The organism is Faucicola sp. SE7633, from assembly GCF_059264685.1.
Map to the genome: position 1 here is coordinate 1 of NZ_JCADBW010000018.1, position 45,593 is coordinate 45,593.

General features: G+C 51.2%; 38 protein-coding genes and 2 rRNA genes. 8 read left to right on the plus strand and 32 right to left on the minus strand.

The window, feature by feature from the left end; all coding sequences use genetic code 11:
- Positions 1–21: 21 nt before the first annotated feature.
- Complete coding sequence (locus tag AC5L4R_RS07570; RefSeq protein ID WP_494473358.1) at positions 22–990, minus strand: IS4 family transposase; 969 nt, start codon at positions 988–990, stop codon at positions 22–24.
- 332 nt (positions 991–1,322) lie between these two features.
- Between AC5L4R_RS07570 and AC5L4R_RS07575 the strand changes: the two genes are divergently transcribed.
- Positions 1,323–4,412, plus strand: coding sequence for an LPS-assembly protein LptD (locus AC5L4R_RS07575; RefSeq protein WP_494473324.1), 3,090 nt, complete (start codon positions 1,323–1,325; stop codon positions 4,410–4,412).
- Between the two features lie 177 nt (positions 4,413–4,589).
- Positions 4,590–6,026 (plus strand): peptidylprolyl isomerase, encoded by a 1,437-nt coding sequence (locus AC5L4R_RS07580; protein ID WP_494473325.1) that lies wholly within the window; start codon positions 4,590–4,592, stop codon positions 6,024–6,026.
- Between the two features lie 32 nt (positions 6,027–6,058).
- Here AC5L4R_RS07580 and pgeF read toward each other — a convergent pair whose 3' ends face one another.
- Positions 6,059–6,889 (minus strand): peptidoglycan editing factor PgeF, encoded by an 831-nt coding sequence (gene pgeF / locus AC5L4R_RS07585; RefSeq protein ID WP_494473326.1) that lies wholly within the window; start codon positions 6,887–6,889, stop codon positions 6,059–6,061.
- Between the two features lie 138 nt (positions 6,890–7,027).
- Here pgeF and AC5L4R_RS07590 point away from each other — a divergent pair, with 138 nt between their 5' ends.
- Entirely contained in the window at positions 7,028–8,020 is a 993-nt protein-coding gene (locus AC5L4R_RS07590) for an IS5 family transposase (RefSeq protein WP_494473327.1), read from the plus strand.
- A 402-nt stretch (positions 8,021–8,422) separates the two neighbouring features.
- On the opposite strand, the gene AC5L4R_RS07595 is transcribed toward AC5L4R_RS07590, so the two are convergent.
- Positions 8,423–9,295, minus strand: a complete 873-nt coding sequence (locus AC5L4R_RS07595; RefSeq protein WP_494473359.1) for a PHP domain-containing protein — start codon at positions 9,293–9,295, stop codon at positions 8,423–8,425.
- Between the two features lie 217 nt (positions 9,296–9,512).
- Here AC5L4R_RS07595 and ispZ point away from each other — a divergent pair, with 217 nt between their 5' ends.
- The 4 genes from ispZ to mnmC2 all read left to right on the plus strand — a co-directional run bounded on the left by ispZ (position 9,513) and on the right by mnmC2 (position 13,038).
- Positions 9,513–10,061, plus strand: coding sequence for a septation protein IspZ (gene ispZ, locus AC5L4R_RS07600; RefSeq protein ID WP_494473328.1), 549 nt, complete (start codon positions 9,513–9,515; stop codon positions 10,059–10,061).
- A gap of 30 nt (positions 10,062–10,091) precedes the next feature.
- The gene (locus AC5L4R_RS07605) at positions 10,092–10,388 is read left to right on the plus strand and encodes a YciI family protein (RefSeq protein ID WP_494473329.1); all 297 of its coding nucleotides are present in this window, start codon (positions 10,092–10,094) and stop codon (positions 10,386–10,388) included.
- A gap of 62 nt (positions 10,389–10,450) precedes the next feature.
- Positions 10,451–10,894 (plus strand): SH3 domain-containing protein, encoded by a 444-nt coding sequence (locus AC5L4R_RS07610; RefSeq protein ID WP_494473330.1) that lies wholly within the window; start codon positions 10,451–10,453, stop codon positions 10,892–10,894.
- A complete protein-coding gene (gene mnmC2 / locus AC5L4R_RS07615) occupies positions 10,894–13,038 on the plus strand; it encodes a tRNA (5-methylaminomethyl-2-thiouridine)(34)-methyltransferase MnmC2 (protein WP_494473331.1) in 2,145 nt (714 codons plus the stop codon). The genes AC5L4R_RS07610 and mnmC2 overlap by 1 nt, the downstream gene beginning before the upstream one ends.
- Before the next feature lie 16 nt (positions 13,039–13,054).
- Here the strand turns inward: mnmC2 and AC5L4R_RS07620 are convergent, their stop codons facing one another.
- From AC5L4R_RS07620 to pseI, 5 genes are read right to left on the minus strand one after another with little or no spacing between them, the layout of a single operon-like run.
- Positions 13,055–13,954 carry a glycosyltransferase gene (locus AC5L4R_RS07620; protein WP_494473332.1) on the minus strand — a complete coding sequence of 300 codons (900 nt, stop codon included), beginning with the start codon at positions 13,952–13,954 and terminating at the stop codon, positions 13,055–13,057.
- Positions 13,920–14,747 carry a beta-1,6-N-acetylglucosaminyltransferase gene (locus AC5L4R_RS07625; protein ID WP_494473333.1) on the minus strand — a complete coding sequence of 276 codons (828 nt, stop codon included), beginning with the start codon at positions 14,745–14,747 and terminating at the stop codon, positions 13,920–13,922. Before AC5L4R_RS07625 ends, AC5L4R_RS07620 begins: the two co-directional genes overlap by 35 nt.
- Entirely contained in the window at positions 14,744–15,778 is a 1,035-nt protein-coding gene (locus AC5L4R_RS07630; RefSeq protein WP_494473334.1) for a glycosyltransferase family 52, read from the minus strand. Before AC5L4R_RS07630 ends, AC5L4R_RS07625 begins: the two co-directional genes overlap by 4 nt.
- 3 nt (positions 15,779–15,781) lie before the next feature.
- A complete protein-coding gene (locus AC5L4R_RS07635) occupies positions 15,782–17,125 on the minus strand; it encodes an oligosaccharide flippase family protein (RefSeq protein ID WP_494473335.1) in 1,344 nt (447 codons plus the stop codon).
- The gene (gene pseI, locus AC5L4R_RS07640) at positions 17,091–18,167 is read right to left on the minus strand and encodes a pseudaminic acid synthase (protein WP_494473336.1); all 1,077 of its coding nucleotides are present in this window, start codon (positions 18,165–18,167) and stop codon (positions 17,091–17,093) included. Before pseI ends, AC5L4R_RS07635 begins: the two co-directional genes overlap by 35 nt.
- A gap of 88 nt (positions 18,168–18,255) precedes the next feature.
- Between pseI and AC5L4R_RS07645 the strand changes: the two genes are divergently transcribed.
- Complete coding sequence (locus AC5L4R_RS07645) at positions 18,256–18,525, plus strand: hypothetical protein (RefSeq protein WP_494473337.1); 270 nt, start codon at positions 18,256–18,258, stop codon at positions 18,523–18,525.
- A 2-nt stretch (positions 18,526–18,527) separates the two neighbouring features.
- Here the strand turns inward: AC5L4R_RS07645 and pseG are convergent, their stop codons facing one another.
- The 24 genes from pseG to AC5L4R_RS07765 all read right to left on the minus strand — a co-directional run.
- Positions 18,528–20,273: a UDP-2,4-diacetamido-2,4,6-trideoxy-beta-L-altropyranose hydrolase gene (gene pseG / locus AC5L4R_RS07650; RefSeq protein ID WP_494473338.1), complete on the minus strand. Its 1,746-nt coding sequence runs from the start codon at positions 20,271–20,273 to the stop codon at positions 18,528–18,530.
- Positions 20,257–20,952, minus strand: coding sequence for a pseudaminic acid cytidylyltransferase (gene pseF, locus AC5L4R_RS07655; protein WP_494473339.1), 696 nt, complete (start codon positions 20,950–20,952; stop codon positions 20,257–20,259). The genes pseG and pseF overlap by 17 nt, the downstream gene beginning before the upstream one ends.
- Entirely contained in the window at positions 20,949–22,157 is a 1,209-nt protein-coding gene (pseC, locus tag AC5L4R_RS07660; protein WP_494473340.1) for a UDP-4-amino-4,6-dideoxy-N-acetyl-beta-L-altrosamine transaminase, read from the minus strand. Before pseC ends, pseF begins: the two co-directional genes overlap by 4 nt.
- Positions 22,158–22,198: 41 nt before the next feature.
- On the minus strand, positions 22,199–23,203 hold the full coding sequence (pseB, locus tag AC5L4R_RS07665; protein WP_494473341.1) for a UDP-N-acetylglucosamine 4,6-dehydratase (inverting): 1,005 nt from the start codon (positions 23,201–23,203) through the stop codon (positions 22,199–22,201).
- Positions 23,204–23,240: 37 nt separating this feature from the next.
- Positions 23,241–24,608: an exopolysaccharide biosynthesis polyprenyl glycosylphosphotransferase gene (locus tag AC5L4R_RS07670; protein ID WP_494473342.1), complete on the minus strand. Its 1,368-nt coding sequence runs from the start codon at positions 24,606–24,608 to the stop codon at positions 23,241–23,243.
- A gap of 58 nt (positions 24,609–24,666) precedes the next feature.
- The gene (locus tag AC5L4R_RS07675; protein WP_494473343.1) at positions 24,667–26,529 is read right to left on the minus strand and encodes an O-antigen ligase family protein; all 1,863 of its coding nucleotides are present in this window, start codon (positions 26,527–26,529) and stop codon (positions 24,667–24,669) included.
- A 134-nt stretch (positions 26,530–26,663) separates the two neighbouring features.
- A complete protein-coding gene (locus AC5L4R_RS07680; RefSeq protein WP_494473344.1) occupies positions 26,664–27,383 on the minus strand; it encodes a hypothetical protein in 720 nt (239 codons plus the stop codon).
- Positions 27,384–27,456: 73 nt separating this feature from the next.
- Complete coding sequence (locus tag AC5L4R_RS07685; protein ID WP_494473345.1) at positions 27,457–28,005, minus strand: pilin; 549 nt, start codon at positions 28,003–28,005, stop codon at positions 27,457–27,459.
- Positions 28,006–28,022: 17 nt separating this feature from the next.
- Complete coding sequence (locus AC5L4R_RS07690; protein WP_494473346.1) at positions 28,023–29,216, minus strand: serine hydrolase domain-containing protein; 1,194 nt, start codon at positions 29,214–29,216, stop codon at positions 28,023–28,025.
- A gap of 121 nt (positions 29,217–29,337) precedes the next feature.
- Complete coding sequence (locus AC5L4R_RS07695; RefSeq protein WP_494473347.1) at positions 29,338–29,856, minus strand: pilin; 519 nt, start codon at positions 29,854–29,856, stop codon at positions 29,338–29,340.
- Between the two features lie 390 nt (positions 29,857–30,246).
- Positions 30,247–30,708 carry a type IV pilin protein gene (locus AC5L4R_RS07700; protein WP_494473348.1) on the minus strand — a complete coding sequence of 154 codons (462 nt, stop codon included), beginning with the start codon at positions 30,706–30,708 and terminating at the stop codon, positions 30,247–30,249.
- Entirely contained in the window at positions 30,702–31,289 is a 588-nt protein-coding gene (locus AC5L4R_RS07705; RefSeq protein ID WP_494473349.1) for a type IV pilin protein, read from the minus strand. The genes AC5L4R_RS07700 and AC5L4R_RS07705 overlap by 7 nt, the downstream gene beginning before the upstream one ends.
- An 18-nt stretch (positions 31,290–31,307) precedes the next feature.
- Complete coding sequence (locus AC5L4R_RS07710; protein WP_494473350.1) at positions 31,308–35,312, minus strand: pilus assembly protein; 4,005 nt, start codon at positions 35,310–35,312, stop codon at positions 31,308–31,310.
- 139 nt (positions 35,313–35,451) lie between these two features.
- Positions 35,452–36,267, minus strand: a complete 816-nt coding sequence (locus AC5L4R_RS07715) for a PilX N-terminal domain-containing pilus assembly protein (protein WP_494473360.1) — start codon at positions 36,265–36,267, stop codon at positions 35,452–35,454.
- 72 nt (positions 36,268–36,339) lie between these two features.
- Positions 36,340–37,536 carry a PilW family protein gene (locus tag AC5L4R_RS07720; RefSeq protein ID WP_494473351.1) on the minus strand — a complete coding sequence of 399 codons (1,197 nt, stop codon included), beginning with the start codon at positions 37,534–37,536 and terminating at the stop codon, positions 36,340–36,342.
- Positions 37,536–38,114 (minus strand): type IV pilus modification protein PilV, encoded by a 579-nt coding sequence (gene pilV / locus AC5L4R_RS07725; RefSeq protein ID WP_494473352.1) that lies wholly within the window; start codon positions 38,112–38,114, stop codon positions 37,536–37,538. Before pilV ends, AC5L4R_RS07720 begins: the two co-directional genes overlap by 1 nt.
- The gene (locus tag AC5L4R_RS07730) at positions 38,114–38,674 is read right to left on the minus strand and encodes a pilus assembly FimT family protein (protein WP_494473353.1); all 561 of its coding nucleotides are present in this window, start codon (positions 38,672–38,674) and stop codon (positions 38,114–38,116) included. The genes pilV and AC5L4R_RS07730 overlap by 1 nt, the downstream gene beginning before the upstream one ends.
- 298 nt (positions 38,675–38,972) lie before the next feature.
- A complete protein-coding gene (infA, locus tag AC5L4R_RS07735) occupies positions 38,973–39,194 on the minus strand; it encodes a translation initiation factor IF-1 (RefSeq protein ID WP_067056595.1) in 222 nt (73 codons plus the stop codon).
- Positions 39,195–39,280: 86 nt separating this feature from the next.
- On the minus strand, positions 39,281–40,108 hold the full coding sequence (gene truA / locus AC5L4R_RS07740; protein ID WP_494473354.1) for a tRNA pseudouridine(38-40) synthase TruA: 828 nt from the start codon (positions 40,106–40,108) through the stop codon (positions 39,281–39,283).
- 39 nt (positions 40,109–40,147) lie between these two features.
- A complete protein-coding gene (locus AC5L4R_RS07745; protein ID WP_494473355.1) occupies positions 40,148–41,242 on the minus strand; it encodes an asparaginase in 1,095 nt (364 codons plus the stop codon).
- Positions 41,242–41,793, minus strand: a complete 552-nt coding sequence (ybeY, locus tag AC5L4R_RS07750) for an rRNA maturation RNase YbeY (RefSeq protein WP_494473356.1) — start codon at positions 41,791–41,793, stop codon at positions 41,242–41,244. Before ybeY ends, AC5L4R_RS07745 begins: the two co-directional genes overlap by 1 nt.
- Entirely contained in the window at positions 41,790–42,902 is a 1,113-nt protein-coding gene (locus tag AC5L4R_RS07755; protein WP_494473357.1) for a PhoH family protein, read from the minus strand. Before AC5L4R_RS07755 ends, ybeY begins: the two co-directional genes overlap by 4 nt.
- Positions 42,903–43,066: 164 nt before the next feature.
- A 5S ribosomal RNA gene (gene rrf, locus AC5L4R_RS07760) occupies positions 43,067–43,180 on the minus strand.
- An 85-nt stretch (positions 43,181–43,265) separates the two neighbouring features.
- Positions 43,266–45,593 (minus strand): 23S ribosomal RNA (locus AC5L4R_RS07765); the annotation flags it as partial.

Here is a 45,593-nt window from a genome sequence, read left to right on the forward strand (position 1 = left end):
TTCTCTGCACACGACAAAAAATCAGCCCCAACCAATTTTCACGGGTTTAGGGGTTAAAAAACTGACCAACTGTCGAAATACGGCTTTATCATTGTTCAACAACACCAAACGCAAGCCCTCAATCAACAAATCCAAGCCTAAAGCAAATAAACTGGCTTGAGGGCGACCGTTTGACTTGGGCTTACGTTTTAATGGTCTTTGCTTATCTTGATGAATACCGACATGATAAGCCCAACAAAATGCTAAAGCATTGACTGCCACTAACTTACTTACCCTATCCATCTTAGTCAAATGCGTCTCTTCAAGATTAAAACCACGACCTTTAAGACAAGCAAATAAACCCTCAATCTCCCAACGCTTAGCATAAATTGTCATCGCATCAAGGGTTTGTAGCTGATTGGTTGCTACAATCACTAAACCATGGTCTTTATCACGTTTGGCAAATACTCGGACAGCACAGCCATCAACGACCAGTATCCGTCCATGTCTATAGGTCTCAAAGGCAGTAACATGACGAAATAGTTCTTTAATCTGTACCAATTTGCCGTGATGGTTCACAACTTTGCTGTTTTTCTTGATACGAATAGCAAAAGGTATGTGATGCTCTGTTAGCCAGTTAAACCATCGTTCACCAACAAATTCTCTGTCTGCCAGTATCATATCAATGTTGTGTTTACCAAACTGCTTGATAAAGCGTTCAATGAGTTCGGCTCGCTCAAGGTGGTTTGTGTTACCCCGTTTGTCTAGCATGTCCCAGTAAAGTGGTATGGCAATGCCCTTATAGACTACCCCTAGCATAAATAGGTTGATGTTGCTTTTCCCCCATTTCCAGTTGGTGCGGTCAATGGTGAGGGTGACTTTGCCCAGTCCAAATAGCCGATATATCAATATGGCTAGTTGGTCATAGTCGATGACAGCACTGGCTATAAATCGCTGTAGCCTGCGGTAGTGACTGTCCGTCTTGCCACTATTAGGTAGGTGCCTTGCTATTTTTTTTTAGATTACTGCTTTGGGCGGTAATTAGGGCGATTATCATGAGGCTTAAACAGATAATTCTTGCCTTGTTCATTGTAAGGTTTTGGGTTAATATTTCACTGAGTCTGTTAAGGTTTGGCATAATGGTGGTTCGTGAGAAAAATTGTTATTTTGCCATTGCTTTAACAGACTTTTTTGTTTTTTTGTCGTGTGCTGAGTTTACATTTAATGATTTAAAATATAGCACAACACCCACGGTAATGTTATGATACAGCCATTTTGCCAGTGATTACTTTTAGACTTGCTTTTAGCCTTATAAAAGTTTTTTTTGGCTGGCAAACGTTTGGTTGAGTGACCGCCGCGGTTTTTGTGAGTATCGGCGGATTTGTGAGGCGTTGCCAGTTATGCCTGTTGTGCATTCTTTGTCCCCATTGACCCAAGCCACTCGGCGCGTGTATCGTCGTGCCCATCGTGAGCGCGTGTATCAGCTGCTGGCAGCTTGGCTTGCGGTAGGCACACCGTCGTGGGGACAGGCGCAAGTGGCAAACAACGCTGTTGTACAAGCGCCAGCATCGGCTGATGACCACAGCCAGATGACCGCCGAAAATTTGCCCCCAAATTTAGCAATCGACCCCACACCGACCATCAGCACGCCGCCAAGCCCTGCCGCGTTGCCCCACGGGCAGGCAGCTGGCGCAAATCCAGCGACAGCGGATACCGACACAGCAAACGCAGATGCAGATATAGCCAATACAGATACAGCGCTTACCCATACGGCAAACACAGGTACGGCAAACACAGGTACGGCAAGTACAGTCACGACAAATACAACAGCAACCACCGCGTCATCGCCAACACCACAGCCCATCACGACCAACGGCACAAGCGACACAGACAATACAGGCGATACGAACCACGCCCAGCCATCAACCAGCCTTGCGCGTTTGGCGACATTTTACCAACGCGATACGGGTGCGCCCAAGGACAAAGCCGCCGACGCTGACCGCGAGGCAACAAACGCTTTGGACACAGCCAACACCGATGCCGATACGCCAGCCCCTGCTGCGCCAACCTCTGCTGCGCCAATGTGTTATGGGCGTTGGGTGTATCCCAACACCCATGCGACCAACCGCACCAATACCAATGGTGACAGCAACTTAACCGACCTTGCGCCCAATCAACTTGCCGCGCAAGCCGATTATGGGTATTACGACAACGCCAACTACGCTGAGTTGTCGGGCAATGTGCATATTCAGCAAGGGCAGCAGCAAATCAACGCCGATAAAATCGCCGTGTATTTATCCGAAGGTATTGCCGCCGCGCAAGGCAATGTCATGCTAATTGATGGCAATGATGCAGCCAGCACGACAAGCACCGAGGTAAGCCCGACCACGCGCCATCAGGCTCGACCCAAGACAGGCGGTTTAATCACTGTGGCCGACCAGCTGGCGTATGATATTAACAGCACACAAGCCACCGCGCACGATGTTGCTTTTGCCAGTGTGCCGCTACAAGCGCATGGCTATGCCAAACTGTTAAACCGTATTGATAACAACCATTACCAAATCGACGATGCGATGTTCACAACGTGTGACCCTGCCAACCCAGCGTGGCGGATTCACGCCCAGCAAATCGCGGTCGATACCACAAGCGGACGCGGACAGGCCTATAACGCCACGCTACGCATCAAAAACACGCCCGTGTTTTATCTGCCGTATTTTAATTTTCCGATTGATAGCCGCCGTGCCAGCGGATTTTTGACCCCACGTTTGGGCTTTAGCAGTGATGGCGGCTTACAGGTGCAAACGCCGTACTACTTAAACCTTGCGCCCAACTATGACGCGACCTTGACCCCACGCATTTATAGCAACCGCAATCCCATGCTATCGGGCGAATTTCGCTATTTGACAGCCAACTTTGGCGCAGGCAATGTCACAGGTTCGTATTTGCCCAATGACCGCGAATTTGACCACCAAGACCGCAAAAGCTTGCTGTTTAAGCACCAGTGGCAGTCGCAAGACTACCCGACCCTATCAGCAGAAGCGATTTATCAGTATGTGTCGGATTCGGCCTATATGGACGACTTTGACACATTGGGCAGCCAAGCCACCCAGCTTAATTTGCCGCGCCGCGTTCAAGCCAATTATTACAATGATTATTTGACCGCGTTGGCAAAATTTGAAACCTTTCAAACGCTGGATAACAATTTGACCCGTGACCAAGCGATTTTGGATAAAGATAAGCCGTATTATCGCTTGCCGCAGTTGTCGCTGCATTATCGAGTCCCAAGCCGCTATGTGCCGTGGGGCGACTGGCTGCAAGTCAGTGGCACCAGCGATTTTGCTTATTTTAAACGCCCGATTAAAGACGGCTCTGCGCCCGAGCGCAGTGGCGGCAGGCTATACAACAAAATCACCGCGTCGCATCCGTTTGTGCGCTATTGGGGCTATGTCACGCCAAGCGTCAGCCTACAGCATCTATACACCCAATACGATGAAGAAAGCACGCTGGCCAACGGCCTGGACCGCGATAACCGCAGCCAATCGGTGTTTGTGCCCGAGGTTAGCATTGACAGCGGCTTGACGTTTTATAAAGCAGGCAGCCCGACGGCAAGACTTGGCACAGGCGGCTATCAGCTACTTAGCCCGCGCCTCAAATACGTTTATGCACCGTATCGTGACCAAAGCAATGTGCCAAATTTTAACACGCGCTTGGCCTCGCTAAACTTTCCACAACTGTATGAAAACACGTGGTTTTTGGGCTATGATCGCCTGGCGGATAGCAACCAGCTGACCCCATCACTTAATTATCGCTACGTCGATGGGCAGGGCTTGACGCGGCTTGATGCCAGCATTGGGCAGCAGTTTTATTTTGGTGATATCCGCGTGCACCTCAATGACAGCAATGAGCCGATTCACCTTAACACCAGTGGCACGGTGGTGCAGCTAAGCACCCAGCCGCGTAACAAGCTATGGCTTGACCTAGATGGTGCGGTGACTGATGATGGCGATTTGGGCTATATCAACACACAGGTGCGCTACCAACCATCCGCCGCCCACCTGTATAATGTCGGCTATACCAAACGCAACGCCAACCCACTGGGACAGCGCGATTTGTCGGCGGTGACAGCGTCAGTGGTGATGCCATTGACGTTTAAAGGTTTTGCTGAAAACTGGCGGTTTTTGGGCGCGGTGCAGTACGATGAAGGGCGCAGCCAATGGAGTGACGTGTTGGCAGGCGTGACGTATGACAGCTGCTGCTATGGTTTTTCGGTGTATGGGCGGCGCTATTATGACGAACTTGACGACAGCGGCAAGCCCAAACGCGCGATTATGGCAGAGCTGAGCCTCACGGGGATTTCCAACCGTCGGCAGGGACGGCTTGCTAGCCTCATGCGTGAGCGTGTGGTCGGGTTTGACCCCAAGCAAGACTTTTAATGCCCCGTGTTACCTGCCCAAATTGGCGGATTTTGCAAGACGCTGGGCTCAATCGGCACCGCGCTAAAAAATCTACCCATGCGTTATATTTAGGCAAACTTTAGCGTTTATCATCAAAACATTTTGACGTGCAGACCGTGAAACCCTGCGCGGCTTTAAACACAAGGATAGCCATCCATGCGTAACCCTGTTTTTTCTTTGGCCACCACCACACCCATGACACGTCGTTTGTCGGTGCTTGCCGCTGCGATATTTGCCCATATGCTAAGCCTAAATGCCCATGCCGCAACGGCCGATATCAGCAACCCAGCAGTCGGTAATGTGCCAAACACCGCCAGCAGCACCGATGTCAGCGTACAAAAACGCACCCTTGATCGCGTGGTGGCGGTGGTCAATGACACACCGATTTTGCAAAGCCAGCTCAATGACGCGATGGCAGAAGCCCAACAAATGCTTGCCGCCCAAAACCGCCGCCTAACGCCTGAGCAGCTGCGCCGCCAAGTGCTTGACCAACTAATTTTGCAGCAGATTCAAGCCGATATCATCCAACGTCAAGGTATCCGCGTTGATGAGGCGCGCGTCAATGCCGCCCTGCTAAACCTTGCCCAACAACAAGGCATTGATTCACTGGCACAATTACAACAACAACTTGACCGTGAGCAAGCAGGCAGCTACCAAGCGCTGCGCCAACAGGTCAGCCAGCAACTTGCCATGCAAGCCTTGCAGCAGCAGCAAATCGCACGGCGCATCAAAATCAGCGATCAAGACGTGGATATGTTCTTGGCATCGCCTGAAAGCCGCGCGCTGGATCAGGTGCAATACCGCACCTTGCACGTGCTTGTGCCTTATCCCGACACAGGCAAAGCCCCGACCAACGCCGAGCAGCGGCAAGCCTTGCAAGTCGCGGACAAAATCGCCGATGACCTAAAGCCCAATAATGTCGACGTGGCCGCCGTGGTCGCCAACGCGCAAACAGGCTACCCTGTCGAAATCCAAGGCGGTGACATGGGCTTTCACCGTGCAGGCGAACTACCGCGTGAGCTGTCAAAAGAAATCACCGCCTTGCGCGTGGGGCAAGTCACCCCACCCCTACCCACCGCACGTGGGCTAAACGTCATCAAATTGCTAGAAAAACAAGGCAATGACCAGCAAATCATCGACCAATGGCAAGTGCGGCACATTCTCATTAGCCCATCGGTGACGCTGACCAACGAGCTTGCCAAGCAGCAAATTGACGCGTTGTACGAGCAGCTGCGTCAAGGCGCAGACTTTGCCACCCTTGCCGCAACGTATTCTAAAGACCCCGGTAGCGCGAACAACGGCGGCTCATTGGGCTGGGTGGGTGAAGGTGAGATGGTGACACAATTTGAACAAGTGATGAAAAACACCGAGGTCAATGATTTTTCTACCCCCTTTGAAACGCAATACGGCTGGCATATTCTTAAAGTTGAAGGCAAACGCAAACAGGACATGACCGACACCTATCGGCGTAACAGGGCGCGTGAAGCGTTGTACCAGCGCCTTGCCCCACAAGCCCTAGAGGATTGGCTACAAGAACTGCGCGCGCAAGCGTATGTCAAAATCATGCCCGAGGCAAAAACCACCAGTGGTTAATTTGACGCTGTGCCACTACCTATCATAGCCGTTTAGGCAATCGCAATCAGCGTTGCCATACGCCCTGTTGCTGTAAGCCCTTGCTGAGTTTGGCGGCGATACGAATAAAACCGCGTATCGCCAAAGCTATCTAGCCCGCGGCTGGCTACCTGCGCGATACCACAAGCTACCAGCTGCGCGCGTGCAATCTGCGCCAAATCGGCAAAGTAGTGCCCTGCCTTTTGTGGATTTGGGCGCAAGTACGCATCAATCTGGTCAGACGGTTGCCCAGACTGCTTTAATGTCACTGCCAATGCGTCACGCACACGGCTATCAACCTCATACTGCTTGGCAGCGATACACGCACCCAACCACGCTTGCCACTGGCTGGTATCGCTGTCAGCTTGCGTCTGTGTCATGGCTTGCACAGTATTACCAATCACGCCTTTGGCTAAGCCTTGCCAACCTGCATGAATCGCGCCAATCTGTGATCCGTTGGCGTTTACCAAGACAATCGGCACACAATCGGCCGTCATGATGGCAAGTGCGGTATGGGGCATCGCGGTGAACTGCGCGTCTGCGTTGGGTAGGTGTGGCAGCGTGGCTGTCACTTGTACCACGTCCGCGCCGTGGATTTGGTTTAACCAACTGATTCGCGTCACGCCTGCCTGTGCGTTGAGCTGCGCGAGCAACCGTGCGCGGTTGTGATGAACAGTGGTTGGGCTGTCACCAACGTGTAAGCCCAGATTATTGCCGCCATAAGGGTGGGCTGCGTCGGCTGGCGTATCGCCTGTGCTGGTTTGGATGACCCACACACGCCGCCCGTTGGGCAAGGTTTGGTCAGCCAGGGTGAAGTAATCGGGTTGATGGATATTCATGGGCATGGTGTGTTTAAATGCTAAATTAAGGTTATCGTGTTTTGGTGAGCTTAATTATTAGAAACCTTTGCACGAAAAAATGCACAAAAGTTTGTAAAAGTGATATAATACAGTAAAATCAAACAGATAGCAAAAGACACGAATATGGCATGGAAACAAACAGGGCAACTCTCCCTAGCAGACAGTCTCATTAACGCTCACAAAGCCATCGAAGAACTCGATGAACTACATAACCTAATCAACTGGCAAAGTATCGAACACACCCTACGCCATGTCCATAGCAGTGACCGTGGCGAAAGTGCCTTTCACCCTGTCATCATGTTTAAAATCTTACTACTACAAAAACTCTATAACCTATCCGACCCAGCCATGGAAAAACAACTGGCAAGAGATTTACTATTTCGTCGCTTTGTTGGGCTATCACTTACCGATAACGTGCCCGACCACAGCACCATCTGGCGATACCACAAACACTTAGGTGAACTTGGACTCATTGAACCCTTATTCAACCAAATCAATGAACAACTAGCCGAGCAAAATATCATCATCAAAGCAGGCAGTGTCAGCATCATTGATGCCAGTATCGTCGAAGCCAAAAACAAACGAGCTAAAAAAGGCAAACATACCGACAACACCCAAGATAACGAAGCTGCCTACGTCAGTAAAAAAGACAGCACAGGCAAAGTAAAAACCACCTACGGCTATAAAATCCATCTTAACTGTGATGAAGACAGCTTTGTCAAAAAAGTTCAAACCACCCCTGCTAATGTCCATGATTCACAATGTTTTACCACGCTTTTAACAGGTGATGAATCTGCCGTTTACGCCGACAGTGCGTATAAAAGCCAAGCCCATGACGACTATCTTGCCGAGCATGAGCCACCTATCAACAATCATATCCATGATAGGGCGTGGCGTAATACACCACTTACCGAACAACAAAAACGTACCAATACCCAAAAGAGCCAAACCAGAAATACGGTAGAACGGGTATTCGGTCATTTTAAATTGCATTATGGGATGAGCAAGGCTCGTCACCTTGGGTTAATGCAATTTCATACCAGTACTCTGCTTGCAAGCATAGTGCATAATTTAAAAACTGCCCTAGGCTTGAAGCGAAAATACGGACTGTCTTAGGGTTATTGTGTCTGTTGGTTGGCAAAACTAGCCAATAGACGTTAATTGACTGCAATTTAGGAGACTTTTATGCCAATTCGGTGACTTTCTTCACTTGTTTAACACCAATTCCAGTTTTTAGTTGAGTTTGAAATTGGTGTCGAGAGATGGTCGCTGGTTTGTGCAAAGGTCTCTATTAAAAATTTTTAAAAAATTTAACGCCGCTGCGTCACAGGCGGTTTTGTCAGTCTATGGTGACAACGGCTGGCTGCCGCGCTGGGTGGATTGTTTGGGGCAAGCCAGTAACTTTTGCGTTGGCACTTTTTTTACGCGCTTGGCAACTTTAGGCGCTTAGCAATTTTAGGCGCTTGGCAACACCACAAGCCATGGACTGCATTTGTAGCAACATGGTGACCAAAGTGCTTAGCCAAGCTGCCATACCCCGATTTGCCCGTGATGCAGCTTGGGCACTTGCCCCAGCACGCGCCATGGCATGGTTGTGCCGTGAAAATCGCTGCCGATGGATACGCGCAAACCATGCGCGGCAATCGCACGGTCAATCATGTGCCGTGTTGAGGGTGGCTCGTTGCTGGCAGGCAGCTCAACCGCGTCACCGCCCGCTTTGGCAAAATCCGCCAGCAGATGGCGCACCTTGGTTGCGCTCAAGCCATAGCGTGTTGGGTGCGCCAATGACGCTTTGCCGCCGCAAGTGTGAATCAAGCGCACGGTATCAGCAAGGCTCAAGCCATCAAGCGGCACATAGCACGGTTTGTGGTCAGCAAGGTAATGGCTAAACGCACTTTGCACGTCTTTGACCATGCCAAAATCCACCATCATACTGGCAAGGTGCGTCCGCCCAACGGCTTTGGGGTTGTGCTGCGCCTTGGCAAGTACCGCCTGCCACAGTGGCGCGACAGGCTGTTTAAAAACCGTGGCGATTTTTTGGCAAATGGCATAGCCACGGCGTTCACGCTGGTCTTGAATCACCGATAGCCGCGCGTGCATGGTGTCGGTGTCAGCAAAGCCATAGCCAAGCACGTGTAGCACGATTTGGCTGTTTGCCGATTTTTTGCTGTAGCCGCCTGTCACGCGATGGCGGCAGCTAATTTCTACGCCGTTGAGCAAAGTCATGCCCAACGCGTTGGCCGTTTGGCGGGCTTGCTCTAGCCCTGCAACGCTGTCGTGGTCGGTCAATGCCAGCACCTGCACGCCATTGGCATGGGCGCGGTGCACCACCTCACTGGGCGTAAAACTGCCATCTGAGCAGGTACTGTGGCAATGCAAATCTATGGGCAGTGCCGTCAAACTTGGGCTGGCGGCGAGCAAAGCGTGGTGATTTGGATGCGGTGCGTGCTGGCTAAATTGGTTCACGGATTGACCTTGGGCGCAAAGATTTTACCTTGCGATTTTAGCACAACCGTGTAAACTAGCGGCTATTATTTGCGCGTGGCTGCTTTTTGTGGCCGCGCCTTGTGACGATTTGAATTTGGCGAAACGGTTGTAAGGGTCGGCTATGACGGCGTTGCTGGATTTTATCCCGTTGATTGCGTTTTTTGTCGCAGCCAAGCTGTATGGCGTGTTGGCAGCGGCAGGCGCGATGTTGGTTGCGACACTGATTGTCGCGGCAATTCACGCGGCGCGCGCAGGCGGCAAGCTTACGCGTCAGCAATGGGTCACCGTTGTGCTGACGGTGGTGTTTTGCGGTTTGAGCCTTGCGTTTCATGATGACACGTTTATCAAATGGAAATCAACCGTTATCAACAGTGTGTTGGCGGCTGGGCTATTGGTCAGCGTGTTGATGGGTAAGCCGCTGATGCAGCTGGCCTTGGGGCAAGTGTTTCGCCTGTCGCCTGCAGGTTGGCGCAAGCTGACGCTGGCATGGGTGGGTTATTTTGTGCTGATGGCGGCGTTGCAATATTACTTTGCGTTTTTTACCAGCAATGCCACGTGGGTGAATTTTAAAACATGGGGCTGGTTGCCTGTCATGCTGGTGTTTATGGTTGGGCAATTTGCTGTGCTAAAAAACCACCTCAACCCCGATTTAGCCAAGCCACAAAAATAACAGTAATCACTTGCAAAATAAGGAAAAACCATGGCGTTATTTGTTTTGATTTGTCACGACGCACCCCAAACCGCTGAGACACGGCAGCAACATCGCCCTGCGCATTTAGCACGCCTTGCGGCACTCGACGCGGCAGGGCGGTTGCAACTGGCAGGCCCGACCCCTGTCGCCCATGGGGCTTGCGAGGTCACAGGCAGTGTGATTGTGGCGGATTTTGCCGATGAAGCAGCGGCGCAAGACTGGGCCGCGCAAGAGCCGTTTTTACTGCACGGCGTGTATAGTCACGTTGATATCAAGCCGTTTGTGCAGGTATTTCCCAAAGCATAAGGGAAACATGTTTGCGCGATTGTTTTTTGCGTGATGGTTTTATGGATTCAAGGTAGGCAGCGGTGCAAGTCAGCCAACAGCAAGATAACCCAAATAACAGGGTGAACAACACACCAAATAAACGGCGGCAACTAGGGCTGTGTGGGCTGTTGCTGCTGGCATTAAGTCCATCGACGTTTGCCGCGCCACAGGTAATTGTCAATCCCACCGCGCCTGCGTCTACCACCGCCGCCACCGCCGTACCGCCCACACAAAACCCCAATCAGCCAACCCTTGCCCAGCTCAACCAGCCCAGCACACAAGCCTTGCAGCAAGCCAACGAACAGCTGCTGATAACAAATGCCGAGCTTAAACGCCAAGTTGATAGCCTTGCCACCCAAGTTAATGTGCTGGTGCATGAACGCAGTGGGCAGCTGTTTGTGTATGGCGCGGTGACCGCGTTATTTGGGGTGTTGGTCGGGCTTGCTTTGGGCTGGCTGGTGTTTGGGCGCAAAGGGCGTTGGTAATGGCTGATTTGCCCGACATTCTCGACACTGATTTGTCAAATAGCAACGCTATCGCCCCTGCGCAAATCGACTGGCAAACCGATGATGGCGGCCATAGCGTGCCGATATCGGCGCAATTTGGTGATGTGTATTTTAGCCGCGCCGATGGCCTGGCAGAAAGCCAGTATGTGTTTTTAGACCACAACCAGCTGGCGCAGCGTTGGGCAGCGTTGGCTGATTATGGCTGTTTTGTGGTCGGTGAAATCGGCTTTGGCACGGGGCTTAACGTGCTGGCGGCGTGGCAACTGTGGCAGCAGACGCGCCCCGACAATCACAGTCGGCTGCACATCATCACCACCGAAAAATACCCATTACGACGGGCAGATTTGGCGCGGGCATTGGCAGCGTGGCCGACGCTTGCGCCCTTGGCACAGCGGTTGTTGGACAGTTATCCGCCGCTGTTGGCAGGTTGTCATCGGTTGAATTTTTTTGATGAACGCCTGACGCTGGATTTGTGGTTTGGCGATGCCATCACAAGCCTGCAGCAGTGTACAGGGCAGGCGTGTGTCGATGCGTGGTGGCTTGATGGTTTTGCGCCTGCGCGTGATACGCGGCTGTGGTCAGACGCGCTGTTTGCCCAGATCCGCCGCTTGTCCAAAGCAGGCACGACGCTGGCAACGTTTAGCGCGGCGCAGATTGTCAAATCGGGTCTACAGCGGCAGGGCTTTGTGCTCAATAAAGTTAAAGGCTATGGCAAAAAACGCCACATGCTCACGGGTGTATTGCCCAAAAATCCGCCGCCCGTGTTGACAACGGCGCGTTTTCGCCACAACAAAAAAATCGCGCCGTTTTGGCTGCCGCTACCCTTTCGGCAAGATTTTTATCACGCCACGTTATCACGTAAATCACGGCACAAGTACGCGCCCGATACGTTGCCAGACTTGGTACCTGCCAATCATCGTGCGCTGACGGTGGCAGTAGTTGGCGCAGGCGTGGCAGGGCTTGCGGTGGCATATAGCCTTGCACAGCGCGGACATCGCGTGTGGCTGCTGGATCGCGCCCATCCGCTGGCAGGCGCGTCGGGCAATATCCGCGCCCTACTTGCACCCAAGCTACACAATGTCACACGTTTTGATGACAACTTGCACCTCATCGGTTATTTGGCAGGCTTACGGTTTTATCCCGCCTTACAGGCGTTGCTACCGCCGCATGCCGCGCCCGTGCTTGAGCGCGTTGGGGTGTTGGATTTGTTGGCACACCAACGCCACGCCATGGCAAGCAACGCGCTGGCGGATGTCGCGGATTTTGCCACACCATTAACTACCAAACAGGTGCAAACTTTACTGAACCATCAACCACCCCCACAGCCACTCAACAAGCAAGCCGCTGAGCAAAAGCAAGTAGCCTGGCAAGCAGGCTGGTGGCTTGATGATGCCAGCCTAATCAACACCCACGCTTTTGCCAAGGCGGTGCTCAGCTTACCAAATATCACGTTTTGTCAGGCAACCTTGCACGGTATTGAACCCGCAGCCAAGCAAATTCGTCTGCAAACAACAACGCCCGACCACGCCCAACCGACCGACTTGCCGCCCAGCTTTGACCATGTCGTGCTGTGCATGGCGCGCGATACGGCGCAATTTTTGCCCCATGTGTCGCGGATTAAGCACAGCCGTGGGCAAATTAGCTGGTTTGCCTTGGCTGAGAATGACAGCCTGCCAGCGTTCGCGCTCAAATACGGCGGTTATTTGGCAACGTTTGCTGATACACGCCAGCGTTATGCCCTACTTGGCGCAAGTTTTGTCCGTGGCACGTCGGACACGCGCACGCACGATGCCGACCATAAGGCAAATTTAGCCACCCTACAACACGCCTTGCCGACGCTTGCGGCTAAGCCATTGTTTGCCACCAAGCGTAGGCAGGATTGGCATGGCCGCGCAAGCCTACGCGCCCAAACGCCCGATTATTTGCCGCTGGTTGGGCAAGTGTGGACGCAGCCGAATGACACGCATAGCCGTGTGTGGACGTTTGCCGCGCTTGGGTCAAAAGGCTATGCGTATGCGCCGATTTGCGGTGAGTGGTTGGCAAGTTTGATGTGTGGTGACCTACTACCGCTGCCACGGCATTGGCTGGCTAAGCTAAGCCCAAATCGTAAGGCGCTGCGTTGATACACCGCCAGCCTATTTAGCCATCGGTGGGCGAAGATGACGGCGTATTTTGGCGCAGCATGTGACCATACACCCACGCTCTTGCCGCATTCGGCAACAGGCGCACAGGCACACGCACGGCAAGATTTTTGGCAACTTGCCAGCCATTGACAAAACCTTGCCGATAAAACGCGCGCTGCATATGCCATTCTAGCCGCGCATACCGCCAGCCACCGCGCCGCTGATACATCGCCACGCCTGCCCGCGCATACACCAACACCTCGGGCAAATTGGCAAACCGCGCGCCTGCCAACAGCAGCCGCACCCACAGGTCATAATCCTCATACAATGGCGCGTGACGATAACCACCAACCGCCAGCACTGTCGGCTTGTGCAGTGCCACCGTCATGTGGTTGATGGGATTACGCGACTTGGCATAGCGCGTGATGTCATCGTGCGTCAGTGGCACGGCTTTTAGCGTCGTTGTCTGGTCATGGTTGGGCGGATAAAACCCCGAAAACTCAACCACTTGCCCACCGACCACATGCACCTCAGGATGCGCGGTGATAAACGCCACCTGCGTGGCAAAGCGCGTCGGCACACACACATCATCGGTGTCCATGCGCAGCACCCAATCGTGCGTACAAGCGGCAAGCCCGTGCTGCAACGCACGCCCTAAGCCAACATTACACGCCAACGGCACGATGACCAATGGCAAACGCGGCTGATATTCGGCAATGACCGCGTGCAAATCCGCGCCCACCTCACCGTCAAGCACCAACACGACCTCATCGGCGGCAAGCGTTTGCGTGACTAGGCTTGCCAAGCATTGCGCCAAATACGCCGCCTGCTCAGCTGCGTACAGCGACAACAACACCGAAAACTTCACCCATTGCCCTCCGTTAGCCCATTTGCGCCAGCCACGCGCGTGCCACATCAGGCTTGACCTTACGCGCAAACCAAAACCCTTGTGCTTGTGCTGCCATCAATGCCGCGCGGTTCAGATACAGTGGGCTATTGCCATGGTTAAAATGTTGATCAAAAACAATATAGCGTCTATTGTCACCGCTTAGTGTGATTTGCCCTGCCAATCGCTCACTGACCAAGGTTTGCAAAAAATGCTCATCGGGCACCAGTTTTTTGGCAAAAAATGCTTGATAATCATCAATATACGGCAAAATCTGCAGCCAGTCGCCACGGGTGATAGAAAACCACTGTGAGCCAAAATACACGGACGCAGCGTAGGGCGATATGATTGCCCGTGCTTGCTGCAGTTTGGTCAAAACCTTGCCCATCAGCTGACGCTGCCACGGCGTATCAGCGTGTGGGCTGTCGCTGATTAAACGATAGCCGTATTGTGGCGCAACGCGACAGGCAAGCATCATGGCATAGTCACACGCTTGCCAGTCACGCGCAATCGCAGCAAAATCCTGTAGCACAACATCCTCGCCGCTGACCAAATGCAAAAATTGGTTGTCAGCATCGGCCAATGCCGCGGCAAATAAATTTAACGTGGCTTGGATTTGACTAAAACCGCCCCAGTACACCGCCACACGGTCAGTTAATACAAAAAAATTGGGCAAGTCTTTTGGCGCGGTGTTGGCGTTGATAGCGGTTTTGGCATCAACATGCACATACACATTGACCGATGGCGTACGCGCGGCAAACGCTTGCCAATAATCCACCGCTTGGTGCGCCTGTACCAAAATCGCGTGGCGGTTTGCGGTCATGCGCTGCCCTCACAATCAGGCGCGTCGATATCCACCAGATGAAAGCCACGACTGGCTAAAAACTGGTACGCCTCGCCAAAGCGTTGCCACAACGCGCGGTTATAGACCAATGTGATACGGGTACGCGGCAAATCTTTGAGCGTAAACACCGCCGTACTCATAAAGGTATAAATTTCAATGCGTTGCGTCGGCTGTTGGCACAGTGCATCGATGATATCCTCCTCAATGACACGCTCGCTTTGCACCACAGGCAACAGCGCGCTAAAATTCAGCCGTTCACGCGGATGCGGCACAAAGCCATCAATGCCAAAGCGCGTCACCACGGCTTGCACCAGCTCACGGTAGGCGGCCGCGCCAATAAAAGCATCCAACCCTTGCCCAAGTAACAGCCGCTTGACCGTTTGCTGTGGAGGGGTGACAGTGGCTATCTTGGCAAGCGTGACTGACCTATCTGGGTAGAGCGCAATCGGGATGGTGTGGGCAATGACGTTTGTTTCATGGGGAAAAATCGTGTAATGCGCTTGCGACGCAGACAACACCGCGCCAACATCGGCATGGCGAATACCCAGCAGCTTTTTAAACGCTTGCATGGCAGGCGACTTGGGCAATGGCCGATGATAGCTAGAGTTGGGAAAAATATTTGCCGTGCCATCATCGAATGTGTAGAGCTGTTTAAACTTGATTTTGGCAACGATAAACTGCACAAATAGCACATCAATGCTGGCAAGGTACACGCCCTCGGCGCGCTGCTGCCACAAATTCAGCCGCTGCAAGGTGCGTTTTAGCTGATTTAACGTGGCAAACCGCTGCCGCCAACGTTGATTCTTGAGCACAACAAACGCCGCATGGTCGCATAAAGCTTGCAACTTGGCAAAATAATGCCGATGTTTGGCATTGTCATCATACGGCAAGTACAAGCCGATGATATCGGCAGGGCGTACGACAACATCCGCGATAATGCGCTCAGCAATCAGCACTTGTAGCGGTGTGGTGCAGACAAACACATGGCGTTGGGTGGTAGATGATGACATAATTTATAAAGGCTCAACCCGTTTGGTCAAATGATACAGCAGCGGCAATAGCACGGCGTTGCTGGCAAGGGTGGCAAGCGGCACATATTTGAGCGCAAGCGTGCTGGTGTACGCCAACACCGCGACATACACCAGTGTCGAGAGCACGGACGCGGCGGCAATTTGGCGGTTTTTGCCATGATAAAACAGCACATTGACCCACAGCAAATACGGCACCAACAGCATAAACGCCGCCGCAAAACACGCCACATAATACTGACTATCGGCAAATGCCGCGCCAAGCACCCAACCAAACAACGCGCTTGGCAGCAACCACACCACCGCTGCCGCCAAAGGCGCAAGCAGCAGGCTAACCAGCCCCCAGCGATGCAACCGCGCGATAGGCATACGCCGCGCTTTAAATGCCTCATACAAATACGGCACGGCTGCGCTATTGACCGCCATGATGACCACACTGACCGCACTGGCAAGCTGCACGCCTGCGGCATACACGCCAAGCTCCGCCGCGCTAAACCGCTGATACACCCACACGCGATCAAGCTGCCCCTTGACCGTGTAGCTGAGCGCGTGCAACACCAGCGGCAGCCCAAGGGCAACAATGTAGCGCACAGCTAGCCACAGCCGCCGCTTGTGCCAGCTAAGCTGTATGCCCAGCCGCGTGCGCATGAGCAGCCACGCAAGCCAAGCTGTCATGGCTTGTGCCAAGACAATCGCCAACAGCCGCGCTGCGACTTTATGGGTCGCGCCAGCCGTGCTGTCAGTGCTGATGGCAGACAAAAACATCACCGTCAAGCCTACATGACTCACCGCCAACAACAGCTGCAACGCCAAATAATCCCACGCGCGTTTTTGGCATTGGCGCACGGCAAGCTGGCTTTGTACCACACTTTGCCCAAGCGCCAACAACGTGCTATAGCCCAACAACTGCACATTAAGCGGTAGCTTATCGCCCAGCAACCAACTTGCCACCACCAGCCCACACGCCACCATCGCCCATATGCCGATGCTCAGCAGCGCGCCTGCCAGCACCACATTGCCCAGCCCGTGCTTGCCATACACATAATAATAACGCGTGATGGCGGCGTTTTGTGACAAGCCAATAAAAATCAGCAAAAACGCGCTGATGGCGGTATAAAACGCCAGCGCTCCAAACCCTGCCGCCCCCAGCTGGCGCGTCAGATACGGCAACAGCGCAAACGGCACAGCCTTGCTTAGTAGCTCACCTGCAACATAAATCGCGCTGTCTTTGACCACCCCTTGGGTCATGCGCTTGCGCCAGATTTGCGCCACGTTTGCCCCTGTCATCGGCAGATTATTGCTTGCATAGGTCAGCTGGGTCAGTGGCAAGCAGCGCCCATTGCACAGGGGTATTGGCCACAATATCTGCCGTCACCCGTTTACCGATGATGGTATCATAAAACTTGGGCGGTATGCCAAAGCCTGGGCGCACGCTGCGGATATGCTGCGGTGTGATGACCTCGCCTGCCGCCATCGCTTGCACAAAATACAACGAACGGCGAAACTGCACGTTGCCTTGCTCGCTGGACTTGCGCCCATAATCCACCTGCCCCAACGCCTGCCACGCCGTGCGACTGTCGCGGCACAATGCCGCCAACTCATCGGCTTCTAGCGAAAAGCTGTCATCCGCGCCACCGCCCTGACGGTCAAGGGTGACGTGTTTTTCGATGATACACGCGCCCAATGCGATACTGGCAATCGCTGTGGTGTTGTCCAGTGTGTGGTCAGACAGACCAATCGGCACACCAAACGCGGTTTGCATATCCTTGATGGTGCGTAAATTGTAGTCCGCAGCAGGCGCAGGGTAGCCGCTGACACAATGCAATAGCGCAAGCTGCCGACAACCGCCGTCATACGCGGCCGCGACGGCCTCGCTGATTTCGTCTTTGTCCGCCATGCCTGTTGAGACAATCAGCGGTTTGCCCGTGCTGGCAGCGTAGCGGATCAATGGCAAATCCACCGCCTCAAATGAGGCGATTTTGTACGCTGGCGCGTTTAAATCCTCCAGCAAATCCACCGCCGTGCTATCAAACGGTGAGCTAAAAATCGTGATACCCACTTGACGCGCATAGTCAAACAATGGCTTGTGCCAGTCCCATGGCGTGTGCGCCTTGCGGTACAAGTCATACAGCGTGCGCCCATGCCACAATCCGCCATGGATATAAAAATCAGGCGCGTCACTGTTTAAGGTAATCGTATCGGGCGTATAAGTTTGCATTTTGACCGCATCTGCGCCACATGCCTTTGCCATGTCGATGATTTTATAGGCATTGTCTAGGCTGCCATTGTGGTTGGCAGACATCTCAGCGATGAGATACGGCGGTTGGTCGCTGCCGATGAGGCGGTCGTTGATAAAAAAAGGTTTACGCATGGGCTTTATCAAAATCAAGGTTGTTGGACGGGTGGTTCATGGCTAAAATACTGCTCAACGCTTGTGAATCTGTCACGGGAGTGCATCGATGGCTGATAAATTGCGCCAATATATCCGCCAAAATTTTGGCAAAATCCTATTCATCACGATCTTTCTTATCATGCCGCTATTGATGTCTTGGTATGGGCGTATTGTGCTACTTATCATACTCATTTCCCTGTTAAGGCCAGCGTGGTTTGGGTGGTTGTATGACAGCCGTCCCGTAGAAGACAGCATTGGGCGTTATTTTGCGCTCATGTTTTTAGCCCTGCTATTTGCTATTGGTGAGCGCATGAGATTGGCTGGCGGGTCATCGTAAAATTAAAACAAAAAATCCTGTGCGTACAACTTAAACTGCATCACCGTGGGTGCGATGCTACCTAGGCCAGTGTTTGGGTTGGTGTTGGGGATGCTGTTTAACGGGCTGTTTGGGTGTTTTAGCGAGTTGGGCAAAATTGTGTCGGCTTGCTGGTAAGTTGGCACAAAGCCCAATTTGCGGTGCAACGCGATGGACGCGGTATTGTGCGCCAACACCTGCGCATCAATCACCGCTGGCGGATTGTCGGCATTCAATGCATCTGCCAATGCCAGTACCGCCAGCGCAAACCCTAAGCCCTGCCCACGCGGACAGTCGGGCGCAAGATAAAACCCCCATGTGGCGTGTTTGGCATGGTTTGCCCCTGTCGTCAGCGTTTGATACGGCGCGGCTTGGCAAGTGACATTGACAAAACCTGCTGGCATGTATTGGGCTGGCTGCTGCTCGGCATTCGGGCAAATTTCAAACACCCACAACCGCACATTGGGCGCGGCAAGCTGGCGGCTAAACCAACGCTGATGGCTGTCCCATGCGATGGTAGCTTGGCCAAACATCCATTGGCGCACATCGATGTGGTTGCGCCATTGCCAAATTTGGCGCATGTCATCAACCGTTGCCCGTCGCACACGCGCATGGCGCAAACGCTTAGCATGGCGGATGGCATTGACCACGCGCACCGCCCCACGCCCATCAACCAATGCCGCGGCACGGCGGCTAAACGCGGCATAATTGGTGAGTACTTGCGCCAGCGCATTGGGCAAATCCTCGGCCAACCGCTCACGCGCACATAACGCCACCACACGCGCTTGCTGCAATGCGTGGGCAATATGGCGTTGATTGTCCGCCAGCACCAGCAGCACGCTGGGCAAGCCCAAACAGCAACGCTCCCACGTCGTGCTGCCTGCCGCGCCGATGGCGATATCCGCCTGTGCCATCCGCTGCGCCATGTTGGTGGCATGGATGACAACCTGACAATCAAACGCTGCCGTCTTAGCAAAGGCTTGCACGCTGGCAGTGTGTGGCGCGGTTTTGCCCATCACCACCGTCACGCGGATATCGCGCTGCTGCTTGGCATGGTAGGTTTGCAGGGCGTGCAACACCGCCAACGTCACGTTATCGCTATCCACACCGCCCAAATTAAGCAAAAGGTTTATACGCTGCTGGGCAGCTGGTTTGTGGCGTTTTTTTAAACTCCGCTCACGCCATTCGGCAAATTCAGGTCGCAGCAAAGCATAGCGCGTGCCAAGCAACAGCCGACAATACGGAGGTACTAAGTCGCGATAATCCGCCGCGTGTCGCCCAAATGTGGTGTCTAGCAAAATATCGCTGTCATGCGCGCGATCGGCCAAATCATCAATCACCAAGATTTTGACGTTTGGCAATAAGTGTCTGGCCCGTTGCTGCCACGGTTTGGCCAACGCGTAATGGTCGATGATAAGCCAATCGGGCTGATAGTCGGCTAAAATCGGCTGACAATCGGCAAAGTCATTGGCTTCACTCACGCCAAGCCACGCGCTGTGGGCATACGCCATGCCAGCGTTTTGGTCACACGCCGATGGGCTGGGTTTTGCCAACCCAAAAACCTCATACCCTGCCTGCGCCAGCATTGCCGACAAATGCCCGTCATGCGCGCGGCAAACAAACGCCACCGTACACCCTAACGCACGCAGCGCGTGGGCAAGCGTCAAACAGCGCATGACATGCCCACTACCTATCGCCAAGCTGGCATCAGCTCTAATTAAAACGCGCATCATTAGCACCATGGCGCAATCGGTACACCGCTTCGGCAAACTGCCAGTCCGCCACGTCATCGATATCAACCACGCTGTGTTTGGGCAATACCACACCCAACGCATGGTTGTGGATGGATGCTTGAACCTGCCACGTTGCCGCTTTAGCCCAATAAAATTGCCCCGCGTCGTGGTACGCCTGCGGCAAATCCTGCGTACGCGTTTGTTCGTGTTGGCTAAATACACTGGCAAGCTGGTGGTTTTGTTTAAGTTTTAACGCGCGTAAAATATTGGTAGTAAATGCCAACACAGGCATACAATACAAACTGCCTGACTGTTGCCAGCTTGCCAAACTCTCAACAAGCACTGACGCAGGCAACAGCGGCGTGCACGGGTAAAGACAACAAACGTTGGTTGTGGGAGACAACGCTAACGCATCGATGGCATGGCGTATCACCGCCACCGTGGTGGCATGGTCATCGGCCAATGCAGCAGGGCGCGCGATGATCTGCGCGCCATACGCCTGTGCGATGGCGGCAATGGTGTCATCATCGGTGGATACATAAATTTGGGCAAACAGCTGGCTTGCCTGTGCGGTGGCGATGGCATATGCCAACATCGGCTTACCGCAAAAGTCTTTGCTGTTTTTGTGTGGAATACGTTTGCTACCACCACGGGCAGGGATGATACAGACGTTCATGACGCGCTCACCGTGGACTGGCTGGCATGGGCTAAGGCATGCTTTAGCGTGGTAATCACGCGGTCTTGCTCGGCATCGGTCAAATCATAATACAACGGCAGGCTTATCGCGCCTGCGTAATACGCCTCAGCGTGGCGAAAATCCCCGACATCAAAACCCAGCGCGCGGTAGTACGGCTGGGTATGCACAGGGATATAATGCACATTGACACCAATGGCCTGCGCGCGCAGCGTATCAAACACCGCGCGGCGCACACTGGGCGCAACCTCAATGGCATATAAATGCAATGCGCTGACGTTTTGTGGGCTGCGATACGGCAGGCGCACGCCAAATGCCGCCACCAAATCCGCCAGCTTGTCATCATAACGCTGCGCTAGCGTATGCCGACGGGCAATAAATGCATCCAACTTGGTAAGCTGGCTTAGCCCCAGCGCGGCTTGCAGCTCGGTCATGCGGTAATTGTAGCCCAAATCAAGCTGTTGGTAATACCACGCGCCATCGGTCTCACCAACCATGTGGGCAGGGTCACGCGTGATACCGTGGCTACGCAAGCGCAGCATATGCGCCGCCAGATCCTCGCGGTTGGTGGTGGCCAGTCCGCCCTCAGCCGTGGTGATGATTTTGACGGGATGAAAGCTAAACACCGTGATATCACTGTATTGGCAGCTACCAACAGGCACACCGCGATACTGCGCCCCGACCGCGTGCGACGCATCCTCAATGACGGCAAAACCATACTGTTTTGCCAAACTGCCGATAGCCGCCATGTCACACGGCTCACCCGCAAAATGCACCACCACCAGCACCTTGGGCAAGCGATTGTCCAAAGCCGCTTGCGTAAGCTTTGCTGCCAATGCATCGACCGACAAATTGCGCGTGACAGGGTCAATATCGACAAAATCCACCTGCGCCCCACAGTACACACCGCAATTTGCTGAAGCAACAAACGTGTTTGGCGTGGTCCACAGCCAATCACCCACGCCCAGCCCCAATGCCAAACAGGCAATATGCAGCGCAGAAGTCGCGCTATTGACCGCCACCCCATAGCTTGCGCCAACGCGGCTTGCCAACGCGCGCTCAAACGCAGGCACGCGCGCGCCTTGGGTCAAAAAATCCGACGTAAGCACCGCCACCACCGCGTCGATATCCGCGCGCGTGATGTGCTGGCGACCATAGGGGATAAAATCAGGTTTGGCGTTTGGCATGGTTATTTTTGGTCTTTGTGTTGGTTATTTGGCTAAAAAAATCAAATTTGCCCAATACTGTGAGCGTTTGCGTCAATCCACGCGCGCAATGTTGCAACATCCATCCATTCTGGATTGGTGTCACTGGCGTACACAAAGCCCTCGGGCACGCGCTTGCCGTCTTTGATGCGCTCAGGTGAGTCACCCCAGCCGTTGATTGCAGGCAAAATTTTGTAATAATCGGCATATTCAAACGTGTGCAGCGCATCTTCACTGCCAATCATTTGCTCGTGGAGTTTTTCACCAGGACGAATGCCAACGATTTCTTGCCGCGCATCGGGGGCAATCGCGGTTGCTACCTCCGTCATCAGCATCGATGGAATTTTTTTGACATAAATCTCACCGCCAACCATATCGGCAAACGCATGCCAAACCAGCTCCACGCCTTGCTCCAAAGAGATCATAAACCGCGTCATGCGCGCGTCGGTGATGGGCAGCACACCACGGTCTTTGATGGATAAAAAATACGGAATCACCGAACCGCGCGAACCCATGACGTTGCCATAACGCACCACGCTAAAGCGCGTGCCATGCTCGCCTGAATACGCATTGCCCGCAACAAACAATTTGTCTGAGGCAAGTTTGGTTGCGCCATACAGATTAACGGGACTGCTGGCTTTGTCGGTTGAGAGCGCGACGACTTTTTTGACGCCTTTATCAATACAGGCATCAATCAAATTCATCGCGCCCATGATATTGGTTTTGACGCATTCAAATGGGTTGTATTCCGCCGTTGGCACGATTTTGGTCGCCGCCGCATGCACCACATAATCCACCCCATCAAGCGCACGATACAGGCGGTCTTTGTCACGCACATCGCCAATAAAGAACCGCACGCGTGGGTCGTTTTGGTAATGCTTTGCCATCTCCCACTGCTTCATTTCATCGCGCGAAAACACAATCAGCTTTTTGGGATTATATCGCGCCAGTGTCATCGGCACAAACGTATGCCCAAACGAGCCTGTACCACCCGTGACTAAAATCGTTGCGTTGTCAAACTGATTCATGGTTACCACCACTCTTAATTTTTTCACTATACAAAAACTAGCGCGCGCCAAAGCCTGTCAGCATGGTTTGCAACGTCTTAATCACAATCAAACTATCCAGCGCCAGCCCAATGTGCTTGATATAATAAAAATCATACTGCACCTTGAGCGCGGTTTCGTCCTCATTGCTGGCATAGCCTTGCGTGACCTGCGCCCAACCCGAAATCCCTGGTTTGACGATATGGCGATAATTATAAAACGGAATGCGCTGCTCAAATTCACGGACAAAACTTTGCTGCTCAGGGCGCGGGCCTATCAGGCTCATCTCGCCTTTGAGCACATTGATAAACTGCGGCAGCTCATCAATGCGCGTTTTACGGATAAACCGCCCCACACGGGTGACGCGCGCGTCATTTTTGCTGGCAAGCCTTGCCCCGTCACGCTCAGCATCCAAGCGCATACTGCGAAACTTATAAATGGTAAACAGCCGCCCACCTTGCCCCACGCGCTGCTGGGTAAAAATCACCTGACCTGGGCTCTCAAGACGGATGGCCAACGCGGTCAAAAGACAAATCGGCACGACAAAGGGCGCAGATACCAACACCGCAAGGCTATCGAGCACCTGCTTGATGCGCAAATACCCCTGTGACGGCAGCAGCGAACCCAAATCGTTTTCATACAAATGCCGAATCGGTAGCCTACCTGTCAAGGACTCAAACACTTGGCGGTTATTATACACCGCACGCCCGTGCAATGTCTGCTGTGTCAAAAACCGTTGCCACGGTTCATCAAGCTCAGGCGCGGACAAATCGGCGACGATGGCTTGTACCGTGCGGTCTTGAGCAGGCGTGAGGTGCGGCGCATCAAGACGCAGCCAATGAATGGTTGCCGCGTGGGTGACATGGTTTGTCAGTGCGTGTGACAAATCTTGACACCCACCCAGCGGAATATACGCCAAGTAGCGCGTGCGCAACGCCTGCTCTAGCCACACCGAGGCGACAAAAAACCCCAGCCCCAACACGCCGGCAAACGCCAAATAATACAATGAATACGGCAACCGCAGCACCAGCAGCACGCCTGCCAGCAGCAACGCCACCCCAAGCAGCGTCGGCAGCACCAGCGTCAGCGCGCGCTGTCCGGGAAATTGCGCCAACCGCCGCAGCGCAAACGTGGCAAGCAGCACCCCAAGGCTGACAATCATCAAGCTATTAAGCTGGGTATCGAGCAAATCCCAGCGCAGCAGCCGCCCACGCCACCGCCACCACGCAGGCAGCAGCGCAATGACCGCCCAGCCCACCACCAAACGCACGCCCACCCAACGCCACAGCCCCAACAGCCGAGTGGGCAGCCACGCACGCTGACCCACGCCCGTCACCTCAAACGATGGCGGCACAGACTTGGGCGAATCGGCAGGCATATCAGACATAGCGTTTTTAACCTAAATAGCAGCAAACAAATTGGGCCTCTGCACGCATCGCGCGCGCTCAACGCGGCGTTAAGCCTGTTTTGGCAGGGTTTGCCTTGCGCCATGCCACAAAATCTTGATACAGCGCACCAAACACGGCAGGATTTTGCCGCGCCAAGTTGCCCAAATCGATGTCGATATTATCGCAGTTTTTGATATCGCGCACCATCACACACGCCGCTTGCGCATAACGCAGCGCGTTGGTGGTGTCGCCTTGGTACGCCAGCATCTGGGCATACGCCAGCATATTAAACTGTGACGAATCCAGCCCCATCACGTTATAAAACAGCCGCGTCTTGTCCGCAATATTGACCGCATTGACAGGCACGCGCATGGCAAAAATACGCTCCTCATATGGCTCAAAGCCCCAAATCTGGCGATACGCTGGCACACTTTGGTCGGTGAATTTGTGATTGTCGTGGCGCACAAACTGGCTATAATCCAAATAATTGCGCGCCAAAAACGTCTGCACATAAAACCCCAGCCCACCCAGCACCACCGCTAGCGCGCACACCAACCCACGCCGCCCGATCCCCCCCACGATGCCGCCCGTGTTGGCAGGCAACCGCAGCGCGTACAGACGCTGATCAATCAGCGCGACAAACAGCGCGAACACCGCCAAATAGCGAACATACCACAGTGGATATTCCACACTGGCATACAGCAAACTTGCCCACACAAACGCCAACGCCGCCGCGCTCTCACAGCTATGGCGCGTGTGCAGCGCGCGCAGCAGCACCCACGCAATCGGCAAGCACCACACCAGCCCAATCACGCCAAGCTCCGCCAAGAGCATACTGACAAAATTGTGCGTATGGTCGGCAATCTCTGGCCATGCAAACCGCTGGGCGTAGTCGATGCTTGCGCCCATGTAGTTATTCCAGCCCACGCCCGTGAGTGGATGCTCAGCAAACATCAGCAGCCCACGCGCGTGCATTGCTGCCCGATTACCCTGCCCACCTGCCAGCCGACTGACCGCGCCCAACGCATTGGCTTGCCCAAGGCTACTAAGCCAGCTTGCCGTGACATAATACAGTAAAAACGCCGCCAGCGTACCACCCATCAATGCCGCCTTACGCCGCCACGCCAACGGCTGCACGGCAAAAAACACCACCGCCACAATGACCGCCATGCCAAGCCCTGCACGGCTTTGGGTCAATGCCAAGCCAATACTAAACGCGACAAAACCCAGCATCAAAGCCACGCGATACACCTGCCGATACCGCCACGTTGCCACGCGCCTGCCAAAACACCGCCCCTCACCAAATGCCTGCTGCAACAAATACAGCGTACCGCACAACGCCAGCACAAACGCATACGCGGTGTGGTTGGCTTGCCCAAAGTTGCCATCAAAGCGCGTCGGGTTTGCCGTGCTACGCGCGATAATCCAGCCCTGCCACGCGATTTGATACTGCAAAATCTGCATGATTTGGATGGCAAATGTCAGCACCGCCATGACAAACGCCGCGCCAAACACGCGCGTCAGCAGCCGCGCTTTATCCGTCACATTGCTGGCCACCCATGTCAGCAGCGCCACCACCAGCAAGCCCCCTATGGGAAAAATCAACGCATGTGGGTAGCGGATATCAACCAGCAGCGGCTGCACACCAAGCCAACCTGCTAACCCCAGCCAAGTGACCACCGACAAGCCGACGTGGCGCGCAGGATACACCCACAACCACGCCATCACGCCTGCCACAATCCACGCAAATGACCAGCTATTGACCAAAAAATCGCGCCCAATGGGCGAATGCCATGGTAACAGATAGCCCAAAATCGCCATGCCCATGCACCACCCAAGCCAGCGGCTGTTGTCTTGTGGCGGATGGGTGGCGGATTGTGCCAAGGGCGGTGGCGGTGGTAAGGTGTCGGTATGGAGCATGGCAATCCGCGGTGGTGGATGGCAAATAACGGGGTTGATTTTTGATGGGCAATAAAAAATGCCAAACGTGGTAGTTTAGCATTTTGACAAAGGCAAGAAAATATCACGCCGATAAGTTTTGCTGAGGTGCTCATTTATTTGACAAAAAACTTATTTTTTGCCACCACGGTTGCAATGGGTTGGGCGTTGGTATCCAGCAAAATCAACGGCAAGTCATAACTGGCATCGGTGATTACAGGCAAATAGCCTTGCGCTGAGGGATAATCATGCTGAATCTGCTGATAAAGCGCATTATCAGCTTTTTTAATTTGTGCCAATGTCAGCTGATTACGTCGTACTGTTGCCGCATCATATGGCAAATAACTTGCTGTATCATAAATTGCTTGTATAGCATCTGTCGCGTTTGCTGCCATGACCAATTTGGGTTGCCCCCAGTTTTGTTGCCACAGTTTAGGCATAAATTGCTCAATGGGCTTTTGTGGGTTGGCGTAGTCGGCTGGCGATACCGCATAGGCTTGGTCATGATATATCACCAACCACGCAGGACGCGCCTCGGCGATGTGCAGCATACCCCATAACCACGCTGCCAACTGCAAAACGATGATCACCGCCAAATCCATTTTTAAGGTTTTTTTGCCTTGTTGATAGACAATAAACGTCAGTAATGGTCCGATGATTAAATCAACAATCAGTAATAAGCCGAATACGGGCAGCACGTTGTATACCGTATAAAACGGCATACTGTACCATAGCCCGAACACCAAGCCTGCGCTCAACAGCATTAATACTGCCGAAAAACCAACATGGATGCCAGTTGCTTTAATTTTTTGCTGAAGTGGGCTATTGATGTTCAAATGCGCCTACCTTATATTAATTCAATGGTTCGACTTTATACAGCATACAGCGTTTAGCCATTAGATGCTGGCTTTACTGAAGACTAGCAGCATGTTCACAGGCTGCTGGCAGATATTGGTTAGCAATGTTACTTTGGCATGTCCAGCTACCAACCACTGTGCGTTGCCAAACAATTTTTTTACCTTTCAAAGCAGGATTGACTTGGTTGGATAACGTTGCGGTGATTGACGTGGTTAGCGTCAGCGGATTAGTGATTTGCGCTACGCCTGTGTTATTGGGCAGCACCACGCCGACTTGCGATGCACCTGCAATGAGATTGGACGCTACCGCGCGTGGGTCACACTGCTGCACACCTGTACCAATCGTATTCAACCCTTCATTGAGGCAATCCTCAACCGACAAGCGCAGCTCGCCCAGCTCACCGATGATTCTGCCTGCCTGTGCGCGCGCCACAAAAATCTGGTATTGCAGTATAGCAATGGCAGTCAATATGCCAATAATGCTAACCACGACCATCAGCTCAAGCAAGCTAAAGCCTCGTTGCCCCGTTACGTTTGATAAAGCGGTAAGCCTAGGTGTCATGTTGTGCCCTGCCATCATCGCTGCTATTTGTTTTGCCAAGCTAAGTTTTTGTCAAGCTAAGTTTTAGACCGCCCATACAGCTGTTGATATATCCGTTCAACCGTCTGCTTTGGACTGCTATAGGCATTACGTCCGTTGCTCAATAGCGCGATGACTGCACCATCTTCGGTCACGACAACCAACGACGACAAACCCAACAGCGCGCCGCTGCGTACATAGATTTTGGGTTGGCCAAGCGATGGCTGGTAGCTAAACATAGCATAGCCGTAGCAGTCTTCCCACTTGGTGGGGTCACACGGGATATCGGCAAACGTGGTAATATTGGGCGCAGGCTTGGCAAGCATGGTTTTGACTTGTTGTGCCAAGTCAATGGCATTGCCCGATAAGCCTGCCGCCGATGCCAAGCCGTGGTAGTCAAACGCGGTGTAGATGTCAGCAATGCCCGTAATGCCTGTTTCAACGTAGTTATAAAATACCTCATCGGGCATGGCAGTGTTGCCGATGAAGCGCAGCGTGGTACGGTCTAGCCCGTAGTTGGCGCGGATGACATCGGTATAGGGCTGTTGGTATTGACGCGCGATGACTTCGCCAAGTAGGCAGTAGCCAAGGTTTGAATAGCTCATTTTGCTGTTGGGGGTAAAGCCTAGGGTGATTTGGTTAAGTTCGTCTAGATGATTGGGGCAAATGTCTTTGCCGATGCCAAACATGTCTTGCCCTGCTAGGCTGTAGCGGTCAAAGCCTGCACGATGTAGCAATAGGTCAGCGATGGTGATGTCGTTGATGCGTGGGTCTTTGGGGTTGTGGATTTGCGGCAGCAGGTCAGCCAGTTTGGTGTCTAGGCGCAGTTTGCCTTGCTTGATGAGCGTCAAGATAGCATCGGCTGTCCACAGTTTGGTGACGCTGGCGTAGCGAAAGCGCGTGTTGGGGGTAACGGGGGGCGATAGCAGAGGATATTCGCCTGTGTAGCCGTTTTGGCAATGCGCGAGCGTGCCGTGGGGGTCGATGTAGGCGATTTGGTTGGATGGCGCACTGCCGTATAAGGCTTGGTTGGTGATGGTGTTGGTAAGCCATGTGGGGCTGTTGGGGGTGCAGGTAAGGCGGTGGTTGGATAATTGGGCGCGGATTGGATAGGTTTTGAGCCAAACGTGGTTGCGTGCGTCGTTGTTAACATAAAAATAAACAAAACATGCCGCCAACATGATAATTATTAAGAGTTGAAAAAAATCCTGTGCTTTTAGCTGGCGAAACATTTTTTGCCTTATATTCAATGTTAAACTAAAATTCGCGATTGACTTTTTACAGTGAATAAAAAAAAGTAAAGACCGAAGTCTTTACTTTTTATAAAAATCATTTAGTAAAATATATTTAGCATTAAGAAAGATCTGTTATAGCAGTTGTTGTGGCAGGGCAACCCGCTGGGGCAAATTTTGCATCAACATCTGTAGAGCAGCTCCACGTACCATCAGCAGTACGTGACCATTGAACTTTTTTCGCAGTATCATTTTTTAAAATAGCAGCGGCGTTATGACCAAATGTAGCCTGAATTGTAGCTGTACCATCGCCATTGATTTTAACGTTAGGTACGCCTTGGTTAGTACCAGCTGTACCAGCGGCGATAACTGCGCCATCTGCACCTAGCAAGTTAGAGCCTGTTGCACCAATATCCCCTGAGGCACAAGTCACCGCGTCTGACGCTGTACCAGATACTTTACCTGCTTGAACACAGTTATCAACGGCAGTTTTTAGACTACCAGTCTCACCCATCACACGGCTAACTTGTGAACGTGCGATGTAGTTCTGGTATTGAGGAATAGCGATAGCAGCCAAGATACCGATGATAGCGATAACGATCATCAATTCAATCAATGTAAAACCTTTTTGAGCGTTCATAATGAACTCCTTTGTAAAAAATCAGTGATACTGATACGGTTGGGCAGATGCCCGTTTAGCGTTTAAGCCTATCTATTCATACGCTGGTTGCACATAGCGCGTGGCGCGTGATGGAATAAATAGTTCTACCTCTGCCCTGACTCTTGCATTTTGCGTGCCAACTTTGGCAACGCGCGTTGCTGGGTAATCATGTGACATTTTTTGTCAGTTTAGTGACAAATTTTGACCAATCTGCTGACACAGTTACCAAATTTGTCAGTTAGCTGCCCCAAACATTGCCAATTTTTGTCACCCAGCCGTCTCAACTGCCGCATTATGTCCCACACCATGTGTCAAAAATTGTCAGTATGACAAAAATTGACACACCATGCGCCGATAGCACACAGCGCACTAATTGCGCCACTCGTCACCGCGTCCGCACGTTTTGTTTGTCGCAGACAAGACGTGGCATTTTTCGCCATTGGCGGATAGCGTAAGTGTCCCATCGCCATCCATCATGCCCCGTGCCACAGGCACTGCCGTAATTTTCCACTGTGCGGTAGCAGGTGCAATGCTGTAGGTGTAGTTGGGCTGGTCGGCAGGAAAGCTGACGTTACTTTTAGCAATATTATCATATGTACCTTCTGCCAATTTACGCGCCTCAATACGGCTTGCTTCATTTTGCATTTCCGTCATCATCTCGGTGCGCTTGGTGCGCTTGACGTGACTTTGGTAGTTTGGGTAGGCAATCGCCGCCAATACCCCGATGACGGCAACCACGATCATCAGTTCAAGCAGTGTAAAGCCCTGTATTTCACGGTAGCGTGTGGTTAATAAATTGCGCTTATCAAATTTTGATTGTATCGTCACCATGGCTCTGAACCTGCTTCATTGGTTGCGCACGTTGCGTTTTTGATCGTAAAATTTTCGTTTGTGCGGTTCTTGCAGCGCGCGCCTTGGCTACTGAAAAATAGCTTGCTAGCACGGTCTGATTTTAACTTATCGTTTGGTGTTGCCATCATCCGCCAGCCAGTCGGCGCGGCAGATACGTCATTGGCATCACTATGGGTCAGTGAGCTTGTGCCATCTGGACCTGTCAGCTCGATTTTGTATTTAAAGTTATCTTGGCTTGCACCCATCGGCACGTAGATGATTTTATGGGCGGTATCATCACTGTTGCCGTCTTTATAGTAGCCATACGCATATACGATTTCGCCCTGTTCATTTTGGTTTTTGGGATAAAATCCGCGATACGTCAGCGCGTTTGCGCGCCAACGCTCAAGCTCTAGGGCGACTTGGCTCATACGGGTTTGCACTTGCGCTTCGGCATTTTTGACGACGTAGCGGCGATAGCTTGGCAGCGCGATGCTGGCCAGTATCGCCATGATGGCAACCGTCACCATCAGCTCAATTAATGTAAAGCCTATTTGTCGATGGCGCATTAACATGGGCATCATCTCCGCTTTAATGCTTTATTTGCTAACTTGATACCACGTTTTTGGTGTTAGCATCCAGCGTGTTTCAATCAATGTATCTTTGGCAGAACCATCCCCACCTTCTTGGGTGATTGCACCGCCATCACCACCAGCCAAAGTCAGTCCTTTTTGTGCGCTATTGATGCCAGAACCATCTTTGGCAGAGTCTCGCCCAAAATTCACTCGCCCGATGGCACGATCTGGCAGACTTAGTGTACCGATCAGCAGGCGTTGGTTATTGCGTTCGCTGCTGTATGGTCCTAAGGTCAGCTCTTGGATACCTTTACCTGCACGCATAAAGCCGCCTGTACCGTTGATGGAGTTATTGGTTTGCTCTGCTGGGTCTTTTAGGCAGATACCATAGGGTAAGCAATATAGCTCACGCTCTGAACCACCGACAATCTTGGCAGAACAGTCATCCCCACTGTCATCATACGTCATATCAGGGTTGTACACGGTGGTATATAGCGTACTATTGATAACTTCAGACTTGCCCACGCCCTTGTTGTAGCGTACGTTGTTGTAGCCGTCAAACCGTGTCAGCAGGTAGTACCAACCGCGCTTGCTACCTGACTGCATCGGTGCGATCGCGCCTTTACGCTGCGCTTCGGTATAGCCGCCTGATGGTTGAGCGCCCATCGCAGTAGGCAAAGCAACTAAATTAGCATCTGTTAGGTCTTTAACTTTCAAGTTAGATGCGGTGTTAAACTCGGTGTTGGGTCTGGTGATGTCGCTATCAACGATACCATACACACGGTCTGAATTGCTTAGCTGGGTACGGATTTTGGACAGCGGTGAGCTGCGATCACCTGAAATTAAATTAACCATGGCAAATAAGTTTTTACTGTCGTTATTGCGGTAAAAACTAACCACAGGGCGCTCATAGAAGCGTAGTTGATATTGCTTTTCATTAGCAGGCGCTAATAGCCGCGTCACACGGGCATTGCTGGCGGTGGCCAAGTCTAGATATTTGACCTTGATCTTGCGGTTGTTTTCTAGCGTTTGCTCACCATCTTTGGCGATAAAATCAGCACGGAATAGCTGTCCACCTAGGTCGGCAAAATAAATATGATCCATAAAACCGTCATTGTCACGGTCAAGCACCGTCACACCACCAACGATGCTGTTTTTCATATACGCGTTGGTGACACTTGAGCTGCCCACCGTGTTGTTGGCATTACTAGCAGACCACAGTAGAGCACCTGTTTTAGCATTAATCATATAAACAGCATTGCCAATCGCGTCTGGATTGGTCGTGCGGTTACATCTTTGTCCTGCTTGGTTGGTCATGGTGGATGTCGTCGAACCAACGTAGTAGCTTTCATCCTCATAACAGGTGTCATAGCCACCGCCAAAGATTAGCACGTCCGTACCCTTATCAGATTCGCTCAGACGTACACGCGCTTTGACAGGTTTTGACCAAATTTGACCCATACGCCCAAAACCTACTGCTGATGGGGATGTTGGTGGTAGGATGCTAAAGAGCCGTCTGGGCGCGTCATATCTACTTAGGTCAAGACCATACAGACCATTGCCACCAAGACGAAAACCACCATAAGCAAACACGCCTTTATTGCTATCAGTGTCGATATTGACCTTTTTACTGGTTAGATCATATTTATAATCCGCTGTGACCAGCCATGGCGCATCTACACCTGCATTCGGTGCGCCCGCTGTAGCACCTGTCGTGTCATTATTGATACTGTTAGGTTGATTTTGTAACACCACTTTTGGGATAAAGGCAAATTTTTCTTCACCGCTATCAGTACTGACCAAATGCAACGCGCCGTCCATAGAACCAAATAGCACATAGTCATCACGCGTTGCGCCCACGCGTCCATCGTCATCAAGATTGGCAGCGTAGGATACGGCTGTTGGTGCTGAATGGATGGTTGCGCCCACTTGCTTACCACCGCTTGCTGTCTTGATGTCTAAGCTCAGATCTTTTAAATAATTGGTGGTGGTTTCGTTGGGGTTAGGTTCTCTAAAGTCATTAAACCCTAAGAAATTGACCAATCGCTTAATCATCACAGGTGTGTAGATGGTATCGGTCAGCGTATTGCTATTACTGGCGGCATTGTCATTGAGCGTAATTTGGCCACTACTATTGACCCCGAATTTAACCAAACTGTTTGCGTTTTCGATATATAGCGTTCGGATATTGTCGATCTCACTGGCGTTGGGTGCTGGTAGTTGTGAGTAATAACCGCCTGATTGGACATTGGTGTTTTTATCGCCCTCGTTTTTGGCACTCCACAAATCCTGCGTGGTCGGCACAAGCGCGCCTGAGGCATCGGTAAATAAAGCTTTATTATTTTTACCTACCAGTGTACCAGCGTTGAGCGTATATTTTTTGACGTTGCCAGGCCAAATAGGTACAGCGTCGCTCACCTTGGCTTCTACCATTGGGTAGTAGGCATAGGCAAGCTGGCTATCTGCACGGTAGGGGTCATCAGGTACGGTGATAGTACCAGACGGCGTGGCAGGCAAGGTTTGGTTTAAGTCATTAACGAATGTTTTGATGCTATCAATCACGTCTTCAGTCGATTGGGCAGAATAAAAGCCGCCCTCGCCATAGCCACCCACCCCCGGTAAGCTAGGATGCGATTTAGCCCCCCAGTTACAGGCGTTTTTGGCATCTCTATCAGTAATTTTTGAGCAGTCAAAATAGGTCGCTATTTTATCTTCTGTATATTGGTAGTTACCGCGAGCATCTTTGACAGGCATACTGGTTTTTTTGTCAAGCTCAGGTACTCTAAGCTCTTGTTTAATATTTATATAGTTATCAACGTTAAAATCTGAGCCAAAGCCAACCACTGCGGTACGGATTGATAGGTTTTTGGGGTTATTATCTGCTATACGCAAGGCTCTAGCGAATGCGCCGACTTCTGGCATACGCCCTTTTGAATTATCACTTGGTGGCAAGGTGTTGGACATATTAAAGCTATCTGATTTTGTACCTAACGCTTTACGCATTAGTTTTTCAGGATCTATCGACGAGTTAGGTTTCCCGTCGGTCAAAAAATAAATCCCCTGCCCATCACATTGAGAGTTACTGTTTAAAGGTGATATGTACTTACCTCCGCTTTTGGAGCTTGGCACTGATTTGTCAAAGCCACTTGTAGTGTCATTATCATAGCGATTACTTTCGCCCAACATATAAGCGCCAACACTTGAATACGCGTTAGCAGTTGGAGTCCCCCCGCTACCTCGGAGTGCAGCAACTGCAGTTTTGATGTTAGCACGCTGTGTGTCAGTCAGCAGCGCTGCTGGTAGCAAGATTTTGCCACTCAAGCCATCTGCGCCGTTATAAACATTATTTTTATCACTTTGAGCTGAAAATTGCCCAATACCGATGGCTACTTTTTTTGAGTCTAAAACATAGTTATCTTTGCTATCTTTTTCATCCATCAGACGGAAAATAGCATCCTTCAGACGTGTCAAACGGTCAAAATATGGCTTTTTGGTTGATATGTTTTTGTAATAATAGCCTTCAGCCTCTGACAGACCTTTGGTGTTAGGTGTGGTTGTCAATGCCACATTACACTCTCGGTAATCAGTGCTACCATCATTTCCTGTACCACAAGAATACCAGGACGTGGTGGTATCCCAGCAAGACCAAAAAATGCAGCTTCTTCGCGTAACGCTTCGATAAAAGTATCGTCTTTCTGAATCGGTTGCTACTTCACAGCCAATTCTTTTGTAGCTGGGTGTGGTACCAGAATTCTCTTCATAGCGTCTTACCGTAGCATTTTGTTGGTTCTCTGGTAAATCACACGCATCGTTGCCTACTGCATCGTACGCCATACTACCTGAGGTATCAAGCATCATCGTGATAGTAACCTTGCCACCCTCTGCCGCTTGATAGATCTCCAAATCCCCAATCTTTTTGCTCGAGGCTTGCGCTTGCGTCGCGCCTACCGCCATGGCAGCGGTCACCGCCAGCACCCCATAACGCAGTGGCGATGATAGAGTTGTTGTAGCAGTCGTCTTCGTTTTCATCGGAATTCAATCCTCCTGCATGAACCTACCAACTACCTTAACCTATTGTATTACTTAACACAGTGTTGGTTGATTGGTTGGCAGTCATCACGGGCTATAAATAGCTAAAGATATCAATAAACACGCGTTACTTTTTGATTTACTTACAATCGTTTGCCAACGCACCGCTTTTGCCATAGTCATAGCACGTCTTGGCATTGGACATGTTCTCAACGGTGACCTGCTCGTACGTCATTGCCGTCGGTACAGCTGCTTGGATCAAGCAGTTATACATCGGCGTGATACCATTTGCATTGACCGCGGTAGGCTGCTCCATACATTTTGTAGAGCCATTGACTGGTTTGGCATATGACGGCAAGATGGAGGTCGCATAAATATTAAATACCGTCTTGCGGCTAGATGATCCCGTCGCCTCCACACCTGTCGCTGTGTAGGCAAAGGCTTCGTCTTCATCGCTTGGCTTGCCACGCGGCGCAGTCACATGGACCTGTGTCATCACCGTATTGCGCTCGGTCGTAAAGCTATCAGATTTTTTGTAATCACAAATACCGTTATTTAGTCCGCTCCAGTAGCCGCCCGACGGCGTTTTGATGGTGGCTTTGCTGGTAAGATAACGCGTGGTCGTCGGGTTATAGCAATAGATGAATTCATTACCTAGGTTGTCGGGATTGACCAAAAAATGCCCAAATGCCCCTGACAAGCTAATCAAATCTTGATAACCTTGTGACGATGGCTTGCCGTTGATCATACCTTCTAGACGCTCATTGGCGCTTTCAGATGATTGCAAAAGCTGTGTACTAATTTGCTGACTGGTGGCAACGCGCATATCGGTCACACTGCGACGTACTGCAATCGCACCAGCTAGCATAACAAGCACTAAAAACAATAATACAATAATCAGTGTTGCGCCATGCTGTTTGGACAGATAAAATCTCCTAGGCGACTGAGGCAACATGAGCACCTGTCTGCTTGGTAAAGATGGGTTGCAATTAGCCATGATATCATCCTATTACTGGGGCTCTTTAGCCTATTTTAAGTCCGTCCCTAGCGTGATGACACGCGCATTGCGTAACAAAATACTTGTTTCATAGGCTGTACGCACTTGTTTGCTTCGACTGGTATCGGTTTTAAGCGACATTGACTGACCAAGTAAGGTAAACGTATCTTTATCCGTATCGGCTAAAATCGGCACTCCACCATTCATAATCAGCCCAACACGAATCGCAACAATGGGTGGGCGAATTTTATAATCAGGCTGGCTAGCATCATAAGCAATCGGGCTAAGCGACTTATATTTGTCTGTGGTGATATATAACAGCGATGGCTCGGCTTTCGTTGTCTCAGGCTGCTGTACGCCCAAAGCGATTACAAACTGATCTACTCCACGAATCAGCTCTTGCCCCGCTTGTCCAAAATTGCGCGGATCAGTGGCAGGCGTAAAAGTTTTAATGGTAGAGCCGCCATTAGATTGCACATTTACGCGACCAGCATCACAGGCAAGTACCAAGTTTTGTACTTTGTTATTGTCGGACGCAACGCCAGTTGGTAAGCGCAGAAAATAACGCTCCACCACGGTATCACCAATCTCAACATTACCACCTTCACAATCCGACATCACCGCGTTACTGATGTTTTTGTACTGAATGGTTAATTGGTCGCTGCCGATACCCTTGATATTTGATACGCCTGTCCATTTGGTTTTATTATTGCCTGCACTGCTCTCACTGCCTGTGCGTGTTAAATAGCCTGAGGATGTTTGGGCATAGGTATCTTTTTTATATATTTCTGTACTTTCACTTTTGGGATTACAGGCATCAGGTAATGACTGATATTTAGGTGGTCTATCACCAATCTGTTTGGCGCTTGCAAGCGTATAAATGCCTAGATTGCAACCTGTCAGCACCACACCGCCTTGTGCCGTTTCGTCATCGATATACGCTATATCGTTACCCAGATTCGCTAGACGAATATTTGCCTCAAGGGGGGCCAAGCCAAAAATGCTTGATTGTTGTAACTCACTGCCACTGCGCTGGATGGTACTGGTTTTATAGTTCGTGTAATACACCTGCATGGCGGCAGCAGTGATTAATAACCCAAGCACCAAAGAAATCATCAGCTCAACCAAGGTAAAACCTGATTGGGCATAACGATAACACGGCTTGACTGGCCGCGCCTGTGATAAATACTTTGGTTTTGATGAATTTTGCCATTTTGCAGCCAGCATCAGTAGGTCTCCAAAATAAAGCATTGTGAGCCAGGATAATACATGCCGTCCTTATCGGCACAATAAACAGTGCTTGCTAGCGTCGATGACGCAACATCGGTTGCTGCCAGCGTGGGTTGGGTATCGCCCCAGCTGGCGATAAAACAGCGTCGTTCTTGTGTCCCTGATGTGCCTGGACAAGTTTCTAATTTTAAGCGAATCTCATTGTCTAAGGCATATTGACGCATGACAAGCGCATCTCGGGCTGCCAGTTTTTCCACAGAACAATAATCAGATTGAGACACGCTAGCTTGGGTGATGATTTGACAGCTTGAAGTTGTGACCGTTTTGTCAGAATCAGGTAAAGTCGGTGGCGTACCCGTATTTAGCGTGGTCTTAAAAGTCTCAATACCATTTGGATTGGCGCGCATCATCTCCGAACCTGTACGAATAATTGCCATGGCGCGTGACCGCATCAGGCCTTCATCGGTGGCTTTTACGGCATTGATTTGCATCGCGCTAAAACCCAAGATCGCCACGGCCAATAACAGCAGCGCGACCAAGACCTCAATCAAGCCAATACCTTGTTGCGATTTCATCAGCAAGTTCCATCTTTTTGCGTCACAATATTACTATTGCCATCGACAAATATGGCGTAACGATCCACACCCGTACCAGAGCATACCGTGATTTTTGTGGTATTATTAAGCACTGTACCCGCCCCTGTATTACCTTCAAACGCGTGTTTTTGTGGTGTAAAACTTATCTTATCCAAACTTGCCTTGCTTGGTGCGAGCGTTAAACTGTTATTTAACGTAAAGCGTGAAAGATTATCAGCACTGCCAACAAATTTGACATCCATACGCTTATCCGTTGCCGTATTCGTTAGTTCAACAAATGTTGGTTTTTGGTAGATTTGCGCCTGTGTGCGCGCGTCTTTGAAGGCTGACTCAATTGTGTTAGCCCCGTCAATCACACGCATTTGTCTGATTTGCCGCGACATATTGGGCGCTGCGATTAAGGATACAATCGCAATAATCGCCACCACGACCATCAGCTCAATCAGTGTAAAACCCCGTGCCGAAGCGATTGGCACCATTGCGTTATTCCCTACTCTCTCATCTCTTATCACCAAGGCAGTGCCCGATGATTTCATCATGTTGTTTAAAATAATGTTGCAAAAACCGTGCCTTATCTTTTGGTCAAACATTTTTAACCAAAGCTATATGATTGCACATAATGTTTAAGCGTCTAAGCTTGGCAGCGCACCCAACTGTCAAAAAAAAACCTCAGACTAACGCACAAGTTGTTAGCCCAAGGCTTGTTTGTATGGCAGGCTTAATATTTAAATTAAGCTCTCAGTATTTGACTTTCATTTTGTTTAATCACTGCTTAGAAACTTAAATCCATTCAAATATATTACCAAGATTTGAATAAATTTTACAAATTACGATCGCCTAGCGCCCACGATAAGTGATGCGTCCTTTCGACAAATCATATGGGGTCATCTCTACCTTGACCTTATCGCCCGTCAAAATACGAATGTAGTTTTTACGCATTTTACCAGAGATATGCGCGATGATCTCATGCCCATTTTCTAGGCGCACTTTAAATAATGTGTTTGGCAAAGTATCCACCACCTCGCCTTCAAATTCAATGACATCGTCTTTTTTTGACATAATACCTAATCTGCTAAAGATTTGCTAAAATTTTAAACACCGTATTTTACAATAATTCTAATCAATTAGCAAGTGTTTGCGCTGGTTCACTCGGGCAGATTGAGCCATACAGGTGATAGGCGCACTTTGGGTAATAGGGTCTGAAATTGCGGCGGATATAAGGCATTGATAAAATACAAGCCATCAGCAGGGGCGGTGGGCGCAGCTTGAGTACGGTCTTTGATGGTCAATAAATCGGCTAGCCACGTGGCAGGCTGCTCACCGCGCCCTATGGCGTACAGACTCCCCATGATATTGCGCACCATATGATGCAAAAAACCATCGGCTTGGATATCTAGCACCCACAAATCGCCGTATGGATACAGGTTGGCAAACGCCACCTCACGCACGGGCTGTTTGGACTGACAAGCCGCTGCGCGAAAGCTGGTAAAATCATGCCGCCCGACCAAGCTTTGACACGCTGTTTGCATCGCTGACCAATCTAGGGGTTGGTACTGATGGGTCACTTGGCCGTGCAACAGCGCAGGGCGATATGGCTGATTGAGCGTGATATAACGATAACGCCGCGCTATCGCTGCAAACCGTGCATGAAACGCATCGGGCATTGGCACAAGCCAGCGCAAGGCAATGTCATTGGGCAACAACGTATTTGCACCGCGCAGCCAGTTGTAAACATCGCGCCGCGCTGTGGTGACAAAATGCGCCACCATGTTCGAGGCATGGACACCTGCATCGGTGCGCCCTGCTGCCACCACCTCAATGGGTTCATTGGCGATTTGCGACAGCGCGCGCTCAACCTCTGCTTGGATACTACCGACTTCCTGCTGCCGCTGCCAACCACGATAGCCTTGCCCATTAAATTCAATCCCGATGGCATATGTTTGGGTGTCGTTGCGTCCTACCGCGTCGTTCAAACTGCATTATCCTTGTAAAACCTAAGATGCACCAGCCGCCTAAGCCACAGTATGCGTGGCGTTCAGACAATGCCGCCAACGTTGGCGACGGCGGCTTGGGGCATCGTATTGCGCTAGCAGCCACAATAGTCGTGCATAAATGGCCGCCACCGTCAGCCGTCCACTTGGCAACACGCCACACTCTGCCAACCATGCGCCTGCGGCATAGGTGCTGTCTGTGCCACCATAGGGGCATTGTGTGGAAGCCACCACCAAACAGCCTTGCGCTTTTAGTTGCTTGAGCGCGTCGGCAATCTCAGGTGCTTGTAAAAAATTGCCCGTACCAAATCCCAGCAACATCACACCATCGGGGGCTTGTTGCACCAAGGCGGCAAAATACGCCTGCCAAGCTTGCGCGGTCATCGGCACCGCATACACCGTGACAATAGTTGCCGCTGCCATACGCTGACAAACTGTTTTTAATTCTGCGGTTTTGTCCGCCAGCCACAGCGCACGCTGACGTGGGCTTATTTTTTTGCTAAAACTATTGGCAGGATAGCCTGCGCGATGATGACCAACAAACGCCATCAAATCATGACTGTGGATTTTTTGTACCGTTTGGGCAGGCCAATGTTCGCCTGCAAAACACACGCGCACCCCTGCCTCACCATGGCAAGCCAATTGGCACGCATCAAACAAGTTTTGATGCGCATCGCTGTCAGGATTGACCACATAATCCGTCAAAACTTGTGGCGCAAGCAGCGGCTGCATCGCACCCGTGACCACAACACAAGTGTCACTTTGGGCAAACGCCTCCGCAAGCCATGCCGCCAAATATGCCAACGTATCCGTACCCGTGAGCAGCACAAACCGCCGCATGCCATTATTTAGCGCATTGACCAACACGCGATAAATATCAGCAAAATCGATTGGCGTCAGCTGGCTACTGTCTTTTACCACCAGATTGGGCAAAATCTGCCACGGCACAGGGGCATCAGCGTGATTGGCATAACTGGCAAAATGCGTTGCCAAGATACGTTGTAAAATCGGCAAAAATACATCAGGTGCAAGACTTGCCAACGGTTGCCCGTAGCTACCAAATGTACCCCCTAAATACACAACGCCAATCGGCTCACGAACGATTTGCTTGACCATTACGGCAACTCATACGGATTGGCAACCCCCAAATCCGCCAACACGGCGATTTCGATACGTTCCATTTCATCTTGCTCAGCTTGTCCCAATTCATGGTCAAAGCCCAACAAATGCAACATACCGTGAATTATCAAATGGGTGATATGCGCGGCCAAAGACTTGCCCTGCTCAGCGGCTTGCTCATCCACCACCGCATGACAAATCACCAACTCACCAAGCGGCACTAAAGGGAGCTTATCGGCCACCTCGGCAGGCAAATCTGCTGGATAAGATAAAATGTTGGTCGCATAATCCTTGCCGCGATAATCCAAATTTAACGCGCGTGCCTCCGTGGGCGTGGTGATGTACAACGACAATTCATACGACGTATCAAATACCATCAAATCATCATGCACCCACGCGCTTGGCTGCGCACGCAAATACGTTAGCAACCGCGCCAACCAATCGCCAATTTTCGCCTCCTCATAACAACATTTGATGGCAGCAAAATCGGCGTGTTGGGCAAGCGTGTCGCTAAAGCTCACGATGACATCATAAGCGGCTTGCGTCATTTAGCGTCTGCCTGTGTAGTCTCAGCGCTGGTCTCAGCAGAATTTGCCAAAGCTTGGGCTTGCTCGGCAAGTCGGGCTTGTTTTTTAGCCGCTTTTATTGCCTCTTGTTCTTCATCAAACGCGTCATATGCCTCGACAATTTTTTGTACCAAATGGTGGCGCACCACATCTTTGCTATCAAACTTGGTGATATGAATTTCTTGAATCGGTGACAAGATGGCTAAAGCTTGACTTAAACCCGACTTAGTGCCGCGTGGTAAATCCACCTGCGACATATCACCCGTAATGACAGCGCGCGAGCCAAAACCTAAACGCGTCAAAAACATTTTCATCTGTTCAGGTGTGGTGTTTTGCGCCTCATCCAAAATCACAAACGAATTGTTGAGTGTACGCCCACGCATATAAGCAAGCGGAGCAACCTCAATAATTTGACGCTCAAGCAGTTTACCGACTTTTTCAAAGCCCAGCATCTCATACAGTGCGTCATAGAGCGGACGCAAATATGGGTCAATTTTTTGGGTCAAATCACCAGGCAAAAAACCCAACTTCTCCCCTGCCTCTACCGCAGGGCGTACCAATAAAATACGCTCGATTTCATTGCGCTCAAGCATATCAACCGCACAGGCAACCGCCAAATATGTTTTACCTGTCCCAGCAGGACCCACACCAAATGAAATATCTGAGGTCAAAATCCGTTTGACATAACGTTGCTGATTCGCACCTCGTGGCGTGATTTTGCCCTTACGTGTGTGCAGGCTAATCGGCGCATAGGTTTTGTGAGATACATGAGCATCACGGTCTGTGGATTCATCGGTATCGCTTAGTTGCGCTTCACGGCTAAAACTGGTCTGAATCAGCATGTGCAAATCTTCGGGTGTGATATCCGTGTTGGTCTGCACGTCATCAGCCAGTTGTAATAGAATCTTTTCGGCACGCTCGACGGGTTCAAAATCACCCGACACCACAAACTCGGATTTGCGCTGATGGATTTGTACATCCAGCCGCTGTTCTAAATATTTGATATGGTTATTATATTCACCCAAAAGGGATTTTAGTTGGTGAGTTGTGAGGCTAGATAAATCAACACTGCGCTGAATGGTCTCGCTCAAGTGGTCATCCTTATTGCTGTACTATTAAATATTGTGGCTTATTAATCGACTTTATCGATTGATCGCTAACTTATTATGGAAGTTTTATCCAAAAAAGCAAGTCTAAATTTTACGGTAGGCCATAAAAAAACCCCCACTTAGCTAAGTGGGGGTTTAGGATAAAACGCTGACGATGACCTACTCTCACATGATCGAATCACACTACCATCGGCGCATTGTCGTTTCACTTCTGAGTTCGGTAAGGGATCAGGTGGTTCCAACAAGCTATGGTCGTCAGCAAAGCGTTGAGCCTTGCGGCATATAGAGAAATGAGCAACTGAATCAATAAACTTTGATGAACGTCTACAACCCATTAGGTGTTGTATAGTCAAGTCAAACGAGCAATTAGTATTGGTTAGCTCCATGCATCGCTGCACTTCCACACCCAACCTATCAACGTCCTGGTCTAGAACGGCTCTTTGGGGAAATCTTATCTTGAGGTGGGCTTCCCGCTTAGATGCTTTCAGCGGTTATCCCATCCGAACATAGCTACTCGGCTGTGCCACTGGCGTGACAACCGAACCACCAGAGGTTCGTCCACTCTGGTCCTCTCGTACTAGGAGCAGATCCTCTCAAATTTCCAACGCCCACGGTAGATAGGGACCGAACTGTCTCACGACGTTCTAAACCCAGCTCGCGTACCTCTTTAAATGGCGAACAGCCATACCCTTGGGACCTGCTTCAGCCCCAGGATGAGATGAGCCGACATCGAGGTGCCAAACACCGCCGTCGATATGAACTCTTGGGCGGTATCAGCCTGTTATCCCCAGAGTACCTTTTATCCGTTGAGCGATGGCCCTTCCATACAGAACCACCGGATCACTAAGACCTACTTTCGTACCTGCTCGACTTGTGGGTCTCGCAGTTAAGCGCGCTTCTGCCTTTATACTCTTTGAACGATTTCCGACCGTTCTGAGCGCACCTTCGTACTCCTCCGTTACTCTTTAGGAGGAGACCGCCCCAGTCAAACTACCCACCATACATTGTCCTTGGATCTGTTAATCCGAAGTTAGAACCCCAACATTACCAGGGTGGTATTTCAAGGTCGGCTCCACACACACTGGCGTGCATGTTTCATAGCCTCCCACCTATCCTACACAGGTAAGGTCAAAGTTCAATGTAAAGCTGTAGTAAAGGTTCACGGGGTCTTTCCGTCTAGCCGCGGGTACACAGCATCTTCACTGCGATTTCGATTTCACTGAGTCTCTGCTGGAGACAGCGTCGCCATCATTATGCCATTCGTGCAGGTCGGAACTTACCCGACAAGGAATTTCGCTACCTTAGGACCGTTATAGTTACGGCCGCCGTTTACTGGGGCTTCGATCAAGGGCTTCGCTTACGCTAACCCCATCAATTAACCTTCCAGCACCGGGCAGGCATCACACCCTATACGTCCACTTTCGTGTTTGCAGAGTGCTGTGTTTTTAATAAACAGTTGCAGCGACCTGGTATCTGCGACTGCCAATAGCTTTGTGAAGCGTGTCCACTCACCATCGGCAGCGTACCTTCTCCCGAAGTTACGGTACCATTTTGCCTAGTTCCTTCAGCAGAGTTCTCTCAAGCGCCTTGGTATTCTCTACCTGACCACCTGTGTCGGTTTCGGGTACGATTCGTTTAAAACTATCGCTTAGAAGCTTTTCTTGGAAGCATGGTATTTGCCACTTCGCCTTACGGCTTGCTATCAGGTCTTGGTATTAGTTCAGCGGATTTGCCTACTAAACCTACCTACACCCTTCCACCTAGATAACCATCACTAGGCTGGCATAACCTTCTTCGTCCCTCCATCGCATCTTAAACAAGTATTGGAATATTAACCAATTTCCCATCGATTACGCCTTTCGGCCTCACCTTAGGGGTCGACTCACCCAGCCCCGATTAACGTTGGACTGGAACCCTTGGTCTTCCGGCGAACGGGCTTTTCACCCGTTTTGTCGTTACTCACGTCAGCATTCGCTCTTGTGATATCTCCAGCATGCTTTACAACACACCTTCTCAGACTTACACAATGCTCCCCTACCACTTAATTGAAACAATTAAATCCGCAGCTTCGGCTCCTAGTTTGAGCCCCGTTACATCTTCCGCGCAGGCCGACTCGACTAGTGAGCTATTACGCTTTCTTTAAAGGGTGGCTGCTTCTAAGCCAACCTCCTAGCTGTCTATGCCTTCCCACATCGTTTCCCACTTAACTAGAAATTTGGGGCCTTAGCTGGCGGTCTGGGTTGTTTCCCTCTTGACGACGGACGTTAGCACCCGCCGTCTGTCTCCCGGATATCACTCATGGGTATTCGTCAGTTTGCATCGGTTTGGTAAGTCGGGATGACCCCCTAGCCGAAACAGTGCTCTACCCCCCATGGTGTCCGTCCGAGGCGCTACCTAAATAGCTTTCGGGGAGAACCAGCTATCACCGAGTTTGATTAGCCTTTCACCCCTATCCACAAGTCATCCCCTACCTTTTCAACGGGAGTGGGTTCGGTCCTCCGGTGACTGTTACGTCACTTTCAACCTGCTCATGGATAGATCACTCGGTTTCGGGTCTATACCCTGCAACTATACGCCCTATTAAGACTCGGTTTCCCTGCGGCTCCCCTATTCGGTTAACCTCGCTACAGAATATAAGTCGCTGACCCATTATACAAAAGGTACGCGGTCACC

Bases quoted from the DNA above. Each gene is read 5' to 3' on its own strand.
- AC5L4R_RS07580 (WP_494473325.1), top strand. From the start codon at position 4,590: ATGCGTAACCCTGTTTTTTCTTTGGCCACCACCACACCCATGACACGT.
- pgeF (WP_494473326.1), bottom strand. From the start codon at position 6,889: ATGCCCATGAATATCCATCAACCCGATTACTTCACCCTGGCTGACCAA.
- AC5L4R_RS07590 (WP_494473327.1), top strand. From the start codon at position 7,028: ATGGCATGGAAACAAACAGGGCAACTCTCCCTAGCAGACAGTCTCATT.
- ispZ (WP_494473328.1), top strand. From the start codon at position 9,513: ATGACGGCGTTGCTGGATTTTATCCCGTTGATTGCGTTTTTTGTCGCA.
- AC5L4R_RS07605 (WP_494473329.1), top strand. From the start codon at position 10,092: ATGGCGTTATTTGTTTTGATTTGTCACGACGCACCCCAAACCGCTGAG.
- mnmC2 (WP_494473331.1), top strand. From the start codon at position 10,894: ATGGCTGATTTGCCCGACATTCTCGACACTGATTTGTCAAATAGCAAC.
- AC5L4R_RS07620 (WP_494473332.1), bottom strand. From the start codon at position 13,954: ATGTGGCACGCGCGTGGCTGGCGCAAATGGGCTAACGGAGGGCAATGG.
- AC5L4R_RS07625 (WP_494473333.1), bottom strand. From the start codon at position 14,747: ATGACCGCAAACCGCCACGCGATTTTGGTACAGGCGCACCAAGCGGTG.
- AC5L4R_RS07630 (WP_494473334.1), bottom strand. From the start codon at position 15,778: ATGTCATCATCTACCACCCAACGCCATGTGTTTGTCTGCACCACACCG.
- pseI (WP_494473336.1), bottom strand. From the start codon at position 18,167: ATGCGTAAACCTTTTTTTATCAACGACCGCCTCATCGGCAGCGACCAA.
- AC5L4R_RS07645 (WP_494473337.1), top strand. From the start codon at position 18,256: ATGGCTGATAAATTGCGCCAATATATCCGCCAAAATTTTGGCAAAATC.
- pseG (WP_494473338.1), bottom strand. From the start codon at position 20,273: ATGCGCGTTTTAATTAGAGCTGATGCCAGCTTGGCGATAGGTAGTGGG.
- pseF (WP_494473339.1), bottom strand. From the start codon at position 20,952: ATGAACGTCTGTATCATCCCTGCCCGTGGTGGTAGCAAACGTATTCCA.
- pseC (WP_494473340.1), bottom strand. From the start codon at position 22,157: ATGCCAAACGCCAAACCTGATTTTATCCCCTATGGTCGCCAGCACATC.
- pseB (WP_494473341.1), bottom strand. From the start codon at position 23,203: ATGAATCAGTTTGACAACGCAACGATTTTAGTCACGGGTGGTACAGGC.
- AC5L4R_RS07670 (WP_494473342.1), bottom strand. From the start codon at position 24,608: ATGTCTGATATGCCTGCCGATTCGCCCAAGTCTGTGCCGCCATCGTTT.
- AC5L4R_RS07675 (WP_494473343.1), bottom strand. From the start codon at position 26,529: ATGCTCCATACCGACACCTTACCACCGCCACCGCCCTTGGCACAATCC.
- AC5L4R_RS07690 (WP_494473346.1), bottom strand. From the start codon at position 29,216: ATGTTTCGCCAGCTAAAAGCACAGGATTTTTTTCAACTCTTAATAATT.
- AC5L4R_RS07695 (WP_494473347.1), bottom strand. From the start codon at position 29,856: ATGAACGCTCAAAAAGGTTTTACATTGATTGAATTGATGATCGTTATC.
- AC5L4R_RS07700 (WP_494473348.1), bottom strand. From the start codon at position 30,708: ATGGTGACGATACAATCAAAATTTGATAAGCGCAATTTATTAACCACA.
- AC5L4R_RS07705 (WP_494473349.1), bottom strand. From the start codon at position 31,289: ATGCCCATGTTAATGCGCCATCGACAAATAGGCTTTACATTAATTGAG.
- AC5L4R_RS07710 (WP_494473350.1), bottom strand. From the start codon at position 35,312: ATGAAAACGAAGACGACTGCTACAACAACTCTATCATCGCCACTGCGT.
- AC5L4R_RS07715 (WP_494473360.1), bottom strand. From the start codon at position 36,267: ATGTTGCCTCAGTCGCCTAGGAGATTTTATCTGTCCAAACAGCATGGC.
- AC5L4R_RS07720 (WP_494473351.1), bottom strand. From the start codon at position 37,536: ATGCTGGCTGCAAAATGGCAAAATTCATCAAAACCAAAGTATTTATCA.
- pilV (WP_494473352.1), bottom strand. From the start codon at position 38,114: ATGAAATCGCAACAAGGTATTGGCTTGATTGAGGTCTTGGTCGCGCTG.
- AC5L4R_RS07730 (WP_494473353.1), bottom strand. From the start codon at position 38,674: ATGATGAAATCATCGGGCACTGCCTTGGTGATAAGAGATGAGAGAGTA.
- infA (WP_067056595.1), bottom strand. From the start codon at position 39,194: ATGTCAAAAAAAGACGATGTCATTGAATTTGAAGGCGAGGTGGTGGAT.
- AC5L4R_RS07745 (WP_494473355.1), bottom strand. From the start codon at position 41,242: ATGGTCAAGCAAATCGTTCGTGAGCCGATTGGCGTTGTGTATTTAGGG.
- ybeY (WP_494473356.1), bottom strand. From the start codon at position 41,793: ATGACGCAAGCCGCTTATGATGTCATCGTGAGCTTTAGCGACACGCTT.